This window comes from Rheinheimera mangrovi, from assembly GCF_003990335.1.
GTDB lineage: Bacteria > Pseudomonadota > Gammaproteobacteria > Enterobacterales > Alteromonadaceae > Pararheinheimera > Pararheinheimera mangrovi.
In genome coordinates this window covers 1,242,640-1,300,310 of sequence record NZ_CP034683.1, presented here as the reverse complement: position 1 = coordinate 1,300,310, position 57,671 = coordinate 1,242,640, and the positions used below count along the sequence as shown (strand labels likewise).

At 46.0% G+C, this 57,671-nt stretch carries 48 protein-coding genes (1 of these 48 running past the window's edge); 27 read left to right on the top strand and 21 right to left on the bottom strand.

What is annotated here, in order from left to right; genetic code table 11:
- From EK374_RS05875 to mutY, 3 genes are all read right to left on the bottom strand, one after another.
- Positions 1–42: the start of a transcriptional regulator GcvA gene (locus tag EK374_RS05875; RefSeq protein ID WP_127021026.1), read on the bottom strand. 891 nt of this gene lie to the left of the window's left edge; the window shows 42 of its 933 coding nt (coding positions 1–42); its start codon is at positions 40–42; its stop codon lies off the left edge, out of view.
- Positions 43–147: 105 nt separating this feature from the next.
- Entirely contained in the window at positions 148–420 is a 273-nt protein-coding gene (locus tag EK374_RS05870; RefSeq protein ID WP_127021024.1) for an oxidative damage protection protein, read from the bottom strand.
- A gap of 62 nt (positions 421–482) precedes the next feature.
- Positions 483–1,508 (bottom strand): A/G-specific adenine glycosylase, encoded by a 1,026-nt coding sequence (gene mutY, locus EK374_RS05865; protein ID WP_127021022.1) that lies wholly within the window; start codon positions 1,506–1,508, stop codon positions 483–485.
- A gap of 174 nt (positions 1,509–1,682) precedes the next feature.
- Here mutY and trmB point away from each other — a divergent pair, with 174 nt between their 5' ends.
- Genes trmB through EK374_RS05850 form a run of 3 tightly spaced genes read left to right on the top strand, consistent with a single transcriptional unit; the run spans position 1,683 to position 3,753 of the window.
- Entirely contained in the window at positions 1,683–2,417 is a 735-nt protein-coding gene (trmB, locus tag EK374_RS05860) for a tRNA (guanosine(46)-N7)-methyltransferase TrmB (protein ID WP_127021020.1), read from the top strand.
- Position 2,418: 1 nt separating this feature from the next.
- Positions 2,419–3,447, top strand: a complete 1,029-nt coding sequence (locus EK374_RS05855; RefSeq protein WP_127021018.1) for a class I SAM-dependent methyltransferase — start codon at positions 2,419–2,421, stop codon at positions 3,445–3,447.
- Positions 3,448–3,459: 12 nt separating this feature from the next.
- Positions 3,460–3,753 carry a hypothetical protein gene (locus tag EK374_RS05850; protein WP_127021016.1) on the top strand — a complete coding sequence of 98 codons (294 nt, stop codon included), beginning with the start codon at positions 3,460–3,462 and terminating at the stop codon, positions 3,751–3,753.
- A gap of 9 nt (positions 3,754–3,762) precedes the next feature.
- On the opposite strand, the gene EK374_RS05845 is transcribed toward EK374_RS05850, so the two are convergent.
- The gene (locus EK374_RS05845; RefSeq protein ID WP_127021014.1) at positions 3,763–4,158 is read right to left on the bottom strand and encodes a DUF3293 domain-containing protein; all 396 of its coding nucleotides are present in this window, start codon (positions 4,156–4,158) and stop codon (positions 3,763–3,765) included.
- 142 nt (positions 4,159–4,300) lie between these two features.
- Here EK374_RS05845 and EK374_RS05840 point away from each other — a divergent pair, with 142 nt between their 5' ends.
- Positions 4,301–5,914, top strand: coding sequence for a HAMP domain-containing sensor histidine kinase (locus tag EK374_RS05840; RefSeq protein ID WP_127021012.1), 1,614 nt, complete (start codon positions 4,301–4,303; stop codon positions 5,912–5,914).
- A gap of 186 nt (positions 5,915–6,100) precedes the next feature.
- Positions 6,101–6,808: a two-component system response regulator ArcA gene (arcA, locus tag EK374_RS05835; RefSeq protein WP_127021010.1), complete on the top strand. Its 708-nt coding sequence runs from the start codon at positions 6,101–6,103 to the stop codon at positions 6,806–6,808.
- 160 nt (positions 6,809–6,968) lie between these two features.
- Here the strand turns inward: arcA and EK374_RS05830 are convergent, their stop codons facing one another.
- A complete protein-coding gene (locus EK374_RS05830; protein ID WP_127021008.1) occupies positions 6,969–9,254 on the bottom strand; it encodes an ATP-binding protein in 2,286 nt (761 codons plus the stop codon).
- 469 nt (positions 9,255–9,723) lie between these two features.
- Here EK374_RS05830 and EK374_RS05825 point away from each other — a divergent pair, with 469 nt between their 5' ends.
- The 10 genes from EK374_RS05825 to EK374_RS05780 all read left to right on the top strand — a co-directional run bounded on the left by EK374_RS05825 (position 9,724) and on the right by EK374_RS05780 (position 27,176).
- Complete coding sequence (locus EK374_RS05825) at positions 9,724–12,633, top strand: TonB-dependent receptor plug domain-containing protein (RefSeq protein ID WP_127021006.1); 2,910 nt, start codon at positions 9,724–9,726, stop codon at positions 12,631–12,633.
- 64 nt (positions 12,634–12,697) lie between these two features.
- On the top strand, positions 12,698–14,179 hold the full coding sequence (yfcC, locus tag EK374_RS05820) for a putative basic amino acid antiporter YfcC (protein WP_127021004.1): 1,482 nt from the start codon (positions 12,698–12,700) through the stop codon (positions 14,177–14,179).
- Positions 14,180–14,188: 9 nt separating this feature from the next.
- Complete coding sequence (iadA, locus tag EK374_RS05815; RefSeq protein ID WP_127021002.1) at positions 14,189–15,370, top strand: beta-aspartyl-peptidase; 1,182 nt, start codon at positions 14,189–14,191, stop codon at positions 15,368–15,370.
- A 228-nt stretch (positions 15,371–15,598) separates the two neighbouring features.
- The gene (gene folE2 / locus EK374_RS05810; protein ID WP_127021000.1) at positions 15,599–16,525 is read left to right on the top strand and encodes a GTP cyclohydrolase FolE2; all 927 of its coding nucleotides are present in this window, start codon (positions 15,599–15,601) and stop codon (positions 16,523–16,525) included.
- A gap of 499 nt (positions 16,526–17,024) precedes the next feature.
- Positions 17,025–21,491: a glutamate synthase large subunit gene (gene gltB / locus EK374_RS05805; RefSeq protein ID WP_127020998.1), complete on the top strand. Its 4,467-nt coding sequence runs from the start codon at positions 17,025–17,027 to the stop codon at positions 21,489–21,491.
- A 10-nt stretch (positions 21,492–21,501) separates the two neighbouring features.
- On the top strand, positions 21,502–22,914 hold the full coding sequence (locus tag EK374_RS05800; protein ID WP_127020996.1) for an FAD-dependent oxidoreductase: 1,413 nt from the start codon (positions 21,502–21,504) through the stop codon (positions 22,912–22,914).
- Positions 22,915–23,131: 217 nt separating this feature from the next.
- Positions 23,132–25,039 (top strand): propionyl-CoA synthetase, encoded by a 1,908-nt coding sequence (locus EK374_RS05795; protein ID WP_127020994.1) that lies wholly within the window; start codon positions 23,132–23,134, stop codon positions 25,037–25,039.
- Between the two features lie 44 nt (positions 25,040–25,083).
- The gene (locus EK374_RS05790) at positions 25,084–26,112 is read left to right on the top strand and encodes a DUF2804 domain-containing protein (protein ID WP_127020992.1); all 1,029 of its coding nucleotides are present in this window, start codon (positions 25,084–25,086) and stop codon (positions 26,110–26,112) included.
- A gap of 68 nt (positions 26,113–26,180) precedes the next feature.
- The gene (locus EK374_RS05785) at positions 26,181–26,444 is read left to right on the top strand and encodes a TIGR03643 family protein (RefSeq protein WP_233280344.1); all 264 of its coding nucleotides are present in this window, start codon (positions 26,181–26,183) and stop codon (positions 26,442–26,444) included.
- A 9-nt stretch (positions 26,445–26,453) separates the two neighbouring features.
- Complete coding sequence (locus tag EK374_RS05780; RefSeq protein ID WP_233280343.1) at positions 26,454–27,176, top strand: cupin domain-containing protein; 723 nt, start codon at positions 26,454–26,456, stop codon at positions 27,174–27,176.
- 4 nt (positions 27,177–27,180) lie between these two features.
- Here the strand turns inward: EK374_RS05780 and EK374_RS05775 are convergent, their stop codons facing one another.
- Positions 27,181–28,242, bottom strand: a complete 1,062-nt coding sequence (locus EK374_RS05775; protein ID WP_127020990.1) for an alpha/beta hydrolase family protein — start codon at positions 28,240–28,242, stop codon at positions 27,181–27,183.
- A 280-nt stretch (positions 28,243–28,522) separates the two neighbouring features.
- Here EK374_RS05775 and EK374_RS05770 point away from each other — a divergent pair, with 280 nt between their 5' ends.
- Positions 28,523–31,060, top strand: coding sequence for an EAL domain-containing protein (locus EK374_RS05770; RefSeq protein WP_127020988.1), 2,538 nt, complete (start codon positions 28,523–28,525; stop codon positions 31,058–31,060).
- A gap of 58 nt (positions 31,061–31,118) precedes the next feature.
- Here EK374_RS05770 and EK374_RS05765 read toward each other — a convergent pair whose 3' ends face one another.
- The 4 genes from EK374_RS05765 to EK374_RS05750 form a co-directional block, all read right to left on the bottom strand.
- Positions 31,119–31,586 carry a hypothetical protein gene (locus EK374_RS05765; protein ID WP_127020987.1) on the bottom strand — a complete coding sequence of 156 codons (468 nt, stop codon included), beginning with the start codon at positions 31,584–31,586 and terminating at the stop codon, positions 31,119–31,121.
- 23 nt (positions 31,587–31,609) lie between these two features.
- Positions 31,610–32,548, bottom strand: a complete 939-nt coding sequence (locus tag EK374_RS05760; RefSeq protein ID WP_127020985.1) for an SPFH domain-containing protein — start codon at positions 32,546–32,548, stop codon at positions 31,610–31,612.
- Positions 32,549–32,854: 306 nt separating this feature from the next.
- Positions 32,855–34,066 carry an aspartyl protease family protein gene (locus tag EK374_RS05755; protein ID WP_127020983.1) on the bottom strand — a complete coding sequence of 404 codons (1,212 nt, stop codon included), beginning with the start codon at positions 34,064–34,066 and terminating at the stop codon, positions 32,855–32,857.
- Between the two features lie 50 nt (positions 34,067–34,116).
- Positions 34,117–35,238 carry a type 1 glutamine amidotransferase domain-containing protein gene (locus tag EK374_RS05750; RefSeq protein WP_127020981.1) on the bottom strand — a complete coding sequence of 374 codons (1,122 nt, stop codon included), beginning with the start codon at positions 35,236–35,238 and terminating at the stop codon, positions 34,117–34,119.
- A gap of 252 nt (positions 35,239–35,490) precedes the next feature.
- Here EK374_RS05750 and aceK point away from each other — a divergent pair, with 252 nt between their 5' ends.
- Positions 35,491–37,272 carry a bifunctional isocitrate dehydrogenase kinase/phosphatase gene (gene aceK, locus EK374_RS05745; protein WP_127020979.1) on the top strand — a complete coding sequence of 594 codons (1,782 nt, stop codon included), beginning with the start codon at positions 35,491–35,493 and terminating at the stop codon, positions 37,270–37,272.
- A 28-nt stretch (positions 37,273–37,300) separates the two neighbouring features.
- Positions 37,301–37,984, top strand: coding sequence for a tRNA-uridine aminocarboxypropyltransferase (locus tag EK374_RS05740; protein ID WP_233280342.1), 684 nt, complete (start codon positions 37,301–37,303; stop codon positions 37,982–37,984).
- Positions 37,985–38,007: 23 nt separating this feature from the next.
- Here the strand turns inward: EK374_RS05740 and EK374_RS05735 are convergent, their stop codons facing one another.
- The 3 genes from EK374_RS05735 to EK374_RS05725 form a co-directional block, all read right to left on the bottom strand.
- Positions 38,008–38,913, bottom strand: a complete 906-nt coding sequence (locus EK374_RS05735) for an aspartyl protease family protein (RefSeq protein WP_127020977.1) — start codon at positions 38,911–38,913, stop codon at positions 38,008–38,010.
- Between the two features lie 77 nt (positions 38,914–38,990).
- Positions 38,991–39,791 (bottom strand): alpha/beta fold hydrolase, encoded by an 801-nt coding sequence (locus EK374_RS05730; protein ID WP_127020975.1) that lies wholly within the window; start codon positions 39,789–39,791, stop codon positions 38,991–38,993.
- Positions 39,782–40,795, bottom strand: a complete 1,014-nt coding sequence (locus tag EK374_RS05725; protein ID WP_127020973.1) for a DUF2817 domain-containing protein — start codon at positions 40,793–40,795, stop codon at positions 39,782–39,784. The genes EK374_RS05730 and EK374_RS05725 overlap by 10 nt, the downstream gene beginning before the upstream one ends.
- A 174-nt stretch (positions 40,796–40,969) precedes the next feature.
- On the opposite strand from EK374_RS05725, the gene EK374_RS05720 reads away from it, so the two are divergent.
- A complete protein-coding gene (locus EK374_RS05720; RefSeq protein ID WP_127020971.1) occupies positions 40,970–41,218 on the top strand; it encodes a hypothetical protein in 249 nt (82 codons plus the stop codon).
- Here EK374_RS05720 and EK374_RS05715 read toward each other — a convergent pair.
- Positions 41,184–42,071 (bottom strand): LysR family transcriptional regulator, encoded by an 888-nt coding sequence (locus EK374_RS05715; RefSeq protein WP_127020969.1) that lies wholly within the window; start codon positions 42,069–42,071, stop codon positions 41,184–41,186. The genes EK374_RS05720 and EK374_RS05715 overlap by 35 nt on opposite strands.
- 109 nt (positions 42,072–42,180) lie before the next feature.
- Between EK374_RS05715 and EK374_RS05710 the strand changes: the two genes are divergently transcribed.
- Positions 42,181–43,356 carry an MFS transporter gene (locus tag EK374_RS05710; RefSeq protein ID WP_127020968.1) on the top strand — a complete coding sequence of 392 codons (1,176 nt, stop codon included), beginning with the start codon at positions 42,181–42,183 and terminating at the stop codon, positions 43,354–43,356.
- A gap of 25 nt (positions 43,357–43,381) precedes the next feature.
- On the opposite strand, the gene EK374_RS05705 is transcribed toward EK374_RS05710, so the two are convergent.
- Both EK374_RS05705 and EK374_RS05700 read right to left on the bottom strand, forming a co-directional pair.
- Positions 43,382–43,903: a GNAT family N-acetyltransferase gene (locus EK374_RS05705; RefSeq protein ID WP_127020966.1), complete on the bottom strand. Its 522-nt coding sequence runs from the start codon at positions 43,901–43,903 to the stop codon at positions 43,382–43,384.
- A gap of 78 nt (positions 43,904–43,981) precedes the next feature.
- On the bottom strand, positions 43,982–45,499 hold the full coding sequence (locus EK374_RS05700) for an alanine/glycine:cation symporter family protein (protein WP_127020964.1): 1,518 nt from the start codon (positions 45,497–45,499) through the stop codon (positions 43,982–43,984).
- Between the two features lie 115 nt (positions 45,500–45,614).
- On the opposite strand from EK374_RS05700, the gene EK374_RS05695 reads away from it, so the two are divergent.
- The 4 genes from EK374_RS05695 (at position 45,615) to EK374_RS05680 (ending at position 49,252) form a co-directional block, all read left to right on the top strand.
- Positions 45,615–46,910 carry a sensor histidine kinase gene (locus EK374_RS05695; RefSeq protein WP_233280341.1) on the top strand — a complete coding sequence of 432 codons (1,296 nt, stop codon included), beginning with the start codon at positions 45,615–45,617 and terminating at the stop codon, positions 46,908–46,910.
- The gene (locus EK374_RS05690; protein ID WP_127020962.1) at positions 46,907–47,992 is read left to right on the top strand and encodes a sensor histidine kinase; all 1,086 of its coding nucleotides are present in this window, start codon (positions 46,907–46,909) and stop codon (positions 47,990–47,992) included. Before EK374_RS05695 ends, EK374_RS05690 begins: the two co-directional genes overlap by 4 nt.
- On the top strand, positions 47,979–48,710 hold the full coding sequence (locus EK374_RS05685) for a LytR/AlgR family response regulator transcription factor (protein ID WP_127020960.1): 732 nt from the start codon (positions 47,979–47,981) through the stop codon (positions 48,708–48,710). The genes EK374_RS05690 and EK374_RS05685 overlap by 14 nt, the downstream gene beginning before the upstream one ends.
- Positions 48,711–48,928: 218 nt before the next feature.
- A complete protein-coding gene (locus tag EK374_RS05680; RefSeq protein ID WP_127020958.1) occupies positions 48,929–49,252 on the top strand; it encodes a DUF3718 domain-containing protein in 324 nt (107 codons plus the stop codon).
- A 17-nt stretch (positions 49,253–49,269) separates the two neighbouring features.
- Here EK374_RS05680 and EK374_RS05675 read toward each other — a convergent pair whose 3' ends face one another.
- From EK374_RS05675 to EK374_RS05660, 4 genes are all read right to left on the bottom strand, one after another.
- Positions 49,270–50,871: a methyl-accepting chemotaxis protein gene (locus tag EK374_RS05675; protein WP_127020956.1), complete on the bottom strand. Its 1,602-nt coding sequence runs from the start codon at positions 50,869–50,871 to the stop codon at positions 49,270–49,272.
- A 192-nt stretch (positions 50,872–51,063) separates the two neighbouring features.
- Positions 51,064–51,303, bottom strand: a complete 240-nt coding sequence (locus EK374_RS05670) for a hypothetical protein (protein WP_127020954.1) — start codon at positions 51,301–51,303, stop codon at positions 51,064–51,066.
- Positions 51,304–51,482: 179 nt separating this feature from the next.
- On the bottom strand, positions 51,483–51,605 hold the full coding sequence (locus tag EK374_RS21005) for a hypothetical protein (protein ID WP_267898326.1): 123 nt from the start codon (positions 51,603–51,605) through the stop codon (positions 51,483–51,485).
- Positions 51,606–51,938: 333 nt separating this feature from the next.
- Entirely contained in the window at positions 51,939–53,537 is a 1,599-nt protein-coding gene (locus EK374_RS05660) for an isocitrate lyase (RefSeq protein WP_127020952.1), read from the bottom strand.
- A 192-nt stretch (positions 53,538–53,729) separates the two neighbouring features.
- Here EK374_RS05660 and EK374_RS05655 point away from each other — a divergent pair, with 192 nt between their 5' ends.
- A complete protein-coding gene (locus EK374_RS05655; RefSeq protein WP_127020950.1) occupies positions 53,730–54,671 on the top strand; it encodes a LysR family transcriptional regulator in 942 nt (313 codons plus the stop codon).
- A 60-nt stretch (positions 54,672–54,731) separates the two neighbouring features.
- Here the strand turns inward: EK374_RS05655 and aceB are convergent, their stop codons facing one another.
- On the bottom strand, positions 54,732–56,336 hold the full coding sequence (gene aceB / locus EK374_RS05650) for a malate synthase A (RefSeq protein ID WP_127020948.1): 1,605 nt from the start codon (positions 56,334–56,336) through the stop codon (positions 54,732–54,734).
- Between the two features lie 221 nt (positions 56,337–56,557).
- Here aceB and EK374_RS05645 point away from each other — a divergent pair, with 221 nt between their 5' ends.
- Together EK374_RS05645 and EK374_RS05640 are read left to right on the top strand one after the other, a co-directional pair.
- Positions 56,558–57,199 (top strand): DUF2726 domain-containing protein, encoded by a 642-nt coding sequence (locus EK374_RS05645; RefSeq protein WP_127020946.1) that lies wholly within the window; start codon positions 56,558–56,560, stop codon positions 57,197–57,199.
- Between the two features lie 185 nt (positions 57,200–57,384).
- Positions 57,385–57,585, top strand: a complete 201-nt coding sequence (locus EK374_RS05640) for a hypothetical protein (protein WP_127020944.1) — start codon at positions 57,385–57,387, stop codon at positions 57,583–57,585.
- The last annotated feature ends 86 nt before the right edge of the window (positions 57,586–57,671 follow it).

Here is a 57,671-nt window from a genome sequence, read left to right as displayed (position 1 = left end):
AAAAGCCTTTAACGCATTTAATGGGGGTAAGCGCCGAGCCATAGTCCGCGACCTCAGAAATGACAGGTATTTAATTAATTTTTCTAATGCGAATTATAAAGAAAGGCAGTGAACTGCACCAGAAGCAGTTCACTCTATCCGAAAGATTTAATTGGCTTTAGGTACGTAACCTTCGATCTGTACTTCTTTGCCTTCAAATAAAAATTGCTGCATCTGCTCTTCCAGCAATTTACGATGTTCCAGATTCATCATATTCAGCTTTTTTTCGTTGATCAGCATAATTTGTTTCGACTGCCATAAAGCCCAGGCTTCTTTGCTGATACTGTCGAAGATTTTTTTGCCAAGCTCCCCCGGGTACAGCTGAAAATCTAAACCTGCTGCTTCTTTTTGCAAATAAACACAAAATACCTGACGGGACATTCTTCACCTCAATGCTTAGCTTTTAAAAAGGCCGATATTGTAAACGACTTCATCGCAAGCAGTTAGCTTTTATTCAGCCAGTTTTTTTCAATCCAGCTGCGGATAGGGGCTGGTAAGCCAATCTCCATCACCTGCTCTTTGTTATACCAACTGCTGCCTGCAGGCTCGGATACACCTGACACCGGATGCCAAACCGAAGCATCTAACTTGTAATGCGAAAACACATGTTGAAATTGGCCTTGCAGTTTGGCTTGCGACAAAGCTTCTGCCCTTTCATCTACCTGGGGTAAAGACCATAAATCCGCCCAAATTCCGGAATCCGGCCTTTTTTGCAGCAAGAGTTTATTGTCTTGTTCTATCCACAAAAAATGCCCTGCTTTGGTTGGAGTGGTCTTCTTAGGTTTAGCAGTTGGCAGCTCTGCTACCCTGCCTGTATTAAAAGCCACACACTGTGTTTGAAGCGGGCAACTTAAACAGTCAGCTTGCTTGGGTTTGCAAACCGTAGCGCCTAAGTCCAGCAGAGCCTGAGCAAAACGCCTGTTGTTTTGTTTTGGCGTTAATAAATCGGCCAAAGCCCACAACTTTTTATCCACTGCAGAAGTGGTTGGCACACCTTCTATACCAAATAAACGGCAGAATAAACGTCTTACATTGCCATCCACTATAGGGCCATAAGCATCGTAGGCAAAAGAGCGGATAGCCCCAGCTGTATAACGGCCTATACCAGGAATGGTTAATAAGTCTTTTAATTCAAAAGGAAACTCGCCTAAATCATGCACTATGTATTTAGCGGCTTTATGCAAATTACGGGCTCTGGCGTAATAACCTAAGCCCTGCCATAACGCCATGACAGTGTCGGTGTCCGCTGCAGCTAACGCATGAATATCAGGCAGTTTTTGCATCCAGCGCTGAAAATACGGGATCACTGTAGTGACCTGAGTTTGCTGCAACATCAGTTCGCTGACCATCACTCTGTAAGGGCTGGGGTCTTGTTGCCAGGGCAAGGCATTACGGCCATCGGTTTTTTGCCAGTCGACCACAGTATCAGCAAAAAGATCAGGGCAAGTTAAATACTCAGAAGTTAGCACTGCTATCACTACTCAGGTTCAATAATTCAAAACGATGTATAGCCTAGCATTTTTGCTGTTTTTGTTGAATCAAGATTAGCGGTTGAGCATTAGCGACAGAACAAGGATAATACGCTCCGCATTCGATAGCACTTAATGCAGCAGCAGGCTGCATCACATTTTTTGGAGACCAAGATGACCCACCCGGAACAACCAAACACAGAGCCACAGGACGATGAGCTTCAGGAAAACAAATACCTGCGCCGTATCCGTAGCTTTGTTTTAAGGGAAGGTCGTCTGACCAAAGGCCAGCAGCGCAGTTTAGATTTATTCTGGCCAACTATGGGTCTTGAACATCAGGCCACGCCTTACGATATGAATGCCGTGTTTGGCCGTGAAGCCGACTTAGTGCTGGAAATTGGTTTTGGTATGGGCAAATCTTTAGTGCAAATGGCTAAAGCCGCGCCGGATAAAGACTTTATTGGTATCGAAGTACATAAACCAGGTGTAGGCGCTTGTTTAGGTGAAGCCGAAACTGAAGGCGTTAAAAACCTGCGGGTGTTTGAACACGATGCCATCGAAATTTTAAATGACTCTATTGCCGACAACAGCTTAAGCACAGTACAGCTGTTTTTCCCTGATCCATGGCATAAAAAACGTCACCATAAAAGACGTATAGTGCAGGCTGAGTTTGCCCAGTTATTACGCCGTAAGTTAAAAATCGGTGGCGTATTTCATATGGCAACTGACTGGGAAAACTATGCTGAACATATGCTGGAAGTGATGAAAGTTGCCGAAGGTTACAGCAACCTGTCAGAAACCAATGACTATGTGCCACGCCCTGATCATAGACCTCTGACTAAATTCGAAAACCGTGGTGTCAATTTAGGCCATGGCGTTTGGGATTTAATGTTCAGGAAGGAAAGTTAATATGTTGGACAATACCAGTCAGCTGTTGCTGCGCAATATTGATTTTTTATCAGGCAAAGTGCTACTGGTAGAGCCTGTGGCCGACCGTCTGGCCGCTGAATTAAAACAAAAAGCACCAGAGCTGGAGCTGTTTTGTTTAACCTCAAACATAGCTGTTGCTAATAACTGGCAGCAGCAAAGCAAAAGCCCTTGTTATTTAGGCGATGCTTTGCCAGCAGATTTAACTGTCGACAAAGTGGTGCTGTTTTATCCGAAGAGCAAAGATCAGCTGCAAAGCTCTTTAGCCCAAATTAAAACAGTATTAAACGATAAAACCGAAGTCTATCTGGTTGGCGATAACAAAGGTGGAATTAAGAGCTTAGGGAATCAGGCTGAAAAGCTTGGGTTAAAAGCTTTTAAACATGACAATGCCAAACACTGCTTATGGTTTGAATTGGATGGTTTGTTACAAAGCGAGCTAAAAGCCACTGAGTTTCATCAGTTTAGTATCGAAAAAGCAGGGATTAGCTTAAAGCTGTGTTCACTGCCAGGCGTGTTTAACCATGGCAAACTGGATTTGGGCACTAATTTATTGTTGGAACATTTAGACCATATCCAACAAGGTAAAGTACTGGACTTTGCTTGTGGTGCTGGTTTTATTGGGGCCTTTTTAGTCAAAAAACACCCTGAAATTAAACTGACTGCATCGGACGTCAGCACTTTAGCGGTCAGTTCTACAGCGGCCACTTTAAAAGCCAACAAGCTGCCTGGCGAAACCATAGCTGCTGATGGTATTCCGTCGCGCAGCGCAGCTTATGACCATATTGTCAGCAATCCACCTTTCCATACAGGTTTAAAAACCGACTACCATATTAGTGAGCAGTTTTTCCGTGATGCTTTTAATGAGTTAAAACCAGGTGGTACTTTGACTTTAGTGGCTAACGTACATTTGCCTTATGTGGCTCTGTTAACTGAAATTTTTGGTCAGGTAAAAGAACTTGGTCGTCGTGACGGTTTTGTGGTTTATTATTGTAAAAAGAACCACAAATAAAAGGATGTACTGATGAGACAGTTATGGGTCGTGATAGCTACTTTAACTTTTAGCACCGCAACTCTGGCTGACTGTATTCAATCACCGGAACGTATTCTGGCCTGTCCTCATCAGATCTACCGTTTAGGCCAACTGGACAACATGGCAAAACCTGCCATGTTGTGTATCTGTGTAGCTGATTTTAAAGAGTTTCTGACAGTGCCTGCAGACGCAGATGAAGCGCATAAACAAAAGATAAAACGTCTGAAACTTGAATACGCTTTGGGCCAGAAAATAGAGCCAATACTACAGGTTCTGAAAGACTAGCTGTTGCTATCAGCTCAACACTATCTGGCGTGGATGAAACTCTCCCAAATATTCCTCATCCTGCTGCAATAAGGCCGGCACCAAAAATAACTTACCCTGTTCAACCCAATAAATAGCGTTTTGTTCAAACATAATAGCAAGCTTTACAGCTTTGCTTTTATCACAAAGCACGGCCCAGCTTTTTTCCTGGAACCGCAAATCTGGCGAACACCCCACTATTTCACGGTAAGGAACGTTCATGCTATCGAGGGTATTGGCGAAATGAGTGTCGAGTAATAAATTTCTGGAGGGGGTTTGCAGATGTCCGCAAGGATTTTGTGCACTGATGATAGCAAAGTTAATTTGGTCACCCAGAGGTTGATGGCACAAAAAAACACTCGTTTTGTAGTTATCCCATAAGTCCATGGTTTGTCCTCCGCATCACAAGTGCGACAACTATAAACCTGTTTTATTTTTTTGTCAGTGGCCTCACTGGTGAAAGTTTGCAAATGCGTGTAACTTCAATATTATAGCTTCAATAACAGATTGACGGATGGCGGAAGTATTGATGGGTCCAGCGTTAAAAGCGAGTTCAATCAAAGGTGCGTTGATATGGGTTGTAATGCTGATATGCAGCATCACACTTTGTATTTCATTAACCATAGCCACCTTGCAGGATATTAAAGCTGAGAAGAAAAATCTGTCTGAACAACTGCACTCTTATGCTGCCATTATTGCCTTTAACGCTGTAGGTTCCATCGAAATTGATGACTCAGAAGTAGAAGACAGACGTCTGGCGTCTTTTGCTGCTGAATCACGTCTGCATAACATTCACATTTATAAATTGCAGGAAAACGGCGAATTGAATTTTTTCGCCAGTTACAACAGAAGAGATGTTGGCCCCTATCCCACTCAGTTTAATAAAGTAGAGCAGTATCAAAACGCCACCATAGGAGATGGGGTGATGGAGCTGACTAAAAAAATAGAATCAGATGGTAAATTAATAGGTTATGTCTATATTCGAGCCAGCCTGGATGAACTAAGCCGTTATGTACAAAACCGGGTATTGTTCGATATTTTAATTGCACTCTGTTCTTTAATTGGTGCTTTTATTATCGCCAACAGACTACAACGGCGCTTTACTCAGCCACTGTATAGCTTATTAACACTGGTGCAAAAAGTATCCAAAGAAAAAGACTATCAAATTCGGGTGCCTCCCATGGAAATCACCGAGTTCCATAATCTTGGTCGCGCAGTAAATACCATGCTGGACAGAACTGAGCAGCAAATCACTAAACTACGTAGTGCCGAAAGTGAAATACGCCAGTTGAACCAGGATTTAGAACAAAAAATCAATGACAGGACACAGGCCCTGAAAACCTCAAATCAGGACTTACTCAATACCTTATCTACTTTGCACCAGTATCAGAATCAAATCGTTGAAACCGAAAAAATGGCCAGTTTAGGTCAGATGGTTGCTGGTGTAGCTCATGAAGTGAATACACCTATAGGCCTTGGTGTTACAGCTTCAACCTTAATGCAGGATAAGCTGGCTGAAATACAAAAAGCTTTTGACGACAAGAAGTTAACATCTAATCAGTTGGCAAAGTTTTTGAGTGACAGCGCCGAAAACCTGGGCATTATTTACCGTAATCTTGAGCGTGCCGCTAACCTTATCCGTAGCTTCAAACAAGTTGCAGTCGATCAATCCAACGACAACAGAAGATACTTCAATATGCACCAGTTGCTGAATGAAGTGCTGCTGTCACTGCGCCCGAACCTGAAAAAAACTCAACACCAGGTGGTGCTGCACTGCGATGAACACCTTGAACTGGAGAGTAAACCAGGACCAATCAGTCAGATTTTAATAAACCTTATTATGAACAGCCTTATTCATGCTTTTGAACATATAGAACAAGGCACCATGACTATCAGCGTCACCTTAGCTCATAGCCGCTGTTACCTGCACTATCAGGATAATGGCGCTGGTGTGCCTGAGAATATTAAAAAACGTATATTTGATCCCTTTGTTACTACGAAAAGAGGTGAAGGCGGCAGTGGCCTGGGTATGCATTTAGTCTATAACCTAGTAACTCAGGCTTTAAACGGGAAAATTCAGCTGGAGAGCTCTCTGGATCATGGTATTGATATCCAAATCGATTTTCCTGTGATCCCTAAATAGCATAATGTTTATAAACAACGAGATGTTTTTCAACGACTTACATTAGGCAACACTAATTGTTAACAAATACACTTGTTAACAAAATCTCTGGTCTATATAATTGTGCAGGCAATGACCAAAGGTCACACTCTTTCTAAAAATATACAAATCAAATACTTAACTACGTTCACATAAGGTTTAAGCATAATGCAGACCCCTGTTATTCTGATTGTTGAAGATGAAGAAGTAACACGACTGAATCTGGTCAGCCTGTTTGAAGGCGAAGGCTATGATGTGGTTGAAGCAGTGAATGGTGAAGAAATGAACCAAAAACTGGCTGAACACAAAGTCAATTTGATTGTTATGGATATCAATCTACCTGGTAAAAACGGCCTGATATTGGCACGTGAATTACGCCAGAAAGAAAACGTAGGTCTGATTTTTCTGACCGGACGAGACAGTGAAGTCGATCGCATTTTAGGTCTGGAAATTGGCGCTGACGATTACCTGACCAAACCTTTTAACCCGCGTGAACTGACTATTCGTGCCCGCAACCTGTTAAACCGCACCGTATCTCAACCTGTAGTGGAAGAGCATAAAAGTGTTGTGAAATTTAATGGTTGGGTGTTGGATGAAAACAGCCGCAATCTGACATCTCCTGAAGGAGAATCACGTCGTTTACCTAAAGGTGAATACCGTGCCTTACGTTTAATGCTGGACAGCCCGGGTAAAATCTTCACCCGTGAACAACTGATCCGTCATATGACAGGTCGCGAGCTCAGAGCAAACGACAGAACTGTTGATGTCACCATTCGCCGTATCCGTAAGCATTTTGAATCTGACGTAGAAAGCCCAGAGCTGATCAGCACCATTCACGGTGAAGGTTACCGCTTCGTTGGTAAATTAGAGAAATAATCCCGTAGGGGCGGGTCTTGTACCCGCCCGTCTCAAATTCCAATCCGATGCCGGATAGGGTTTATCGCCGCCCTTCTAATGATACCGCGCTACAGACGGACGGGCAGGGGCAAGCCCCTACAACCTGGCCTTCTATAATTCCAATAAGATGTTTGACGGGTCAAACCCAGGCTTCGATATATTCCTCAAGAGCGGCCAAATGCCGCTCTATTGTTATGTGGAAATTGATTAACTGTTTTTCCATGCCCTGCAGTTCAGTTGCTTGCTCCATTAATTTTGCCTGATGTTGCACCCACAATAATCCGACAGAAGCAGCTGCGCCCTTCAGCTTATGTGCCGCCTCCTGAAACTCATTGATGTCCTGCTGTACTGCCGTTTCCATCATCTTATTGATGTAACCCGGTAACAACTGCACAAACAACTGTACGCTGCGTAACATGGTCACTTTGCCTAGCGATTGCAGATAATCGTCTAGCGTTTGTTGGTCAAGAATTTGCTGATCATGAGCTTTTGCAGCTGAGACCTCTTTCGGCGCCGGAGCACCGAACAACTGGTGTAAAATCTGATCCAGCATGCTGGTATTAATAGGCTTAGCCAGAGCCCCATCCACCCGAACATCTCTTAACTGCTGCTCAGCCTTACGCACGTTTGCACTTAATACCACTATAGGTAGTTTGGCTAACGCAGATTCAGCACGAATAAATCGTGCGACCTGATCGCCAGACATATCCGGGAGCTGCATATCCAAAAGCACCAGATCTATATCGTCTTCAGTATCAAGCAGGGCCAACGCATCTTCGCCTGTTTCCGCCAGAATCACTTGATGCCCCCGTTGCTCAAGCAAATTAATAGCAATTTCAGCATTCAATGGCACATCTTCAACCAGCAAGACAGTTAAAGCTGGATACACAACCTGCGGCACTGCGACAGGAGCGGAGGTCAGTTGTGCAGGCAAAGACACAATAAAAATACTGCCCTTACCCACAGTGCTTTCAAGTTTGATATGACCGGACATCGCTTCAACTAAGGCCCGCGATACAGATAAACCTATGCCCGAGCCAACAATACTTAAACGCCTGCCGTCGCTGGATTTATAGTACATATCAAAAATGCGTTGCTGCTCAGCTTCGATAATACCTATCCCGGTATCAGTGACACTGAAACTAAGTTCTGGTGGATTATCAGTGCTTAAAGAAACCCCAAGCTGCACAGAACCACGGGCTGTGAATTTCACTGCGTTATTAATTAAGTTCCATAACACCTGCCGCACCCTGGTAGGGTCCAGACGAACATACAGCTGATCAGGTACTGCTTCAGGTTCAATAAAGGTTAAACCTTTTTGCTGACAGATTAAGTGGGCAAAATTACAGATATCATGCACAAAGTCGCAAAGCTGTACCGACTGATAAACAATGTCTAAATCTTGTCGGTCAATTTTATCTAAGTCGATAATATCATTAAAAATATTACCTAGCGTTTCAGCACTGCTAAAAATGGTGTTACTCCAGCTCCGCTGCTCTGTCGATAAAGGGCTTTCCAACAGACGCCGGGTTAACCCTACTATGCCGTTTAATGGCGTGCGCAGTTCATGGCTTAAGGTGGCGATAAACTTACCTTTATCCTGATAAGCTTTTTCCAATGCCTGTTCAGCGAGTTTACGGGAGGTGATATCCCGGCCAAACCCAAGCAAGCCAATATAGCGGCCTTGTTTATCAAAAAATGGTACTTTGCGCATTTCAAACCACAACGTGCGGCCATCAGGTGTCTGATAATCCACATCTAATGTCAGTTCTTCACGGCTGGCGGAGATTTCCTGATCGGTTAAAATAGCGATAGGAGTGGATTCAGCATCATAGAGTTCGGCCGGATAATGGCCTATCAACTCTTTCGCCGATTTCCCCATTATGACTTCAAACATCTTATTACAGCTGACAAAGCGACCAGTTTCATCGCGGTAGTAGAATAAATCAGGCGAGCTGTCGACTATAGAACGGATTAATAAACTTTGTTCTTCCAGCTCTTGCTGGGTTTTGCGGCGCTCAGTAATTTCACGCCTTAACTCATCTACAGCACGGCGTTTCGCCTGAAAGGCCTTTTTCCGTTCTTCAATTTCAAAGTTCAGTTGGCGAATGGTTTCCTGCATATTCTGATTCAGCAACTTTTCCTGCCGTATCGAATCCTGCAAATAAAATAGCGCTTCATCCAGATGACGGACTAAATAAAAACCGCTGAGTAAAAAGGCCGGAGTTATAGAGGCAGAAAACAGCAAAGCCCCCAACACCATAGGCCAAAGCACCATATCGTGTAACAACAGGCTATATAAACCGCTAATTACACCGGTGAAGGCCTGTAATAAAATAAAACAAAGGCAAAAACACTGTAACCAGCCCCATTGTTTTAAAAATCCAGCCAGACGCCTGACTAACGGGTGAACACTTCGTTGCATTATCTGCCTTTGGGGATCAATTTATTACAACATGGGCAAAAGCCCAGATTTCAGTGTTGATTACAGTGAAACAAGTCTGCCAGATCCAGACCTTGATTGTCCTGTTAAATTTTGCAGCCTTTAGCACCAAAATAGGTAAAAACAGCCATTCTGAGCACTTTTTAAACAACCATCAGTTTTACTCACGAAGATTGATTGACAGAAGATGGCTGAGCGGTTAAATCTTTAAACAGTCTGAAATTAATCATCAGTAAAGTAATATGCTAAAAAAAGCGGTTTGTCTCGCTACATATTACTACTCGTCCTACTACCTGTCGGAGTGGTTTAACGAGTAGCAAAACCACCAGCTAACTGCTGGGTGTTTTGCTATTTCAAACTAAATCACAATAACTAACAGCCTGCTGAAAATCACTCTGCAACACAGTTGCCGGAGCAGACAGTGCTGTACTGAAGCAACAGGTAATAAAAAATGTTGAAACCATCTATGCTTTCGCTGGCCGTTGCGGCTTGCTGCTTTTCCGTATCTGCTCAAACTGAAACTACAACTGAAAACGATTCAATAGAAAAAATTGAAGTCACAGGCTCCCGTCTCAAGGGCGTTGATTTAGAAGGTGCTCAGCCGCTGGTCGTGATCAGCAGCGAAGATATTAAAAAATCCGGCGCCAATACCATTTTTGATTTATTGAAAGGCATAGGCCAATTGAGAGGCGGTGACGGCACCTTTTCCACCAGTGAAAGTGGCGCAACCTCAACGTCAACTCCAGCAGGACAGGCAGCGGCATCATTGCGAGGTTTAGGCCCGGCTTCTACTTTGACGCTGATTAACGGCCGCCGTGTGGCAGCCAGCTCTTTTGCTGCAGGCACTCAGAACTTTGTTGATGTAAACAGTATTCCTTTAGCTGCTATTGAACGTATTGAAGTTTTAGCCACAGGCGCTTCGGCCATTTACGGTGCAGATGCTGTGGCTGGTGTTATTAACTACATACTGAAAAAAGATTATGAAGGCATTGAGCTTAATGCCTCTTATGGCGACAGTGCGGCGTCCAGTGATGAGAGCCGCCGTAACCTGAATCTGTTGTTTGGTCAGCAAGTCGCTGGAGGTCAACTGACTGTATTCGCTGATTATCTGGACCGTAACGCCTTTAGCGCTCAGGACAGAGAGTTTACCCGCACTCCCCTGCTACAAAGTTCGTATTCTTACCTGCCAAAAAACACACCCAATATTTATTACAACTCTGTCCGTTCAGGCAATGAACTGGCCACACCAGGCTGCGCTACCGAACTTGTCACCACTGAGTTTGGTGAGGAAATTTGTGCTTATTATCCGAATGAAGACGATCAGTTAAACTCAGATTTAACCAGTTATTCCACTGGTGCTGTTTTCCAGAAAGATTTTGGTGATATCAGCTGGTACACCGATGTATTTTTCAGCAACACCAAATCTGTCGCCCTCTCAAGCCCGGCTCCTATTAACCAACTGGATGACAGTGAAGGCCCGTATGTCGATGAAACAGCCTTAGATATTTTTGGCCCGGATATTCGTAACGAGCTGCTGGACCAACTCTATATAGACCCATTTGATACTGTTGCAGGCCGCGAGCTTTATGGTTTTGCTTTTGATGCCCGTTTTGGTACTCCACGCACTGTTGAAGTAGAAACAGACGCTTTGCGTTTAGTCAGTGCTCTGTCAGGTTCTGTTGGCGCCTGGGGCTGGGAATCTGCAGTGATGTACTCCGAATCAAAATCTGATCAACTTGCTACTCAAGGCGTTTACAACAGATATAAATACCACGCCGCTTTAGCAGGCGAGCTATGTTCAAACGGCACTATTGCCAGCTATAAGGCTGATAACGATAGTTTAAGTTGCAGCGGCTCTACAGGCGCTATGTACAACCCTTTCCTGCAAAACGATAGTAGCAACGAAGCTTTGCTGGCGCTTGCGCAGGAAATGCCAAGCCGTAAAGGTAAAAGCACTGTAGTCGGCTGGGATGCGCGTTTTAACGGTGATTTGATGGAATTTAACGATGGTGTCATTAGCTCTGCTTTTGGCCTGGAGATCCGTAAAGAAAAAATCACTGATACCCCCTCTGATAATGCGGTAGCCCGGGCTGAAAATGGTTATCTGGTTGATGTATTTGGTTTTGGTTCCAGTCTGTCAGCTGCAGAACGCACTCAATGGGCTGCATTTTCTGAATTCAACGTACCGCTGGCCAGTACTTTAGATATGCAATTAGCTGCACGTTATGATCACTTTAACGATTTTGGCAGCACATTTAACCCAAAAATTGGCTTTAGCTATCGCCCTGTAGAAGAACTGATTGTCAGAGCCTCCTATGCGACTTCATTCCGTGCGCCTTCCTTAACTCAGGCAGGTGTAAAACTCAGAACCACCACAGCAAACTTTGACTGTAGCGCCAACCAGGCTGTTGCTGATTTATTCTGTGAAGGTTTTGGTGATGAGCGCAGTAATAACGTGCTTGAGTTGGGTAACCCACAATTGCAGGCTGAAGAATCTGACTCCATCAGTTTAGGTTTCGCTTTAAGTATGTCGGAAGACAGTACTTTGACAGTCGATTACTGGCGCTTTGAGCATGAAAATCTGGTTAATACAAACATGACAGGTGTTCTGGCCCGCGCTATTGGAGATGCCTCATTCCGTCATTGTGGTTTAGTGCCTGAAGGCGCACAGGGTATTTCTTTTGATGAAGCCCTTTGTGATGTAACAGACAATGCAGGTCTGACTATTGAGCAAGATGGCGCCAATATGGCAGAAATACTGGATGCATGGGTCGATTACGACGATCCTCGCTTCGCAGAATTACCACTGTTCCGGGACCATATTTTGTTACTGGAAAATACCGGTGAGCAAACAGTCAGCGGTATCGATCTGGCATACGACCACAGCTTTAATACTGAAGTCGGAACTTTTGGCCTGAGTCTGGACGCTACTCATTATTTGTCTTTTGAACGCAACAAGGCAGGTTCAGATGAAATTGAAGAGCTGATTGGCACCTGGCGTTACCCTGAAACTCTGGCTGGTGTGCGCTTTAGCTGGTCTAAAGACAACTTTTTCAGCAGTGTAGCGGCCAATTACACCGACTCTTACGAAGATGATATAGAGGGTCTTCGTGGTCGCGAGCTGGATGAGTTAGATGATCTGGGCGTATTAAACGCAGAAGGTACACGTCAGGTCTCTTCCTGGACTACCTGGCGTCTTAATGTGGGATATGATTTTGCTAAAACAACAATCAGCTTTAATATCGACAACCTGTTTGATCGGGATCCACCAGTAGCTTATGGTTCAAGCCGCGGCTTTGACTCGATTAACCATGATGCTTTAGGCCGTAGCTTCCGTATTGCGCTTAGCCACAAGTTTTAACCGCACGCGAAGCTATTACAAATAAGCCGGGTCCAGGCCCGGCTGCATTTAACAGGTAAATCTCATGCAAGTTACAAGCAAAAAACCGGTCAGCATGCCGGACGCTTTTGTCATACTTTTTTTTGTGATGATAGCGGCAGCTATTGCGTCTCATCTAATCCCGGCTGGTTATTTTCAACTGTTACCGGAGAACGTAAATGCAGCAGGTGAAACGGTTAAAGCCCGTATTGACCCCAATAGTTTTCAGCTGGCAGTTGAACAAAATAAAGCAGTGCCCTTGTTTGGTGAAGGCGGTCAGGTTGGCTTTTTAAACTACGCCTTTGAAGGTCTGGTTTCAGGCGACAAAATGGGTGCAGCTATTGGTGTTATTGCCTTTATTCTGCTGACTGGTGGTGCCTTTGGCATCATTATGAAAACAGGTGCTGTTAATAACGGTATTCTGGCGTTAATAGCTAAAACTAAAGACATAGACTTTCTATTTATCCCTCTGATGTTTCTGCTGTTTTCTTTGGGCGGCGCGGTTTTTGGCATGGGTGAAGAGGCCATTGCCTTTTGTATAGTGCTGCTGCCTTTAATGCTTGCTTTGGGTTACGACGCTATCACCACTGTGCTGGTCACCTATATTGCCACTCAGATTGGTTTTGCCACCTCCTGGATGAACCCTTTTAGCGTGGCTATAGCTCAGGGAATTGCCGGTTTACCTTTAATGTCAGGTGCAGATTACCGTATTGTGCTTTGGCTGCTATTCACCTTATTTGGCATCATCTTTACCATGCGTTACGCTGCCAAAATTAAAAAGAAGCCACAGCTTTCCGTCAGTTTTGAGTCAGACCAAAAACTTCGTGCACAGCAACAAGAACAACAAAGCAGCCATTTTGGCAAATTAGACGCCGCCATCTTATTGCTGTTTGTCGCAGGTATTATTTGGGTGATTTGGGGTGTGGTAGCGCGAGGCTACTATATTCCGGAAATTGCCACGCAGTTTTTTGCTTTAGGTATAGCCACAGCGGTTTTGGCTATAGCCGGAAAACGTATCACGGTGAATGAATCGGCTGATGCCTTTAAACAAGGGGCAGCTGAGTTATTACCAGCCGCCATGATTGTAGGTATGGCCAAAGGCATAGTGTTGCTGTTAGGAGGAGACGACGCAACGGAACCGTCTATACTCAATACTTTATTGCATTACGCTGGCAGTAGCTTTGAAGGCGTATCCAGTTATGTTTCCGCCTGGTTTATGTTGATATTCCAGTCGGTGTTTAACTTCTTTGTCACTTCAGGTTCAGGTCAGGCTGCTTTAACTATGCCTCTGGTTGCGCCTTTGGCCGATATAGTTGGAGTATCCCGCCAAATTGCCGTTTTAGCCTTTCAATTGGGAGATGGTTTAACCAACTGCATAGTGCCTACCTCTGCGTCTTTAATTGGCTGTTTAGGTGTAGTGAGAGTTGACTGGATGTTATGGGCAAAGTTTGCCTGGCGTTTGCAGCTATGGCTTTTTGCCTTTGCAAGCACAGCTGTGCTGGTCGCAGTTGCCATTGGTTATAATTAAGGACAAAGAGTGAGTACAGTAAAACTATTTAAAAATGCCCATCTGATAAGTCCCAAGGATTTGGGCACCATGGATCTGTTAGTTGCAGGCCACCAGATTGCAGCCATACAACAAGGTTTAAACATAGGCAACAGCAATTTACCTGTCGAAATAATAGATGCCAGCCACTGTTATCTGGTACCAGGTTTTGTCGATTCTTTAGTGCATTTTATCGGCGGCGGCGGCGAAGGTGGTTTTGCCAGCCGTACTCCTGAAATGCAGTTAACAGACGCTACTTTAGGTGGAATAACCACAGCCATTGGTGTTTTGGGCACAGACGCGACCACCCGGACTTTAACTAATCTTTTAGCCAAAGCTCATGCGTTGGAAACTGAAGGTATCAGCACTTATTGCCATACTGGCTCTTATGAAATTCCGTGCCGTACTTTAATGGGCACTATCACGGATGACCTGATCCTAATCGACAAGTTTATAGGCGTTGGCGAGATTGCCATCAGTGATTTCCGTTCTTCCCAGCCGACCATTGAAGAACTACGTAAAGTGGCAGCTGCAGCTAAAGTAGGTGGCATTTTGTCCGGCAAAGCCGGTGTAGTCAGTGTACACGTAGGCAGCGGTGAGTCGTTATTACAGCCGCTGTGGCAAGCAGTAGCAGGCACAGAACTGAAATTATCGCAGTTCTACCCTACCCATATAAACCGCAATGAGGCACTGTTTCAGGCAGGTCTTGAGTTTGCTAAAGCCGGAGGCGTGATTGATTTTACCACCAGCACCACAGCTTATGATCTGCAGCATGGCGAAGTGGCAGCAGCAGAAGCTTTAGCCCGGGCTTTGCAAGCCGGAATACCAGCTATGAACCTAACTTTAAGCTCAGACGGTAATGCCAGTTTGCCTGTTTATAACAACGATGGAGTATTAGTTGGGCTTGAAGTTGGCAAAGTACAAACTTTATATCAGGTGGCCCGCCAGGCAGTGTGTGAATTAAAGGTGCCTTTATCAGATGCCATCACTGCTATTACAGCAGCACCAGCCGCAGTACTAGGACTAAAACACAAGGGACGTATTGCCGTAGCAATGGACGCAGACTTAGTACTATTGAATAAAAGTGATTTAACCATTCGTGATGTTTTTGCCAAAGGTCGCCAATTGGTAAAAGACGGCAAGGCAATAGTCAAAGGCACCTTTGAGCAATAACTTCAGTACCAAAGAGTTGAATTTCCGTTTCTGCATCCCAATTTAGCGAATATCCGACAGATTTAGTCGGGTATTCGCTTTTTTCGTTTAAGCTGTTCGAAAAAAATCAGCTTATATTGCACAGATTTTATACCGGCCGCCACGGCAAAATATGGTATAAAGTGCGCCAAATTTTCAGCGGGATCATGTTGCACATGATCTATGCATTTGATGGACATTGGAGTATTCATGCCGACCACTATGCCAGATATAGCTAACCATTCATCCGCCACCACTGAAGGTGTCCTGGAATGGGTTGGCATGAGCAATATTGAACTGCCACTGATGTTGAGTGTGGCGGGAGAAGCACCACGTCAGGTCAGCGCCAAAGTTGAAGCTTTTGTGAACTTAAAAGATCCAAAAGCCAAAGGCATTCATATGTCACGGCTTTATCTGTTGCTGGATCAACTGTCGATTGAATCCAGTTTAAGTTTTGCGACTTTAAGCGAACTGCTGCACGAATTTATCAGCAGCCATGAAGACTTAAGTACTCATGCTTTTGTGAAATTTGACTTTGAACTGCATTTACGCCGCAAAGCGCTGATCACTGAAAAACAAGGCTGGAAAGCTTACCCTGTGACTATCACTGGTCAGTTAAAAGATGGCAAGCTTGGAGTAGAGATGAAGGTCGATGTGCCTTATTCATCTACTTGTCCTTGTTCAGCAGCTTTAGCCCGCCAACTTATTCAGGAAGCTTTTGTGGCTAAGTTTGCCGGTCACGCTCAGGTCAATGCTGAACAAGTGAAAGACTGGTTAGGCACCACTCAGGGCATAGTGGCTACACCACACAGCCAACGTTCTGTGGCTGAAATAAAAGTACAGTTGAACTCAAAAGTCACGGACTTCCCAGTGATTGCATTAATTGATGCCATTGAAGATGCATTGCAGACTCCGGTGCAAGCTGCAGTTAAACGCGCAGACGAGCAGGAGTTTGCCCGCTTAAACGGTCAGAACCTGATGTTCTGTGAAGATGCAGCCCGTCGTTTAAAACACGCATTAAACCAACTGACTGAATTTGACGATTTCTGGCTACGAGTGAATCACTATGAGTCTTTGCATGCTCATGATGCTGTAGCAGTGACAGTCAAAGGTGTTTCAAACGGTTATCACGCATAAGTTTCGCATAAAAATATCTGTTAAATTACAGAAAAAGGCCGCATCCGCGGCCTTTTTTTTCGAGCAAAGCCAGAAAATCCAACAAAAACCTCTTGATTTTGTAATTTTATTACAATATTGCGTTATAACAATCTTCGGCAAAATAGTCAGTTAAATGCGCCAGACTGGTCTTGCAATTTCCGTCCAATCTGGGTATATCTAATTGTCTATTTATGGATAGACGTCTAAACGCCATAAAAACAACTATGCGGACCACCTAACTGACTGAAACAAGAGCTGTTGTTTTCTTTCAGGGATAAAAACGCCAAATAAAAGAATAATAATTCATAAATTTAACATTTTTACCCACGCACAGATGATATTGCAGCGCTGTAACAAGTGATGGAACTTCAGAAACATGGACTTACTGTGTGCTTGAAGTGACCCAGCTGGTTTACAAAGCAGCGGTTTCAAAGGCTCTGGGTATATTTATTTTACAGGACAGGTTGGAGGAAGAGTCATGGCGTTGTATCACCACAGTCAAGCAAGAGAGAACTGTGGCTTTGGTCTGATCGCTCATTTAGAAGGCGTCGCCAGCCACCGTATTGTGCGCACTGCAATTAGCGGTTTAGACCGTATGCAGCACAGAGGTGGAATTTCAGCGGATGGGAAAACAGGTGATGGTTGTGGCCTGTTAATGCAAAAACCCGACAGTTTTTTCCGTGCTATTGCAGAGGAAAAAGGCTGGGTTTTGGGCAAAAAGTATGGGGTGGGCATTTTTTTCTTAAGTCAGGATCCGGTCAAAGCCGAACTGGCTCGCGCTATTATTGAACAGGAAATTACCCGTGAGACACTGACCCTGGTCGGTTGGCGTGATATGCCAACGGACAGCTCTGTGCTGGGCGATTTAGCGTTAAGCTCTATGCCACAAATTCGCCAGGCATTTGTCAGTGCACAGCCGGGCTGGAGCGAACATGATTTAGAGCGTCGCCTTTATATGGTCAGACGCCGTATCGAAAAACAGCTGACAGACGATGCGGATTTTTATATCCCCAGCTTTTCTTGTCTGGTCACCGTATTTAAAGGCCTGATGATGCCGGCAGATTTGCCGCGTTTTTATCTGGACTTAGCAGACGTTCGGATGGAAACCGCTATTTGTGTATTCCACCAGCGCTTCTCTACTAACACTATGCCACGTTGGGCTTTGGCTCAGCCATTCCGCTTTTTAGCGCATAACGGCGAAATTAATACCATTACAGGCAACAGACAATGGGCCCGCGCCCGTCAGTACAAGTTTGCGTCGCCTTTATTACCTGACTTACCAACAGCTGCGCCTTTTGTCAGCCAGTCGGGTTCCGACTCCAGCTCTTTAGATAATATGCTGGAATTGCTGCTGGCCGGTGGTATGGATTTGTTCCGTGCTATGCGCTTGCTGGTGCCGCCAGCATGGCAAGGCAACAAAGTAATGGACGATAACTTAAAGGCCTTCTACGAGTTTAACTCCATGCATATGGAGCCTTGGGATGGTCCTGCCGGTATTGTTATGACCAATGGTCAACATGTGGCCTGTAACTTAGATCGCAACGGCTTGCGCCCTGCCCGCTTTGTTATTACCAAAGACAAATTAATCACGCTGGCTTCTGAAGTTGGCATCTGGGATTACACACCTGATGAAGTGCAGGAAAAAGGCCGCGTTGGCCCGGGCGAAATGCTGGCTGTGGATACGCAGACAGGAAAAATCTGGCGCTCAGAAGAAATTGACCAGGATTTAATGGTTCGCCACCCGTACCGCAAATGGTTGTCCACCAACGTGCAGCGTTTAGTACCTTACGAGCAGTTTGAAACTGACTTAATAGGAAAACGTGTCTTTACTGACGATCAGATGATGGTGTTCCATAAGCTGTTTAACTACAGCTATGAAGAAATTGAACAGGTTGTCACTGTACTGGCAAAAGACGGTCAGGAAGCTGTAGGTTCTATGGGTGACGACACGCCAATGGCTGTGTTGTCGCAAAAAACCCGCACTTTCTACGACTACTTCCGGCAGTTATTTGCGCAGGTGACCAACCCACCTATAGATCCATTACGTGAAGCTCATGTGATGTCGCTGGCGACCAGCATAGGCCGTGAACATAACGTATTCAGTGAAACTGCAGGTTATGCCCGCCGTATTCAGTTTGAATCGCCTGTGATGATGTACAGCGATTTAAAACAGTTAAAAGCAGCCGACGAGAAATACTACAAACACCATATTATTTCACTGAACTTCGATCCTAAAGAGGAAGATCTGGAAACAGCTGTGCGCCGTGTTTGTGCTGAAGCTGTGCGCGTGGTGCGCGAAGATAAAGTCGTGCTGGTGATCTTAACAGACCGCCGTATTGAACAAGGCCTGATCCCTATTCCGGCAGCTATGGCCGTGGGCGCTGTGCATCATGCTTTGGTCGACAACCAGCTGCGCTGCGACTCGAATATTATTATCGAAACCGCAACCACCCGTGACCCACATCACTTTGCTGTATTAGTCGGCTTAGGCGCTACAGGTATCTATCCATTCCTGGCCTATGAGACTATTGAGCAGCTGGTGGAAAAAGGCAGTATCAATTTAACAGCCCGTCAGGCTGTATTGAACTACCGTAAAGGCATTAATAAAGGCCTGTACAAAATCATGTCAAAAATGGGTATTTCGACTGTAGCGAGTTATCGCTGTTCGAACCTGTTTGAGGCTGTGGGTATTAACCAGAACGTGATGAAGCTGTGTTTCCCTGATTTACCTTCCCGTATTCAGGGCGCCGACTTTGCCGACTTCCAGCAAGACGTACAAATCCGCGCTAACAGTGCCTGGTTAAAACGTAAACCGCTGAACCACGGTGGCCAGCTGAAATATGTGCATGACGGCGAATACCATGCTTACAACCCTGATGTAGTGCAAAGCCTGCAAAAAGCTGTTCGCAGCGGCAAATATGCCGATTACAAAGTCTACTCAGACTTCGTTAATCAGCGCCCTGTCGCGCATTTACGCGACTTATTCAGCTTAAACAAAGCCAATGCTACTCCTGTCGATTTGGAGCAAGTGCAGCCTGTTGAGGCTCTGTATCCGCGTTTTGACAGCGCCGCTATGTCTATAGGTGCATTAAGCCCTGAAGCTCATGAAGCTTTGGCTATAGCGATGAACCGTTTAGGTGGCCGTTCTAACTCAGGTGAAGGTGGTGAAGATCCACGCCGTTTTGGTACTGAGAAAAACAGCAAAATTAAGCAGGTGGCCTCAGGTCGTTTTGGTGTGACACCACATTATCTGGTGAACGCTGAAGTGATTCAGATCAAAGTAGCTCAGGGCGCTAAGCCGGGCGAAGGTGGTCAGTTACCTGGCGAAAAAGTCACAGCTGAAATTGCGCGTCTGCGTTATTCAGTGCCAGGTGTGACGCTGATTTCACCACCGCCACATCACGATATTTATTCGATTGAAGATTTGGCTCAGCTGATTTTTGACTTAAAACAAGTCAACCCGGAAGCGCTGATTTCTGTGAAGTTAGTGTCTGAACCAGGTGTTGGTACTATTGCCACAGGTGTGGCTAAAGCCTATGCCGATTTAATTACCGTCTCAGGTTATGACGGTGGCACAGGCGCAAGCCCGCTGACCTCGGTTAAATACGCTGGTTCGCCATGGGAGCTGGGTTTAGCTGAAGTGCATCAGGCTCTGGTTGAAAACGGTTTACGTGACAGGGTTCGGCTGCAAGTGGACGGTGGCTTAAAAACTGGTTTAGACGTGGTCAAAGCCGCTATTTTAGGTGCTGAAAGCTTTGGTTTTGGTACTGGCCCTATGGTGGCTTTAGGCTGTAAATTCTTGCGGATTTGCCACCTGAATAACTGTGCGACAGGCGTAGCAACTCAGGATGCCACTTTACGCCGCGATCACTTCAATGGCTTACCAGAAATGGTAATGAACTACTTTAAGTTCTTATCGCATGAAGTGCGTGAACTGATGGCAGAACTGGGCGTAACCTCGTTAGAGCAACTGATTGGTCGTACCGACTTATTATCAGTTCGTGAGGCAGAAACTCAGAAACAACTGAAACTGGATTTAAGCCCAATCTTATTGGCCTCTGGCGTTAAATCAGATAAATCCTTGTTCTGCGTACAAAACAACGACCCATTTGACGATGGTGCTTTAAACCAGGAACTGGTGAAACGCTGCGCCGATATGGTGAAGTATAAAACAGGTGGTCGCTTAACAGTACCTATCCGCAATACCGACCGCTCAGTGGGCGCCGCTTTGTCTGGTTTTATTGCCCGTCATCATGGCAATCAGGGCATGGCGACCGACCCTATAGTAGTGAACTGTATTGGTACTGCAGGTCAGAGTTTTGGTGTCTGGAACGCTGGTGGTTTGCATTTATCCCTGCAAGGGGATGCCAACGACTATGTAGGTAAAGGCATGACAGGCGGCCAGATTGCGATATTCCCGCCTAAAGGTGTTAGCTACGCCAAAGACGACGCCACTATAGCAGGCAACACCTGTTTATATGGCGCTACTGGCGGGCGTTTCTACGCTGCAGGCCGCGCAGGTGAACGTTTTGCCGTACGTAACTCAGGCGCCATAGTAGTTGTAGAAGGCACAGGCGATAACTGCTGTGAATATATGACTGGTGGTGTGGTACTGGTATTAGGTCAGACAGGCGTCAACTTTGGCGCAGGTATGACAGGTGGTTTTGCTTATTTATTAGATGAACAGGATGACTTATGCCTGCGGGTGAACCCTGAACTGGTGGAAGCGCTGGAGGTCAGCACACCAATTCTGCAGGAACACTTACGTAGCTTGTTGCATCAACACGTTGAAGCGACCGGTAGTGAAAAAGCGCACCGGATCCTTACGGATTTCAACAACTACTTAAGCAAGTTCAAACTGGTAAAACCCAAAACAAGCGACGTCAATACCTTGCTTGGTCACCGCGCACGCTCTTCCGATGAGCTGCGGGTTCAGGCGATGTAAGGGGGCAATAATGGCACAGAATGTTTATCAATTTATCGATGTAAAGCGGGTTGACCCACCAAAGAAGTCACACCGCGAACGGACTATTGAGTTCGTAGAAATTTATCAGCCTATGACAGACACACAAGCCTCAGGTCAGGCTGACCGTTGCCTGGACTGCGGTAACCCTTACTGCGAGTGGAAATGCCCGGTGCATAACTATATTCCGCAGTGGTTAAAACTGGCGAACGAAGGCAAGATTATTGAAGCGGCTGAATTGTCACATAAAACCAATAGCTTACCTGAAGTTTGTGGCCGGGTTTGCCCGCAGGACAGGTTATGCGAAGGCGCCTGTACCCTGAACGAAGGTTTTGGCGCAGTTACCATAGGTTCTATTGAAAAGTACATTAACGACAAAGCCTTTGAAATGGGCTGGCGGCCGGATTTATCGGCCGTGGTCAAAACTGGCTTAAAGGTCGCAGTGATAGGTGCAGGCCCTGCTGGTTTAGCTTGTGCAGACGTGCTGATCCGTAATGGCGTTACCCCTGTGGTATTTGACCGTTATCCGGAAATTGGTGGCTTATTAACCTTTGGTATTCCACCTTTTAAACTGGAAAAAGACGTACTGAAATTACGCCGCGAAATCTTCACAGCTATGGGTATTGAGTTCCGCTTAAATACCACAGTGGGCGTGGATGTCAGCTTTGACAGCCTGCTTGAAGAATACGATTCAGTGTTCTTGGCTTTAGGCACTTACACCCCTATGCAAGGCGGCTTAGTCAACGAAAAAGCTCCAGGTGTGTACGAAGCTCTGCCTTATCTGATTGGTAATATCAACAATCTGATGGGCTGGCAAACCGAACACCAGTATGTGAATCTGGCGGGCAAAAAAGTGGTGGTCTTAGGCGGTGGTGACACCTCGATGGACTGTGTGCGCACTGCGATTCGTCAGGGTGCAAGTAAAGTCACATTAGCTTATCGCCGTGACGAAGCCAGCATGCCGGGCTCACGCAAAGAAGTACAGAACGCCCGTGAAGAAGGTGTGGAATTTATGTTTAACCTGCAGCCGCTCGGCATTAAGTTAAACAACGAAGGCCAGGCCTGCGGAGTTGAAGTAGTCACTACTGCTATGGGTGCTGCCGATGCCAAAGGCCGCCGTAACGCCGAAGTAGTACCTGGTTCAGAGCAGGTACTAGAAGCCGACGCCGTCATCATAGCTTTTGGTTTCCAGCCGAGCCCACCGCAGTGGTTAAAAGATATGGGTGTTGAGCTTGATGACAAAGGCCGCGTCGTGGCCAGCGAAAAAAGCACTTACCCACTTCAAACCAACCAGCAAAAAATCTTTGCTGGTGGCGATATGGTGTTAGGCTCAGATCTGGTCGTTACCGCCATAGCTCAGGGTCGTAAGGCGGCTGAGGGGATATTGGATTACCTTCAGGTCTGATTTTGTAGGGTGCGGGGCTTGTCCCCGCCCGTCCTAAATTCGAATCAATAAAGGGCATCAGCGAACAGTGATGCCCTTTTTGTTTTCTGTTTTGTTTCCTTTTTCACCTACACCTAAAGTCTATGCACCTTAAGTCTTAGTTCGCTTTACATCTTAATTCGCTAAAGTAAGGGGATAAGAAAAGCATAAATCTAACTAAAAACTGACAGGGTACCCTATGACTCCAAACTCATCGCTTTATCAGCTGCATAAGCAGCAGGCCAAAGATGCTCCAGAGCAGTTCTGGGAAGAGCAAGCCAACAAACTGGCCTGGTATCATAAGCCAAAGACCATCTTAAAAAAGCTCGATCAACATCATTATCAATGGTTTAGCGACGGCGTGATGAACACCTGCTATATGGCGCTGGATTATCAGATTGAACAAGGTCGTGGTAATCAAACAGCACTGATTTACGACTCACCAGTTACCGGTACCACAAAAAAATACAGTTACTTGCAGCTGTGGGATCAAGTGACGATGTTTGCGGGCGTACTCAAAGCCAATGGGCTGGAAAAGGGGGATCGGGTAGTAATTTATATGCCGATGATCCCACAAGCTGCCATAGCTATGTTGGCTGTCGCCCGTTTAGGTGCAGTGCACTCTGTTGTTTTTGGTGGTTTTTCGTCGCATGAACTGGCGATGCGTATAGATGATGCAGAGCCCAAACTTATTATCAGCGCTTCCTGTGGCATCGAAATTAACCGCATTATTGCCTACAAACCGATGCTGGATGAAGCTTTGCAAAAAGCCAGTCACAAGGTGCAGTGCAGCATTGTGTACCAGCGTCAGCAGCAGCCTTGTGATTTAGTTGCTGGGCGGGATTTGGATTGGCAACAGCAAATGCAACTGGCAGAACCTGCTGCCTGCGTACCAGTGCTTGGCACAGATCCGCTGTATATTTTGTATACCTCAGGCACTACCGGCAAACCCAAAGGCGTTGTGCGGGACAATGGCGGCCATGCTGTGGCTTTAAGTTACAGCATGCAGGCCGTGTATGATACTAAGCCTGGCGATGTATTCTGGGCGGCCTCAGACGTCGGCTGGGTGGTGGGCCACTCCTATATTGTTTACGCGCCCCTGCTCGCAGGTTGCACTACTGTATTGTACGAAGGCAAACCTGTATTTACACCGGACGCCAGCGCTTTCTGGCGAGTCTGCGCCGAACATCAAGTGAATGTGCTCTTTGCTGCCCCCACCGCATTTCGGGCTATTCGCAAAGAAGATCCGGAAGCTACGCTTCAAACTTATGATTTATCCGCACTAAAGTATATTTTTATGGCGGGAGAGCGGCTTGATCCTGCCACTTACCATTGGGTAGTCGATAAAACAGGCAAACCAGTGATCGACCACTGGTGGCAAACCGAAACCGGTTGGCCTATCAGTGCGAATCCGGCTGGGCTTGAATTAATGAATGCCAAAGCAGGTTCGTCCACAGTGCCTGTACCAGGTTTTAATGTGGAAATTCTGGATGAAAGCGGCTTAACTGTGCCAGCCAATCAGCAAGGCTTTATAGCGCTAAAACTGCCTTTACCCCCTGGCTGCTTAAGCAGTATCTGGGGTAATGACGAACGTTTTGTTGAAGGTTATTTATCGACTTTCCCTGACTATTACGCCAGTGGCGACGGTGGTTACATAGATGACGAGGGGTATTTGTTTGTGATGGGCCGCACTGACGATGTAATAAACGTCGCTGGGCATCGCTTATCCACAGGCGAAATGGAGCAGATAGTCGCCAGCCACCCTGCAGTCGCCGAATGTTGTGTTGTAGGTATTTATGAAGCTATTAAAGGCCAGCAACCTTTGGCTATGGTGTTAGTGAAAAATGGTGTGGATATCAGTGAAAGCCAGCTTGAGGCTGAACTTATTGCTATGGTGCGACAGGAAATAGGTGCTGTAGCCTGTTTTAAAAAAGCTATTATCGTTCAACGTTTACCTAAAACCCGCTCCGGCAAAATATTGCGTAAATTGCTGCGACAAATAGCCACTGGCAGCGACTATACAGTGCCATCCACTATAGACGACCCAGCCTGTTTACCTGAGCTTGCAGAGCTGATGTTGCAAAAGGATTTAATTGGCAGTCAGTGATAGCTTTGCAGTAAAGTAAAACAAAATCTTTATTGCAAAACTTTATGACCACTTATCAGCCACTAGTTACAGCAGCACCATTACAACTTATTCAAACCAATGGCCAACCGGCCCTTGGTTTGTTTGATGCATCCGTCGCTGACTTTAATCTGCAGGATTTTGTTTACCTAAACCTTATGGATAACAAAGCCAGCACACTAGCCCGTTATTTTCACTACAAACAGTTTCAGTTTATTTGTGTCACTGGTTCTGATTGGTTGCTGGCAGTGGCTATTGCTGATATTCGGTATGCCAACTCAGGTTTTGCGTATTTGTATCGCTTTGACACAAAGCAGGCTGTCAGCAAAGGCCTGTTATTACCCGGTGCTTTGGGCTGCCGGATGAGTGACTCCCCTTCAGCAGGCGACGCCAAACAACACTTTGCGGCTTACAAAGTGGTAATAAAAAACAGCCCAACTGACTGGCAATTAACTATTGATACCAAAGAGTTAAAAGCCTGTTTAACCATAGAAAAAGCCAGCCAAATGCCTTTGGCTTTATGTGCAGCTACGGGCTACAACGGCTTTACTTACACCGAAAAATCCAATGCCTTAAAGGTGACTGGCTCACTCGAACTTCAGGGCAAAACGTTGGATTTAACTCAGGCTTTAGCGGGTTATGATTTTTCAGCAGGTTTTATGCGCCGCCAAACCTGTTGGCGCTGGGCCAGTATCAACGCCATGGTCGAAGGTACAGCTTTTGGTTTGAATATGGCAGCTGGTGTCAACGAAACCGGGCTTTGTGAAAATGCGCTCTGGTTTAATGGCCACATTCAGCATTTAAGCCCAGCCACTTTTGTCTTTGATCGCAAAGACGATACCAAAGCATGGCAAGTCAGTAGTCTTTGCGGTGAAGTTCAGCTTGAATTTCAACCTTTGTATTGCCGTCAGGAGAAGGTCAATATTGGCTTACTGGCTAGTAACTTTCGTCAGTATGTTGGGCTTTATACGGGCTTTGTGAAGCTGCAAAATGGCACAAAATTACAACTCAATGCGGTCAAAGGCCTGGCAGAAGATCATTATGCCAAGTGGTGATTTTTCTGGTCCAGTTCGCTATAAGTAACGTAAAAACGGCACTTACCTTTAGTAGAAGTAACAACAGCTTGAGTACTTTTAATACTGAATACAGCCCGGAAGACTTGTCCCATATTATTGAAATGGCGTGGGAAGACAGAACTCCTTTTGAAGCTATTGAAAATTTATATGGTTTAAACCAGCACCAGTTAATTGAGCTAATGCGTAAAGAACTAAAACGCAGCAGCTTTCAGTTATGGCGTAAACGCACCACAGGCCGCACCACCAAACATGTAAAGCTACGATCGCCTGAAATTAACCGAGCTTATTGCCCCAGCCAATACAAGAGATAAATCAACCCCATGGCTTTATTACCCTGGACTCAAATGAGCGCCGAAATCAATACAGATTTAAGTCTGCGCGTAGTGCAACCCCCAGAGCAAGCGCTCTGGTATGAATCTCCTGCCAAAGATATTCACAGAAGACCTTTGGACAGAATAGGCGTAGAAGTCGCCAAAGCCAGCAGCATAGTGCGTTATTTACCTGGCAGTCAGTTTGCTTTACACCAGCATGGTGGCGGTGAAGAAATTCTGGTACTTGAAGGTACTTTTTCTGATGAATATGGCGATTACCCAGTTGGTACTTACTTACGTAACCCACCTGGCACTTCACACGCACCTTTTTCCAAAGAGGGGTGTTTACTACTGGTGAAACTTTGGCAATTCAACCAAGGCGACACAGAGCAGCTTTGTATCAGACCAGAACAACAGCAATGGCTGCCAGGTTTGGTACCGGGCCTACAAGTTTTGCCTTTGCATCAGTTTGATGGCATCAACACTGCCTTAGTGCGCTGGGCACCTAACACCAGATTCCAGTCTCATATTCATGCTGGTGGTGAAGAAATTTATGTACTAGAAGGCGTGTTTCAGGACGAGTTTGGCATTTACCCAAAAGGCAGTTGGTTACGCAGCCCACGCTGGAGTAAACACCAGCCTTTTACCGGCGTTGAGGGTGCGCTGATTTATGTCAAAGTCGGGCATTTGGGCGCAGAGTTGTTGGGAGATCAACTCAGTGCCCAAAGCTAACAACTTAATTCAACACCGCCACTAAATCTGAGCGGATAAAGTCGGACAACACAGGTTGATGCTCACGGGCCCAAATGCTCATAGCACGGCCATCGCCAGTGGTGACTTGTTCGATAAAAGCGCTGGATAAGGCCTGAGTAGCAGCTTTGATCACCTGCTGCTGAGGCGCTGTATCGGAGTCGCGACGCCAGCCTGAAAAAATGTTATGGCTGCCTGAGCTGAATACGGCCAATACTTTGTAGCTGCTTGCCATAGCGTAATACAGCTCGAACCTGTCCGCCGGTGCAGAGTAATACCCTGGCACCTTAATTTCGTCTTCAGTGGTGGTGATATGCAAAGTTGGAATAGTGACTTGTGCCAGCACCTGTTCTAAAGGCTGGTCGTTATAAAAAGGTGGGGCTGAAATTAAAATAGCAGCCTTAATACGGTCATCTTTCAGGCTGATTAAGTTGCCGTTTTGCTCCACTTGTGCGCCACTTAACAGCATGGAGGTATTGGCACCATAAGAATGCCCCGCCATCATAATATTCTGGCTGTCAAAATCTGCTGCGTATTCTGAAGCTAAGATCTGATCCAATGCAAACTTCACATCCTGCACTCTGGCTAAAGCTTCAGTTTCATCTGCTGCGTCCATCAAACGAAATGGCAGTAGCAGTCTGTTGCCACGCCACACTTTGCGGTCGCTGCCATCGTGCTGCACATGCAAACTGGCGTAGCCCTGACTGGCCCAGTATTGCCCCAAATAAGCGTAGCGCTCTTTCGAACCGCCTAAACCATGAGAAAACACTATTAAAGCTTTGGCTTTTTGCTGATGAGCAGGTTTAAACAATAAAGCTGGCACTACGCGGGATCTGCTTTCGTCTAACCAGTCAAAGCTGACTTCATCAATAGTTGCGGCTAAGCTTTGTGCCACTTCCGTTGAATGCTGCACAGAAGGTAAGTTTAATTGCTGCTGCCAAACGACTGAACTTACATTCTGTTTGTGCGAACAACCACTTAAAGACAGCACCAAAGCACCTATCAGTGTGGCAACGCCTAATGCTTTAATCCTAGTGTGAGTTCGCATAAAAAGTCCTCTTCGATGAAACTTACCTTATTAACCCCACTGACTATGACAAAAGTGGCTCAGGGTCTGGTTGCGCTTTTAAATCGGTGTACAGCTCAATTCAGGCTGCAAGTATCAACCTCTGTTGCGCAAATAAAAAGCAATAAAAATTGATGATGCTATTCAATAAATTCGAACAAAGTTTTTGGCTATGGAAATTCTGTTAAATTAATCAATTTGTGCGTTGCATCTGTGATGCAGCCAGCTAAGGTTAAATCAGGTGCCTTCTGTTTGAGTTGTTATGACTGTCCGCCAAAACTCTTTGTTCAAAACTTTATTTTTCCTGATCTTATGCGCCCTGCTGCTGACGATGTTGCTGCTGTTTCATCTGCTGCCGCAGCAAATGTTAAAGCCCCTGAACGATCTACATTATTTTCCCGTTACAGAACAAACCTCAGAGTTGCAACAGCTGCTGTTCCAGCCCGCAGATCAATGGCAACTGTTACCCAGCAATACAGCCAGTCTGGGTTATCAACAGGGAGCGTATTGGTACAAAACACGCCTGACGGCCAGCAGCTCAGAAACAGCCTTGTCAGTGCAGGCGCCTTTTTTGGACAAGCTGGAGCTTTATGTGCTGGATCAGCAATTAAACGTGCTGCAAAGCTATCGATTGGGCGATCAGCAACTTTACAAGCTACGGCCTTTGCCTACGTTGAACTTTGTTATTCCACTTCCGGCCAGCAACGACGATTTATGGCTTTTTGCCAAAGTGAGTAATCAGGGAGCCAATATGTTGCCGCTTGAGCGAAGCAGCATTCAGCAAATGGAACAGCAAGAACATCTGGCCGTGTTTATCCATAGTTTGTTCAGCGGTATTTTTTTGTGCCTGATTGCGCTTTCAGCTGGCCTTTATCTGATTTACCGCCATAGCTATTTTTTAGCCTTCTCCGGTATGTTTTTAACTGTCGTATTAATCCAGCTGGAAATTAACGGTTTATTGTTTGCTTATGTCTGGCCAGATTCGCCTGAGTATAATCTGGTGATTGAATACGGCGCAGTATTTGGGTCCTTGTTTGCGTCAGGTTTTATGTTGTCTTTTTTTCGCAATACCACAAACTGGCTGATCTGGCCTTTTCAGTTGACCCGGCTTTTTGCTGTTTTATTGCTTCTCGCCAGCCCATGGCTTGGGGCCTATTGGCTGAAAAAAACCGGCATTGAGCTGACAGCACTGACAGGCAGTCTAATGTTAGTTGCCAGTTTCTGGCTGCTACATAAACGTCATGCGAATGCATTGTTTTTTTCTATGGCGTTGCTCACCATGCTGACTGGCGTGGCGGTAATTATTCTGCGTAGTAAAGGCTATTTACCTGCAGTGATGCTGACCAATTCAGCGATGGAAATAGGTAACGCTTTATCCGCCTTGTTTTTTGTCTTTGCCATGCTGCAAAACCTGCATTTAGAAAAAAACAAAAAAATTGCCTTTCAGCAGCAAATTCTTGATCAGCAACAACATATTCAAAACATGCAACAAAAAGCACTGCAGCAAGCTTTAACAGAACATATCTCTGATTTACCCAATAAAAGAGCTCTGCTTAACAGGCTTGAACAGCTGAACGAACAACGAGACAGCAATTTTTATCTGGTGATGATTGTACATCAGCGCTTTCGCCAGATAGAGCGGGCTTTAGGGGTGGAAGAAGCCAATCATACCATCACAGGCTTTAGCAAATTGCTGAAACGTTGGAGTGAACAACAACGTCAGACAGAAACGCACTACCCCAGCATATTTGCGCTGGAGCGGGACAGTTATGCCGTGTTAATAGCACCAACAGATTTTCGCTCGCAGTTTGAGCAATTACGCCAACAACTCGATGCTTTACTGAAAGTCGATAATCTGCAACTGGATTTAGGTTCAGTATATAGCTCAGTGCATTACCCAGCAGATTGCGCCAAAGCTTCAGATACACTGGATTTAGCGCTCGCGGCCATAGAACATGCCGATAGAGCTGGTGATTATTTACCTTATGAACCTTTGTATCTGGAGCAAAATCTGGAGCATATCCACTTACTGTCGGAACTGAATATTGCGCTGCAAGACGATTTATTGGAATTGTATGTGCAACCAATACTGGATATGAAGCAGCAAAAAATTCATGCCGCTGAACTATTGATCCGCTGGTATCACCCCAAAATGGGCCAGATCTCACCTTCAGATTTTATTCCTCTGGCTGAACAAACCGGCATGATTAGTCAGGTGACTGAATGGGTATTGGATAAGAGCATAATACTGCAAAAACAACTGACTGATGCTGGAGCTAATCTGCGGCTGTCGATGAACATATCGCCGCTGGATTTAAGAAATGCAGCCTTGATCTCACGAGTGATAGAGGCGGTAAAAAGCACCAGCTATTCTAGTGTGCCACTGCAACTGGAGCTGACTGAAACAGCCTTTGTTGATCTGGTCAATGACTCAGAACAAGCACTTAAACTGCTGGAGCGCTCCAATATTCGTATTTCTCTGGATGATTTTGGTGTGGGGCAATCCTCTTTAGCCCGATTGCAAGGCTTACCTTTGGGTGAACTTAAGATAGACAGGGATTTGCTTTGCCAGGCAGTCAGGCTCAATGACGATACCGTACTAAGATATGCAGTAATGCTGGGTAAATCTCTGCAGCTGTATACTGTGGTAGAAGGCGTGGAGACTTTAAAAGAACTGGAGTTTGTCAGACGCTTGGGGGCAGATGCGGTGCAAGGCTATTTATTGGCTAAACCTATGCCTTTTGCAACCTTTAGCAAGTGGCTGCTTGATTTTGATCAACAAGGTTTTAGATTGAGTTAAAAGCCCGACTGGGCTTCTAACTCAGAATAATGCTGGTTTTACAGCATATTTTTAAGCGTTATTTCGTTTTAACCAGCAGAACGCCAACAGCAGCTGAGCTAATCAGTACAGCCTGACCGGCATCTACTGCAGTTGCTGGGTCATCCGGGTCAAGCCGTACCCGCCATTCCAGACCACAAAACTGAATATGACTGTCGCTGTCTTTATGCGCCTGCTCTGTCAGGATCAGTTCGGTGCCAACGAAGTCCGAGATAGTGCTGTCTTCCTGCAAGCGAATACCGGTTTTTTGCAGTTTACGCAGAGGCTTCCACAGCAGCACTGCTGACAAAGCCGTCAGCATCGCTAAACTTAATAGCACCAGACTGGTGTCTTGCGGTAGCACGCCGCTCCAGATCAACGCTGCACTGACAAAAGCGCCAATAGCTAAAGCCAGTAACACCTCCAGTACGCCCGGTATTGCAAATGGCAATAACGCCAGACATAACAAAGCCAATAACAATAAGCCTGATAGCAGATTCAGTTCCATAGATTCAGTTCCTTAGATAATCCTTAGGATAAAACCCCGGATTTTTGAATAGCAGCCACTACACCCAAAGCTTCGGCTACTGTGTTGCCGGCTGAAGATTTATCGTTATCCATCAACACTACAGTGGACTCACGGGCTATAGCTTTTTTCGCTGCAATAGCTTCAGTGGCTAAATCCAGTAATACGGCAGCCTGACCTTCTGTGGTTGCTGCGGCCTCACCTATCATGGTTAAAGCTCTGGCTTTGGCTTCTGCCACTAAAGTAATAGAACGGGCTTCCCCTTCAGCTTTCAGTACCTGCTGCTCCCGCTCCGCTTCAGCAGCTAATACAGTAGCTTGCTTATCACCTTCAGCTATATTGATGGCAGCCTGACGTTTCCCTTCAGAATCCAGAATAGAAGCGCGTTTTTCCCGCTCAGCCCTCATCTGTTTTTCCATTGCATCTAAGACTGAAGCTGGCGGGTTAATATCTTTAATTTCATAACGCATCACCTGCACACCCCAGGCCGCAGACGCCTGATTAATAGCATGGATAATTTTTACGTTCAGGCTGTCACGTTCTTCAAAAGTTTTATCTAAATCCAGCTTACCAATTTCAGAACGCATCGAAGTTTGTGCCAGTTGGATCACTGCATACACATAGTTATCAATACCGTAAGATGCTTTGTAAGGCTCCATTACTTTGATATACAACACACCGTCTATCGTCAGGCTGATATTGTCTTTGGTAATAGCCGACTGGCTTGGGATATCTATGGCACTTTCTTTTAGCGACACCTTGTAAGCAATACGATCGATAAAAGGAATAACAAACTGCAGACCAGCTGTTTGAGTCTCGTAGTATTTACCAAGACGTTCAATGATATAAGCCATATTTTGCGGCAGTATGATCACTGTTTTGCCAATCAGGATCAACACAGCCAACACCAAAGCACCTGTGACTATTAAATTGGTTTCGAGCATAACTCTTCCTTAAAAATAAACTACGAAATCTAAGTTATAGCTTAACGGATTTCCGCAACCTTTAAAGAATAATATTCAAGTTATTAACAATTATTCTCTGACTGTGCCCAGGCCCAGTGTTAGAACACCAGGTTTTAAGCTACTGGCCCTAAAGCGCCACAACTGCAAACAACTTTTGTCATGGAACAAGGACGCAGTCCGCGCGCGTTGGAAAAAGGCTAATTTTAAGGTTTTGGGGAAGTGAAAATTGGATTGTGAGTTGTCACTTTAGGCCTGTGCCTCAAGTAATGGCCCCCTAACCAGCCATCAATCAGCAGTGAGTCCGATGCTCCGGCAATCCGCAGTTGCACGGCACAAAGTCAAAGACCCGGCTTTGCTACTCAAGTCCAGCCAAGCCAGTTTGCTGATATCTGCCGAGGCGATTCCATTGATTTGCAGTACTTGGTCCCCTACTTTCAGCCCCCCTTGTAACGCCGTATTGAGGTTGTCGCGCACGATAAACCGCCCGTTCTGCAGCTTGCGAAGCTCAAGGCCTGTCAGATGAAACCTCGCCTGAAACGGCTGTTGTGGCAGTGGTTGCAGTAACCAACGCTGTGAAAGATAGTCGAGCACCAACCTGCGCTGCATCAGCACACCGCTACCGACCAGCCACCAGTCATCTTCATCATCGGCCGGCAGAATATTAACTGGTACCTGCGCCATGGTTTGATCGCCGAGCTGCAACGCAGTGATTTTTCCGCGCTGATTAGGATGGCGGCCGCTCATGCCAAAATCAGCACCTTCCCGCAGTTTGCCATCCAGTTGGATGTGTTGATTGTCGAGATAGGCCTGATTGATTTTCAGATAATGCCGGCTACCGGTATCGAGCAGCAGTTCTTTGTCGATGCGGGTTTGACTGTTGAACTGCAACGAACTTTGCACCACCACTTTACGCCAGGAGATGGTAAAAGGTTGCATTTGTTCGTTTTTGGCCGCCTGATCAGGCTGCGGCGACAGGCTAATTTGCCCGGCGTTACGATTAAACACCCAGCTAAAATGCCGCAGCAGATCATGACCAATCACGCCATCATAAGTGGCTTCCTCTGGCGTTAAAAAGTATCCGGTGCTGGCCATTTGGATCATCGCCACCTGTACTTTTTCAAACAAGGCCGGTCCCACTGCAACCGATGCAAGTTCGGTCTGAAAGGCTGCAGAGTCTTGTTGCTGACCAAAACCACCGACTTCAAGCGGATAGCCTTGCTGCAGCTGCAATTGCCGCACTGGCGCAGTGTCCCACAACAATGAGAAACTGGCTCCGGTATCGAGCAAAAGTTTCAGTTCAATTGTGCCATTGACCAAGACCTGGATATAAGGTTTGTAGCCGTTAAATTCAGCTGTGAGTTGTGCTGTGGCCTCGCTGCTGTTCCACTGGGGTTGCAGATCACCATTGGCTTGTCGCAAGCGTAAATTATTGGCAATGCCGCAGCCGGTCACACACAACAGCAACAGCAATAACATCAGTGTCTGCCGGATAAACATCAGAGTCTTTGCCGGAAAAGGCTACAGAAAAAAATCCATCTATTTGCTCCTTATTGCTGTGCCTGTTGCATCTGTTGCTGATTTTTGATCTGTTGGGTTAAGCGCAACAACGAGACACTTTGTGTCCACTCGCCAGCCATGGCGCCAACCAGCGCCATCGTCACGACCAAATTACGTTGTAATGGACCATCTGCCAGCTGTAGTTCGATTTGGCTCTGCGCTGCAGCAAGTCCCTGGCTCTGATGTGTTTGCAGCAATTGCATGGTGCGCTCCTCCGCACTGGCGAGTCGTGGCAATAGTTCTACCCCCAAAGCCCGCACTGTCGCTTCAGCCAGCTGCCACACCGACCAGGGGTTTTGACCTGTGATGAGTTGCCCATCAATGACCAGATTAGGTAAATAACGTGGGCCTTCAGCAAACAACGCGCCTTGTTGTTCAAGTTTGCTTTGTAGTAAAAATGAAAAGCGGTTTTCTGCGTCGCTCATCAGCAGTAATTCTTCAGCATTAGTAAAGCCGGTGACTTTTTTTCCGGTCAGCCAGGGCGTACCGTCGCTATTGGTCAGCAAAGCCAAAGCGGCCGGGCCATGACAGACGGCCACTACCAGTTTTTGCTGCGCCACCATCGCCTGCGCCAACCGGGCAATCTGCGGTTCTTGCGGTAAGTCATACATGGCGCCTTTGCCACCAACAAAATAAATCGCTTGATAATCTTCCGGGTTCACATCCGCCAGTTTGATGGTATTGCGGGCTTTTTGCATCGCTGTGGCATCGTTTAAAAAAGCGTAATCAAACTCCGCCATATCGTCGTCATCCAGTACCCTTGGCGCGTCGCCGCCTTGCGGGCTGGCAATATCTACGGCAAAACCATTGGCCAGTAACACCCAATAAAACCGCGATAGTTCTGTCAGCTCATAGCCGGTTTTTTTAATTTTTCCGTCCACCACTGCAGGTGGATAAAACGCGGTACTGGTGACCACGGCTAATACTCTGCCGCGGGGGTTCGTGCCGGCTTGCGCTGCCAGAGACTGCTGTAAATACGCAATCTGCCCGGCTTGACTGGTACGAACATCGGTTGCCGCCTGACTGGTGTCGATTAAACTCCAGAGCCAGGCTGCTGCGGCAGCAATCAACAGCACCACCACTCCCAATCCGGCTAAAATTTTCTTCCACATGATTGACTTCCATTTTTGCTGAGCGCAGTTATTGAGTTCCGGCACGGTAACCTAGCCGGTGACTGCTGCAATTGAAGGTCAAGTCTGCCAGTTCAAATGTGAAAGCTATGTCAAATTTTGTTGAGCACTGTGATTAAGCAGCGTTGCTGAGAAAAAATAAAAATGGCTTCTCCACCATCCACCTCAACCAACAATTGATATCTGGTCGGATTTCAGTTATTTCTAAACTAAGGTACTTCAGGATCTATGGTTATGCTGCAAGCTACAGAAATAGCTGATCTTATTTTAAAAGGCTTCCGCCGCCATTTTGGCTTGTTTCAAAAAATAACGGCATTTGCACAACAAGGTTATGCTCAGAAAAACTGGCTGGAGTTGCAACACATCAGCTCGGAACGTATTTCTTATTACGATTTAAGGGTAACGGAAACGCTGACCTTACTGCAGCAAAAGCTGACGGGGACAGAGCTAAATGAATGCCTGTGGCAACAGGTGAAGCAGCAATACCAACAGTACTTGTTGTTTCATCCTCAGGCTGAGCTGGCAGAAACCTTTTATAACTCGGTATTTTGTCGTTTGTACGAACGTAAGTATTTTCATAATCAGAATATTTTTGTCGAATCCACCTTAAACAAACAACGTTTACCAGCTCCTATCGCTTCGGTGTATGAAAGTTATTTCCCGGCCCAATATGGCTTGAAGCAAAGCATCAGAGCTATTGTCGCCAGCTTTCATTTGCAAGCACCCTTTGTCGATTTAGAGCGGGATATCCGCTTGTTGGTGCGCACTTTTATCAGCCAGTCCAGTCATGGTCATTTTCCGGTGCACCTGGTGAGGTTTGATATTTTAAAATCGCTGTTTTTCCGTAACAAAGCGGCTTACATAGTTGGACGGGTAGTGACACCTGACGGCCAGCAGCCTTTTATTATTCCGCTGTTGCATCAGGACGATCGGGGTATTTGTATGGATACGCTGATCACCGACCCACAACAAATGACCATCATTTTTGGTTTCTCCCGCGCCTATTTTATGGTGGAAATGACAGTTCCTTCGGCCTTAGTACACTTTCTAAAAGAGCTGCTGCCGCATAAAACTCTGGCCGAACTCTATTCGTCTGTGGGCCTGCATAAACAAGGAAAAACAGAGTTTTACCGCGAGCTGCTCACCCACCTGGATAAATCCAGCGATCAGTTTGTAGCAGCGCCGGGTATACGTGGCATGGTGATGATGGTGTTTACCCTGCCCTCTTTTCCTTATGTGTTTAAAGTCATTCGCGACAAGTTTGCACCGACCAAAGAATTTGGCCGCGACACGGTAAAAGCCCGCTATTTTCTGGTGAAAAAACACGACAGGGTCGGTCGTATGGCAGACACCATGGAGTACTCAGATGTAGCCTTACCACGCAATAGATTCAGCCCGGAATTACTGCAAGAATTGCAGCAAAGCATAGCGGGTTCTATGCAGATTGAAGATGATCTGGTCATTATCAAACATTTGTATATCGAACGACGCATGCTGCCACTGAATTTGTATTTAGAGCAGGCAAGCTATGAGCAAAAAGTGAAGATGATGGCCGATTATGGTCAGGCGCTGAAAGATATGATTGCCGCCAATATTTTTCCTGGTGATATGCTGCTGAAAAACTTTGGTGTGACCCGCCACGGCCGGGTAATTTTTTATGATTACGACGAGGTGCAGTACCTGCTGGATGTCAATTTCCGTTTTATTCCAAAAACGGACAACTATGACGATATGTTAAGTAACGAGCCCTGGTATTCAGTTGGCCCCGGTGATGTATTCCCGGAGCAAATTACCACTTATGTCACGGCGCAAAATGATATCCGCCAAATGCTTATTCAAAGCCACCCAGAACTGATGGATGCAGGCTACTGGCAACAAAAACAACAGCGCATTCGCGATGGCATAGTGGAAGATGTGTTTCCGTATCCACAACACCAGCGTTTTCAGTTTCTGTATCCGGCGGAGTATGCAAAAGAGCAAGGCTTAAGTACAATGCCGCCGCCTGAGCAGACATAGTGTCTGGTGGCAATCAAGGATAAGCTTTGTGTCTCATATCAATTCAGTGATGGCGCTGCGTGAGCGCGAACTGCAAAAAACAGTCAGGGTGTTTAATGCCCGCGGTAGCCGGGTTATTCGCTGTCCTTTGTGTTTATTGCCTGTGCCTGACTGTATTTGCGCCGCCAAACCACAAGCCTCCAGCCGCAGTGCCTTTTGTTTTGTCATGTACAAAGGCGAAGCTTATAAACCCACCAATACAGGGCGATTAATTGCCGATGTAGCACCGGAAAATTTTGCTTTTGTCTGGGACAGAACCCAACCCGACCCGGAGCTTTTAGCATTACTGCAAAACCCCAAATACGCCCCTATAGTGGTATTTCCACAGCAATATGCATCACCGGCGCGTTGTATTGATCAGGTAAACACAGGCGATAAGATCCCACTTTTTGTCATGCTGGATGGTACCTGGCGCGAAGCGAAAAAGATGTTCAGCAAAAGCCCCTATTTGGATGCTTTTCCTGTGCTGGGTATTCAGCCAAAACAAAGCTCTTTGTATCAACTGCGTGAAGCGGCGCATGATCATCAGCTTTGCACTGCAGAAGTAGGTATTGCAGTGCTTGAACTGGCTGGCGATATGCAGGCTAGTCAAGATTTGGCCGATTATTTTGCGGTTTTTCGTAAAAACTATATAGCTGGCAAACCGCATATTACCTTATTGCAAATGGACTGAGGGTTGCCTTTATCCTTATCTGGTCAAGGCACTGCGATATGGGCACGCCAGTTTTTGCAGTCAAGTGTCACGACAAAATGTTTAAGAACATCGTAACCCAGCAACCCTTTAGTGGCGGCACCACTGACAGCACTACGTGAGGATGTACGATAAGAGTCTTTCACATTCATCACAACGCCTTCATCAGGTACTGTCACTAATACGTTCTCCATTTCAAAAGGCCCTACTTTCAGATAAGAAATGTTAAAACTTTCTACATTTCCCGAGTGAACAGCGCCTAAGGCAGAATGTTTTAACAACCCCCTATTGTCCAACCAACCCCGATCTTTTGCGAATTGCCGGCTGACCACTAAGCCTCCCGAATTTCCGGTATCCAGAGTCAACCAGAAACTTTTGCCATCTATCGTTTCAACTTTGATAGCCGGTAAATTTCGATTGCGATTTTTCTTCAGCTCTACATTGGCCAATTTTTTCATATCAAGCAAGGAATGCGGTAAAAACCGCATTTTCTGATGAGGATAATCAAACTGCACAATAAAATTTTGCAGAAAGGGCAAACCGAATAACAAAATGGCATCACCTAATTGCGCAGGAGCCAGAGCGTCCAGTTCAAACCTTTGCCCGAACATCTGCACTGGCACTGCATTAACTAAGGCTTTTGTTTCTTCACCAAACACGCCCTGAAGCCTGATCTTGTCTCCAAAGCTTAGTTTGTCTTTATTTAGATCGACATAAACGGCATTTATCGCATTAATTTCAGAACCGGAATCGATAATAGCTTTACGGGTTTGTCCTTCGAACTCAACATCAATAGTCACTACTCCCGAACGGGATGTAAAAGGCAGCCAACCGTCCTTGTCCACAGGTGAAGCTAAAACTGTGTCTGTTGTTATCAATACAGCAAAAAAAATAAACAACCTGTACAACATCAAATCTATCCTTGAATTTATCGCGGCTTGAAACACGATACCAGTCCAAGCCCTTTGTTCCAAATCGTAAAACTAACTTATCCCGGTGAGCCCGGCAAGTGTGAATAAACAGATTCAAGGGACAAAAACCATGTGAAAAGATGTTGTATCAACCAGTCGGCCTCGTCTATCGCTAAATCATGGCCTGCAGAGGGATGAATATTTAAAGGTGCCTGTAATCTTTGTGCGAGCGCTTTACTGCACATAGATGACACTAGCCTGTCATTCTGACTACTTAACACATTCACAGGGCACAATGGACTTTGCGTTAACCTAAATCTGCTGGCAGCCCACAGTTGGCGTAGCGCATTAACCCGGCTGACTGGTTGCTCGATAGCCCATTGCTGCCATTGCTTTAAAATGTCCGGCTGTAGTGACGAGTTAACTGTCATTTGCCATATCAGCTCTTCGCGCTTTAATGGGCCTGCCAGCAAACACAGCAATACTTTCAGATAGTTACGGGGCTGTAGTCGCTGCCAGAACGGGTTTAACCCTGCACTACTGCTGTTCATCAATACCAGAGATTTCACTTGTTCTGGCGCTGCAAGAGCCCAATCCAGCGCCAACATGCCTCCCATAGAAATAGCGACTAAGTGCACGGCTTGCCCCTGATATTGCGGATAACGTTCAGCCCATTGTTGTTGTAGCTGAGCTCGCATGGCTGGTACTGAAGTGGCCGATCGTTGCAGGTTTAACAGTCCACAACCCGGCAAATCCAACGTAAATACAGGGCGTTTTAATTGTTCACTCAGCAAGAGAGGAAAATTCAGCCAATGCCTGCTTTCCCGCAATAAGCCGCGGATCAGCAGTACAGGTGTATGTGTCGAACTCAGTACCATAGTTCCATCGCCTCCTGCCTGAGCATGCGAGGGAACATAGCTCTGCGCCATTGCTGGTGTGAAGCCGTAGCGGCAATCAGGAAATGAAATAAAGTTAAATGAGTACGCAGCACCCGCTTTACCCTGTGGGGTTTCACCGGATGAAATAAACCTAAACTGGACAATAACTGAAACGGGTTTTTGCGCACCCAGTTCCATGACCCCATTTCCAGAGTTAAAGGTAAAAACAGAGTATTCTGCTGCAACGACTCGTCATACAGATAATCCCATAAATCGCCATGACATAAATAATGCAACGATTGAGGTTCAAACTGATAAGCCTGATGAGGATAGCAGTCAAACAACAGCTGCCGCAGCCGGTATAGTTCAGCCAAATGCGGCAAAGGTTTGCGGCTTTTGGCATAAGGAAACCAGATCCGATCGACCTGACCAAAACCTGAGTGGCAATCCAAAACTAAGCTAAAAGGACTTTGAAATAGCTTTTGCCGCACCAGCTCAAATAAAACCTGACTTTCGGCTTCGGGTTGCTCCGGGTTGCCTCTGTACCAGGGCAAACGGGCGGAATACTGATGCCCACCGACCAAAAATGCAGCTGTGGTTTCACAATTCACTGGGGCGTTACGCATTAAATCCACCCCATTGCCATTGCTTCGCCTGTGATTCGCCATACCGACAGGATTGACCATAGGCAGCACTAAAACATTCAACTGACTTAGCTGATGCTGTAAACCATGATCCCACTCCAGACGCTGCAACAGACTTTCCAGAAAAGCAATCAGCACCGCCGAGCCTATACGCTCCAGCCCATGCACTCCACCTGTCAGCAACAGTGTAGGTTTGGTGGCGTCAAAAGCGGCCAACTCAATTAAGTAACTTGGGTAGGAATGCAGATCGGAGTGAAAACGCGCCAGCTCCGTCGCTTTGACAGTGGCAGGTAAACGCTCAATTAAAGCCTCCAGCCGGATCAGTTCGGGTAACAGAGAGCGGTGTCTTTTGCTTTGCACAGTCAGAGCCAATGAATTGAATTATCAACAGAATAAAAGCTTATACTGAGATTGTTTGGCTTTTTTTGATGAACTTTTAGTGACAAACACTGCCCAAAATCGCCGGGACAAAGCGCTGGTAATCAGGCGTCGCTCCATGCATACTTTTAACAACAACCTAAACAGGAGACTATGATGCGTTTTACCCTTGTACTGCTGCTGGTCTTACTGCAAAGTGCCTGTGCTTACAGTCAAAGAGGTTCAGACGAATGGTGGTACGACAAAATGCAGCGGGATCATCGCTCTCAATGCAATCAGTTACCTGCTCAGGTCAAAGCCCAATGTCTGGAACGTCAGGGTGGAAGTTATGAAGACTTTTTAAAACAACAAAAGAACCAACAACATCAGCCTACAGCACCAACTTCTGAGTCAGAAAGTCGATAAAACAACGCACTCTGGGATTGGCCTCTCCTTCGCTGTAATACACTGCATACACAGGCATCAACACTTGCTCCCTTAAATGTTCAAGCACAGGGACTAAGCGGCCGGCTCTGATGTCTTCCTGCGTCATAAAACCAGATAAGCAGGCGATACCATTGCCATGCAATACTAGCTGACGGACAGTTTCGCCGCTATCTGCTGTCAGATAAGGCGTAATTTTATACAGCTCTCCGTCATGATCCCGCAAAGGCCAGCGATTTAAATGTTCAATAGAACTAAAGCCAATACAGCGATGTTTGACTAAGTCAGCCAGGCTTTCAGGGGTGCCAAAACTGGCCAGATAGTTAGGGCTTGCTAATAAACGCCGGAACCCTGCACCTAGTTTTCTGGCCTTTAAACTCGAATCCGTCAGCTCACCAAAACGTATGGCAACATCGACCCGCTTTTCAATCAGATTGATAAAAGATTCAGACGAATCCAGCGTCAGTTCGATTTCCGGATAAAGTGCCAGAAACTCCGCAACCAGTGGCACCAGCTGATGCAAAATAAAGGGTGTGGCTGAATCAACACGCAACTTCCCAGCGGGTTTATGGCTTCTGTCCATTAAAAAATGATCGGCCTGATTCAGCTGACGCAAAATACTGCAGGCTTGCTGATAATACCATTCGCCCTCAGAGGTAAGCCTTAAACTACGGGTCGTGCGCACCAGCAACGCCACGCCAAGGCGCTGCTCCAGCTGCTTTACTCTGCGGCTAACAACTGAAGTGGCCTGACCCAATTGTTCGGCTGCAGCCGTAAAACTGCCGGTTTTCACTACAGTGACAAAAGTGTCCAACTGTTCTGTATGCCCTGCCATTATTGCCCCCATAGCAACAGATATTTGCCATTACATCTATTTTTCACAATAACAAATTCCAGCACACTGACGCCACTTTAATTCACCTGATCATAAACGGAGAACTGTTATGCCACTCGCTTTATGGGCCTTAACCTTAAGCGCCTTTGCCATAGGCACCACTGAATTTGTTATTGTGGGCTTATTACCTGTCATAGCTGCCGATCTGGCAGTGTCTTTACCTTCTGCTGGCCTATTGGTCAGTTTATATGCCTTAGGTGTTGCTGTGGGTGCGCCAGTCTTAACGGCACTGAGTAGCAAATTGCCGCGCAAAACTTTGCTGATAGGCTTGATGGCACTCTTCACACTCGGCAATTTACTGGGAGCTATGGCACCGGATTATTATTCGCTGATGCTGGCCAGGGTGCTAACCGGGATGGCGCACGGGGTATTTTTCTCAATAGGTTCCACTATTGCCACCAGTCTGGTGCCAAAAGAAAAAGCCGCCAGTGCAATAGCCTTAATGTTTACCGGCTTAACTGTGGCGTTAGTAACTGGTGTGCCTTTGGGTACTTTTGTTGGCCAATATCTGGGCTGGCAGGCTGTGTTTTACGCAGTTGCGGCTTTAGGTTTTATTGCCATGATAGGTTCGGCCATTCTGGTGCCAAACCACTTAACACAGCAAAAATCAGCGACTTTTGCTGAGCAACTGCAGGTGCTGACTGAACCCCGTTTACTGATGGTCTATGCCAAAACTGCCTTAGGTTATGGCGGCAGCTTTATCGCCTTTACTTATCTTGCGGCTATCTTGCAGGACGTATCAGGTTTCGACACAGACCATATAGCCCTGCTGATGCTGCTTTATGGCGTATCAGTAGCTGTGGGCAATATCTGGGGCGGGACGCTCGCCGATAAAAAAGGCCCGATAGCCGCGTTGAAACTGATCTTTTTAGGTCTGGCTGCTGTGTTGTTACTGCTAAGCTTTACCGCACCACATCCTGTGTTGGCAGCTTTGACAGTATTGTTATGGGGAGCAGTAGCTTTTGGTAATGTGCCGGGATTACAGCTTTATGTAGTGCGCCAGGCCGAGATTTACACCCCAAAAGCTGTGGATGTGGCCAGTGGCCTGAATATAGCCGCCTTTAACTTAGGCATCGCCTTCGGCGCCTGGGCCGGTGGTGTAGTGGTCAGTCAGTTTGGTCTGATGTATACCCCCTGGATAGGAGCTTTAATTGTATTGCTGGCTTTTGGCCTGACTCATATCAGCGGTAAGCTGGATCAGAAGCAGGTTGCTCAGCCTGTCTGAGCTAACAAGCGAAAAAGCCTGACTTTTAAATAGCAGGCTTTTTCGTTAAATACATACGGTAAAAGTCGACCATTTCATTTTTATCCGGTACCAGCACCTGACCATCCTGTTCAAAACCCAGTTTCTGCAGTAAAGATTTAGAAGGCAGATTAGCAGGAGATACAATGGCTACCACTGTTTTTAAAGCAGTGTGGTCCGCGGCATAAGCTAATACAGCCTGTGCTGCTTCATAGGCGTAACCCATACCAAAAAACTCAGGCAGATAGGCGTAACCTAAATCAGTTTCTGTAAGAAAGTCGCGTTTAATTAAACCACACATTCCAATACTCTGGCCTTGTTGGTTTTCCACCAGCCACATGCCATAACCATGCTGGGCATAACTGGCAATAGCGCCCTGTTGCAGATTGTTTTCGGCATCCTCAACAGTGCGTACGCCTTTGTCACCTATATGGCGCAAGAAGGCCGGATCGCTATATAAACGCAGTGCAAAAGCCGCATCCCTCAGCTGAAGTTCACGTAAGGTTAAACGTAGAGTTTTACAAATCAACTCAGCCTCCTATTCCATCTCTTTAGTTAAAAAAATAAGGAGCCATTTTCAGGCTCCTTATTGATCAGACATCTTTATTTACTTATTTTCTTGTTGCTGTTTTTCCAGCCGTTTTTCCCAGAAAGTTGCATTTTTAATGCCTAATTTCACTGGGTCGAAGTTAATAGGTCCACCACTCTTTTTCTGCTCTTCATAGTCACGTAAGCAGCGCATAGTCGGCTTGTACATAAAGAAGATAACCAATATGCCTATGACGTTGACCCACGCCATAATACCAACACCCAAATCACCAATATTCCAGATATAACCAGCACTGTTCACTGTGCCGTAGGCCACCATAAACATTAACAACAGTTTGAACACCAGTGTTGGTAACTTATTGTTAAATATGCGATTTAAGTAAGCCACATTAGTTTCTGTAATGTAGTAGTAGGCTAAAATGGTGGTAAAAGCGAAGAAGAAAATAGCAAGGCCCGCAAATACCTGACCAAATTGCCCAAACACACTATGCAGGGCCATTTGGGTAAAGGCAGGTGAAGCAACGACTGTGGCGGCGTCAATATTCTGCAGTATCATGGTACCAGTGCCGGCAGCAGCATTAAAATCTTCGGTCTGGATGTTGTATTGCTGAGTGATCAGGATCATTAATGCCGTTGCAGTGCACACAAACAAGGTATCTACATAAACAGAAAATGCCTGCACTAACCCCTGCTGAGCAGGGTGTTCAACCTCTGCAGCTGCGGCTGCATGCGGGCCAGTGCCCTGACCTGCTTCGTTAGAATAAATACCACGTTTCACGCCCCAACCTATTGCTGCGCCAAAACCTGCCTGAGCGGTAAAAGCATCACTGAAAATCAAACTGAATATGGCAGGAACTCTGTCCAGATTCAGAAACACAACAATCAATGCCAGCACTATGTAACCCAAGGCCATAAAAGGCACCACAATTTGGGTAAAGTTAGCGATGCGTTTGATACCACCAAAGATGATAAAAGCTAAAATAATCAGAATAAAAGCCAGCCCAATCAACTTGTTACTACCTACTTCACCAAAACTGGTCACCACTGCAGAGCCCTCACCAAAAACCTGAGTGATAGCATTTCCAACTGCATTGGCTTGTACGCCAGGCAAAAAGATACCGCAGCCAATGATGGCAGAAATAGCAAACAAAATACCCAACCAGCGCCAGCCCAGACAACGTTCGAAATAATAAGCAGGACCACCACGGTACTGACCGTTTTCTTCCACTTTATAAATTTGGCCTAAGGTCGATTCCACATAAGCAGTACTTGCGCCTAAAAAGGCCACTATCCACATCCAGAACACAGCACCAGGTCCACCAAAACCAATGGCGGCAGCGACACCGGCAATATTACCTACACCAACCCGGCCGGATAAAGACACAGCCAAAGCCTGAAATGACGAAATACCTTTCTCGGATTCACTGTTATTAAGCATCAGTTTGCACATTTCTTTGAAATGACGCACCTGAGCAAAGCGGGTTAATATTGAGTAAAACAACCCTGCACCAAGGCAGAGGTAAATCAGCGCCGGGCTCCAGACTATGCTGTTTAGCGTACTAATAAAGCCTTCCATTTCCCTTCCTTATAATTATTCTGAGTTTAACTTTTCAAACGCCGCTTAATTTGCCATATCAAAAGCAGAATAGCTACGCAGCCAGCTGATTTGCCTGAGTTCTGCGTCCATTTGCATGATGCCAGCTCATTTTTATCTGGTGTTTGTTGCACCTTATTACCATAACGCAGGCAAAAGCGTGCGCCTATCGTTATTTTTTCATCTGTCACTGCAAATCCCAACACAATCTAACCAAAGCACTGCAGCTGATAGCCGCTTGTCACAGCTTAGCTTCCTGTGGGCCATTGTTATGGTCGATTTAACTAAGTCTTTGGTTATACTGGCTACATCAACAGCTGCGGGAGCTCTCCTGGTGTTTAATGCGGATATAAAGCCTTTGTTGCGTCACCACAGCCTGTTTTGGCTGATTATCTTTGCACTCAGTGCATTTAGCTGGTGTCTGGATTTTTTTATCTGGCAAAAAGCAGAGGCTCTATATTATTTAGGGATGAATTTTGCCAGTGATGCTGCAGCGTGGATGATCACCGGAGCTTTAGTTGTCTGGTCTCAATATAAAATTAGGCAGCATAGTTTTTCTATTTGGCAATTGACGCTGGCGGCACTGTTGTTGACCTGTATCTATGTGCCATTGGAAAACGCCTTCTGGCTGCTGCCAATGAAAAATGAGCAATTTGATCCTCGCTTCCTGCTAAGCAATCTCGACAGCAATACCCTGGCTTTTTTTGTCTGGACCACTCTTTATCTGGCCTATATTCTGAACCAGCAACGCTTGTTTCGTCTGGCAGAATCAGCTCGTTTAAGTCAGAAAATACAGCAACTTGAATTGCAGGCTTTGCGGCATCAGTTGAATCCGCATTTTACCTTTAATGCACTGAACTCCGTATGCGCTCTTATTGAAGCTGAACGTTTTGACGACGCCGAATTAATGTCTGAGCAACTGGCGTCTTTTTTACGCTACTCCTTGAGCAGCTCTCCGGATAGCCTGGTAAAACTGGCAGATGAACTGGCTGCTATCGAAGCTTATCTGGCCTTACAAAAAACCCGCTTTGGCAACAAACTCAAAGTGGACTGGAAAATTGATCAGGACATAGGTCAGCACCTTATTCCACCTTTGTTGCTGCAACCTTTGGTTGAGAATGCCATTAAATATGCTGTTGCCACTCAACAACAAGGTGCCACTATTACCATTGCCGGACAACAACACAAGGGGAAGCTTTGCTTACAGGTTGAAGACGACGGCCCAGGCAAACACGCAGCGAAACAGTTAACACAAAGCTCAGGCGTTGGTTTAACTAATATTCAAAACCGCTTAAGCCAGCACTTTGGCAGTGCAGCCAGTTTAGTAGTGCAAGCCAGGCAACAAGGCTTTCTGGTTTGTATTCAACTCCCGCTGCAAGGGGTTTCCGGATGAATTCAACTGTGACATGGAGTGTGGACAAAGGCAGATTTTGGTACTGGCATTTAGTCTTTTGGCTGACTTATTTACTGATTAAGTTTATCCATCTGGCCGTGTTAGTCCCGCTGGAGAACAGGACAGTATTTCCTTATCTGGTCATTTACACCCTGATTAGTCTGGTGAACTTTGTGGTGACAGGTTATCTGGGTCAGAAGGAGCTGACACAAAACATCAGCATTAAACAACAGGCGATGCGGCTAGCCTGGTGGCTGATCCCATTGTGGCTGATATTAACTCCTGTACGTCAATATCTGATGATGAATTATGCTTTGCTGCCCTCAGAAACCGATTCCCTACTGCGGTATGCGTTGGCTTTTAATTTGGTGCTGCTGCCCATAGCTGGCTGGTTTGCGTTGTTTTTAGTGTATAAAGCCAACCTGTTAAACAGAGCAGAGTTCAGGCAACAACAGGAATTGGCCCGCCAGGCCCGTATTGCCCGCTTAAAAGTGTTACGTTATCAGCTTAATCCTCATTTTATGTTTAACACCTTAAATGCCCTGAATTCTTTAATAGTGCAACACAAAGGCATGGATGCTGAAAATCTGATCCTGCAGCTATCTACTTTCTTACGGCACTCGCTGAAAAACCATACTGAACATTTAATTCCACTGAAAGAGGAACTGGACGCCTTAGCGTCTTATCTGGCGATTCAACAGGTTCGTTTTGGTGATCGGCTGGACATAAACTGGCAGTTAGACGAGCAGGCCATGTTGCAAAAAGTACCGCCGCTTTTGCTGCAGCCTTTAGCAGAAAATGCCATAAAGTATGCAGTATCTGAAATTAAAGGCCATGCCTGTATTAATGTAGAAGTGACTCAACAGTCTGCAGTTTTAGTGCTAAAGCTTTCAGATAATGGCCCTGGCACTGAATTGGCTGCAGGTTGGCCAAAACAAGCCAGTTTTGGCAGTCTGCACAATCTGGCGGAACGCCTGAGCTTGCTGTTTGACGGTAAAGCCAGCTTAAGTTTCAGTCAGGAACCTAATAAATTCACCGGGCAAATATCTTTACCTCTGGAGTTACTGCATGCAGCAGATTAAAACTGTGATAGCTGACGATGAGCCGCTGGCCATCAGTAATTTAAAAGCTAAGCTGGCTACATATCCCAATATTCAAATTGATGCCTGTTTTGATAACGGTGACGAAACACTGGCCTATTTACAGACCACTGCTGTGGATCTGGTATTTTTAGATATTCAAATGCCAGGGCTTAAAGGCATTGAAGTACTAAAGCAGCTGAATAAATCCTCAGCTATGGCAGCACCACTCATTATTCTGGTCACGGCTTATGACAACTATGCCTTTTCAGCCTATGAGCATTTTGCTTTTGACTACCTGCTTAAACCAGTATCACGCCAAAGATTGGCGCAAACACTGCTGGATGCCAAAACGGCCTTGGATAAACAACAGGATATGCCAGTCCCGGCACCACAAAGTAAGCTGACATTTAAAACCGGGACTTCAACCTTGTTGCTGGATGATATTGATGTACTGATGATTGAGGCCGCAGGCAACTACATGTGTGTCTATACCTTAAGTGAAAACCTGATCATCCGAGAAACCATAAAAGAGCTAATGCACCGTTTACCTGTGCAGTTTGCGCAGGTACACCGCTCAACTATTGTAAACTTGCATCACGTACATAAGGTTCAGCCTCACAACAACGATTACCAGTTGTTGCTGTCAAATGGCCAGACAGTAGCTGCATCCAGACGCTTTAAAGCGGATTGGTCGTCGCAATTACTTCCGGGAAAATAGCCAGTCCTCTTTAGTATCGCGAAGCAATTAGCCCGCCAAAGTTCAAAATCTGGCGGGCTTTTTTGTGTCTTTTTTACGCTAAAAGTAACCAAAAGCAAGGCCTGTCCTCTGGTCACTTTTGCCGTTCCTCTGGTCACAGAAGGTAGGAAAATCAAGGCTTTCAGCGCCAAAATACAGTCATGGCAAAAGCCATACATCAAAATACAGAGGGCTATCAAATGAACACAAAACTAATTTTTGCCGCAGTTGTATTTACTTTATCCGCCACCGCCAGTGCTCAAAACGCTATGGATCCGATGATCGAAAATGTAGTAGTTGAGACCTGCACCCATGCGCAGGATGATGATCGAATCAGTCTGAACAAAACACTCAAAGCCAACCGCTTATCCAAACAAAGGGCGGTAGATAAAGTAGTCTGTAACGGCAAAACCTTAGTGAACTTTGCTCGCAGTGCAAAGGCTGACAAAGTTGTTGCTATGCTTGAACCTTACGAACAACGTTCAAAAGGTAAAGTCTCCATTTCTGATATCGTTGCACCTTAATAAACGCAATCTGGAGCCTATAGCTTGAATTGTGACACCCTAGCGCTTAATTGGTCAGCCAGTTCAGTCATAGACTGCGCGGCCTGACCAATTTGCCTGTTGCCGGTTAACACCTGATCCCCCAACAGCCTGAACTGCTGCACTTGTCCTCTGATATGAGCCACATCTTGCTGAGCGTCACTGGCAATAGTAGCTGACTGCTGGCTGACATCGGCAAGTTGCAAAATGACAGTGCGGCTTTGCTGTAAAGTGTCTACCAAGGCCAAAGACAACTCAACAGACTGGGCAGCTTGTTGTTGATTCGAGTCCATAGTGCAGACGGCCGACTGAATTGCCCCTACTATCCTTTCCAGCATGCTGTTAATTTCGACTGTTGATTGATGAGTACGGGTGGCCAACGTTCTGACTTCATCTGCAACCACAGCAAAACCCCGGCCTGATTCACCGGCCCGCGCCGCTTCAATGGCTGCATTTAACGCCAATAAGTTTGTTTGCGCTGCGATATCCGCAATAGTTTTAACCACAGTAGAAACCTGATCCCCGGCTACTTTCAGGGTTAACAGCATTGAAGCCGTTGTTTCTATATCCTGAGCTAAGGTATGAATACTGTCAGAACTTTGTTTCACCTCAAGCTGAGCCTGTGCCAATTGTTTAGCGCCTTGCTGGGCCTGGGTTGCAGCGGAGGCCGAACATTCGACACTTTGCAGCATGTGCTGCTCTAAATGCTGCATCAGAGTCACTAAACGCACTATATCCTGCTGCAAAAGTTGCACTGAATGGGCTGATCCGTCTGTGCTGCTGCGTAGCTCAGCCACCGCAGAGCCAATGCGGCTTATCGCAGTTCGGACATCATGCATACCGGCGCTGAACATCTGCAATAATGTGGTCAGACTGCCGGACATTTGCCCTATTTCGCCTTGTTGCTCTGAGTTAAACTGCACTGTTAAATCACGTTGTTGTGCCAGTTGATTAATTTGTCCGGACAATTGCTGTATCGGAACGGCGATTTGGCGCTGAGCCATGATAAAAGCACCCAGCGCGACCAAAACCAACAGAGAGATTAAACTTAAGATCACCACCAGACTTAAAGACAATTGTTGCGCTATTGCCATGGAACCAGCATTAGCTTCCGCTGCGACTTCGCTGCGCAACTCATCCAAACGTTTTGCCAAAACTGCAGCGTGCCGCGTTAAATCAGTCAAACGTTCACGGGCTAAATCCCAGTTAACATCAGATTGTGCCATTACTGCACTCAGGTCATTGACGGCCTGTTGGAAAGCGGACAACTCCGGGTCCAGAGAAAGCTGTAATTGCTGACTTAACTGCTGGTTAGCCTGCTGTAAATTCTGTTCGAGTTGCTGTTGCCTGTCAGCAAAACCAGCGCTGTCCAAAGTCGTGCCATACAGAGAATAACTTGCCAACACCAGCTCCTTGCTATTGGACAGCAACATATCCAACTGAGCTAAAACAGGTAAAGTCGTTCCGGTAAAATTATCGACCCGCTGCCGGATTTGCTGATTATTGCTCAGCAGCACTGCAGCTGACACCAGAGCAACGATCAATACAGCCGCATAGCCTGCAATAATTTTATGACGTATAGAGTGAAGCATCAGGGCCATAGGCTCCTCCGGTAGATAAAATAAATCGATGCAAACTCATCCGATCGAATGAGCATTTTTCTAAAGACCGACCTTACCGGTTTAAACTTTCTTAAACTCCTCGTCAAAGCTTGAAATTAATGCAAAAAGCCGCTGATCTTCATGAAGATCAAGCGGCTTTTTTATTCGCGGGAAAAACTTTAAAAACGTGGTTCAGAGCTGGTCGATTTTTTTAGTGTAATGCCAGGCTATTGCGATCAGAAAAAGTCCGCCAAACAGTAGCGGAAAAAACGCAGGAGACTGCAACAGGCCGGCCTCTGTGCTAAAACTGGCAGCTAAAGCTACACCTAAAGCTGTACCAAACAAAACCCCTACTAATGTCAAAGCAATAACAACAAACTTTAAAGTGTTTTTTAAGTCTTTACGTTTTGCGTTTTGTACTGCGCTTGTCACTTATTCAAACTCCCTTTTTATCAATCAAACCCCATTTAGCCACAAACTATTTTTTCTTCTCCCATATGGTAGACATTGTTAATGGCGACACAAGTTCCTGAAACTATGCCGGAAACAGGTAGGAGGATCAAGCCGCTGATCGAGTAGTAACTGTTGGTACCTTTGCTTGCGTCTATCACTTATAAGGTTTTACGGTCACTGAACATTTCACACTTATTGGTATAAGTCTGATCTTTTTCCGGCATCACCATACAACCGCCAATAAGGGTGATACAACTGATCACGAGTAAAAAGTATTTCAAACAAACCTCCCGTACCAAAGCTTTTACCTGCAGCCTTCAACTCAAGGCGTTTTATGAAACATTATTGTTAAAGCAACGTAATTACAATATAAAAGTGGAATAAAAAAGGCAGCCTCACGGCTGCCAATGTCAGTGTAACCCGACCACGTAAATCAACAATTTCGAAGGGAATATACGTCTAAGCCTTTCAGTTCTTTGATATACCCAAAGTAATTGGAGTTGCAGCGAGGCGACAAGGGCGTGAGACCCCAGGAGCATAGTTCACCTATGTGACTGGGGCGAGAGCACGAAGTCAACAAAGCTGCAGCTTCAAGTACGAAGGGGATCAGTTGGTTAGGAGAACTGATTCATAGTGTTGTCTTTCCCTGAAGCCTTCAGCGCAGCTTCTCCAGAGAAGTACTCTTTATGATCATCGCCAATGTCAGAGCCAGACATATTCTGGTGTTTAACACAGGCAATGCCCTGACGAATTTCTTTGCGTTGTACACCAGCCACATAACCCAACATACCTGCAGCACCAAAGTACTCTTTCGCCAGATTGTCGGTCGACAATGCAGCAGTATGGTAAGTAGGCAAAGTGATCAGGTGGTGGAAAATGCCAGCTTCACGGGCAGCATCAGCCTGGAAGGTCTGGATACGGTTGTCTGCTTCCAGCGCTAATTCTGTGGTGTCGTAATCTGCACTCATCAGTTTGGCTCTGTCGTAAGCAGATACATCTTTACCCGCTGTGTTCCAGGCATCAAATACCTGCTGGCGGAAGTTCAGCGTCCAGTTAAAAGACGGACTGTTGTTGTAGACCAGCTTGGCATTAGGTACTACTTCGCGAATACGGTTGACCATCTCTGCGATTTGGCCGACATGAGGTTTTTCCGTTTCAATCCACAGTAAATCGGCACCGTGCTGAAGCGATGTAATACAGTCCAACACCACACGATCGACACCACTGCCCTGCTTAAACTGGAATAAACCACTGGCTAAACGTTTTGGTTTTAACAACTTGCCGTTGGCTTTTACTACCACATCGCCGTTTTGAATATCAGAGGCGCTTTGAATGTAATCACCATCTAAAAAGCTGTTGTATAAATCGCCTAAATCACCAGCTTCGTTGGTAACAGCAATTTGTTTAGTTAAACCTGCACCTAAGGAGTCAGTACGGGCCACAATAATGCCGTTTTCAATGCCTAATTCTAAAAAGGCGTAACGCACTGCATTAATTTTTGCTAAAAAATCCGCGTGTGGCACTGTGACTTTACCGTCCTGGTGACCACATTGTTTTTCATCCGACACCTGATTTTCAATCTGAATGGCACAGGCACCAGCTTCAATCATCTTTTTCGCCAGCAAATACGTGGCTTCGGCATTACCAAAACCTGCATCAATGTCGGCGATAATTGGCACTACATGAGTTTCAAAATTGTCGATTTTATTCAGCACTTCGGCCGCTTTGGCTTGATCATCTTTGGCACGGGCGTCGTCCAGCTCACGGAATAAACCACCTAACTCACGAGCATCGGCTTGTTTTAAGAAGGTATATAACTCTTCGATTAAAGCTGGCACTGCAGTTTTTTCGTGCATCGACTGATCAGGCTGAGGACCAAATTCAGAACGCAGCGCTGCAATCATCCAACCGGACAAATACAGGTATTTTCGTTTAGTGCTGCCAAAATGTTTCTTAATGGCGATCAGTTTTTGTTGGCCGATAAAGCCATGCCAGCAGCCTAACGACTGAGTGTACTGACTGCTGTCGGCATCATAGGCCGCCATATCTGCACGCATAATGTCGGCTGTGTATTGTGCTATATCCAAACCTGTTTTAAAGCGGTTTTGTAGCTGCATACGGGCAGCCGACTCAGCATTTATAGCGGCCCAGCCTGTTCCTTGTGCTTTGCAGCTCTGTTCCAGTTGTTTAATCGTCTGTTGATAAGCTGACATAATGCATCCTCTATGGTGTTGTCTTTTGTTTGTCAGGCATTTGGTAACTGCCCCTGTTGACATCCACTATAGGTTTCAAAACAAGAATTCATGTAGCTGATTTTTTTGATTCTCGTCATTCATTGTGTGAATATAGAAAGCCTTAAATCAGCGCTTAATCGGCACCTCAGTAGCCATAAGAAGTGAAAGCAGATGAATATCAGTAAAATCGACCTGAATTTGTTGGTGTACCTGGATGTGTTGTTACGGGAAAAAAATGTCACCCGTGCTGCTAATCAGCTCAATATCACTCAGCCAGCTATGAGTAATGGCTTAAAACGGCTGCGGGATTTGCTAAACGACCCTATTCTGGTGCGCACTTCTGACGGTATGGTGCCGACAGAACGAGCCAAAGAATTAGCACCTGTAGTACGGGGTATTTTGCTGACGTTGGAAGAAACCCTACAGCCAAATAAAGATTTTGAGCCAGAACACAGTCATCGCGTATTTCGTATTATGGCCAGCGATTATGCGGCTTCTACTCTTATTCCTGCTTTGCTGAAAAAGCTGCGGGCTCAGGCGCCAGGCACTTCGCTGGATATTATGACGCCGTCTGACGTGACATTTCATGATGTAGAAAACGGCAAAGTGGATATGGCGATTAACCGTTTTGATCAGCTACCACAATCTTTTCACCAGAAGACTATTTGGCGTGATAGTTTCGCCTGTCTGGTCAACAGCTTAAATCCAATTCTTGGCAACTTTAATTTAGACACTTACTTAAAAGCCCAGCATATCTGGGTCAGTAAAACTGGTTTTGGTGTAGGTGTGGGTATGGATCCGGCCGATGTACAAAAACTCGGTTGGGTGGATGAAGCCTTAGCTAAGTTCGGCAAACAGCGCAGCATCAGCGTATTTACCCGTAACTATCATGTGGCTATGCATTTAGCAGTGGAAACAGATTTGATTGCGACTTTGCCTTTACGGGCCGCGCTTTTGTATCAGAATGACGCGACGATGAAAGTACTGGATCCGCCTTTTCCAATTCCGTCTATCGAGCTGAAAATGATCTGGAGTCCGTTATTGCATCAGGATGCCAGTCATATCTGGCTGCGGCGCTTAATTACCGAAGTGGCAGACGAGCTGCATCTTTAACAGAACACACGAAGTAAAAAGGCCACAACTGTGGCCTTTATTATCCGGTTTGCCTGACGATCAGGCGGTTAATAACTCATAAGCTGGCAGGGTCAGGAAATCAACCAGTTGATCCGCTGTGGTAATTTGCAAAAGTAGTGCCTGAGCCCGCTCAAACTGCTGCTGTTGCCACAACGCCTCTCCTACTTCTTCTCGCACCACAGCGGCTTCTTGCTGCAGCATTTGAGCAAACAAGTCTTTGGTGACCAACTGGCCATTGTTTAAGCTTTTACCGTGTTTAATCCACTGCCAAATAGAAGTACGGCAAATTTCCGCCGTCGCCGCATCTTCCATCAGGCCATAAATAGGCACACAACCTTTGCCGCTGATCCAAGCTGCTATGTACTGTAAAGCTACGCGGATATTGATGCGCATACCGGCTTCAGTGCGCTCACCAGCGCTTGGCGCCAATAAATCGGCGGCAGTCACAGGTGCATCGTCAGAGCGGCTGATATGCAGTTGATTGGTTTTACCACCCGTCAGGTATTTATTAAACACTTCATTAGCTGTCGCAGCTAAACCCGGATGCGCCACCCAGGTGCCGTCATGACCATTGCTGGCTTCGCGCTCTTTATCGGCCGTTACTTTGGTTAAAATCGCCTGGTTCGCAACAGGGTCTTTTGCCGGAATAAAAGCCGCCATACCGCCCATAGCCAAAGCCCCGCGCTTGTGGCAGGTTTTAATCAGCAGTTTGGAATAGGCCGATAAAAACGGCTGGTCCATAGTAACCACCTGACGATCCGGCAGTACACGGTCAGCATGATTCTTTAAGGTTTTGATATAACTAAAAATATAGTCCCAACGGCCACAGTTCAACGCCACAATATGCTCACGCAGCGCATACAGAATTTCGTCCATTTCAAACACAGCTGGCAAGGTTTCAATCAGTACAGTAGCGCGGATAGTACCAACAGGCTGGTTGAATTTGGCCTGAGTAAATCTAAATACTGCATCCCACCAGGCGGCTTCTTTGTAACTTTGCAGCTTCGGCAGGTAATAATAAACACCAGAACCTTTGGCTAAACGGGTTTGGTAGTTATGGAAAAAATACAAGGCAAAATCAACCAAAGAGCCAGGTACAGCCTCGCCATCTACTTCTAAATGTTTTTCCCACAAGTGCAAACCACGAACCCGTGCTATCAATAACGCCTGCTTATCCCGCAGCGCATATTGTTTGCCTGATTGTGGGTCGCTGTAGCTGATAGTGCCTAAATTAGCATCACGTAAGTTGATCTGACCTTCGATCACACCATCCCAGCTGGGTGCCTGCGAGTCCTCAAAGTCGGCCATAAAGACTTTTACGTCAGCATTTAAGGCGTTAATGATCATTTTGCGATCCACTGGACCGGTAATTTCTACCCTTCTGTCCTGCAGGTCAGCCGGAATTGCCGCCACTTTCCAGTCACCGCTACGAATATCAGTTGTGTCAGCACGGAAATCCGGCAAAGCGCCTGCATCATAATGCGCTTGTTCGACGCTACGCTGTTGCAACAATTGCTTTAAAGGGGCACGAAACTCGCGGGTCAGCTCTACAATTAGACGGCACGCTTCTGGCGTTAATATGTGTTGAAATTCTGCCGGCAGGCGGCCTTTGATCTCTAATCCTGCAGTGTTGCTGCTTGTCATTCTGGTGATCCTTGTCTGTAGCAATAAGAGTTCTTTTCACTATAAGCCGAACCCAGCCCAATCCCCACCATTTCAGCCATCAATAGTCTATATGGCAAACATTCAGCAAATTTATACCAATTAGAGCATTTAATCTAACTTATTGGCACAGCTTATGCTTTAACCCCTATGCAGCCACCTCACCTGAGCTGCAAGAGTCAAAAGTTTGTCGGAGGTCATTAATGGAAGTTTTAATTTTAGTATTAGCCGTGTTGGTTGTGGTTGCAGCTTTTTTAGCCAGCCGCTTTATGAGCCATGGCAATCCTTTTCCATTTAGTAAGAAAAGCAGCCTTTTTACTCAGGTCGAACGTTCTTACCTGAACATGCTGGAACAAGCGGTGAAAGGAAAGTACAAAGTAATGAACAGAGTGAAAATGGCCGACATTCTGGAACTAAAAAACAATGTAGACGCCAAGTCCCGTATCGCTGCTTCAGTCAAACTGAATGCCAAGTATCTGGATTTTGTCCTTTGCGATCCAGCCGATATGAGCATTGTTGCTGTGGTTGATCTGGTGAATAACAACAGTAAAGACGGTCATAAAGCAGTACCTGACTGGTTTGTCAGCGGTGCTTTTGAAGCAGCAGGCATTCCTTACGTTCGGATGAAAATTAAAACTGGCTATACCATAGCGGATATTCAACAAGGTTTAGCAGCTAAAATTGGTCAAAGTGGTTTAAAACCAGAACCTTTATTAAAAGGCACTGTGAAGAAAAGCCCAACCCGGCCGATACGCCCTTTAGAACCAGTGGTGCAGGCCAATACTTTACCTTCGATTATTCCGGAGCGTAGCATTCGTTCTCAATCAACGGCCATTATCCACTAGCAGAAACACTGCTGCAAAGAGTTCAACAACTTCAGGCATTTGGAACATAAGTCACTCCGCTCGCCTAAAGACCGAAGCCGCTCGCTGCAACGAGCGGCTTCATTTTTTTCCGATCCTGAAAATAATTCTAAAGTCCGCGATCCTTTTGCCGATATGTTGTATGGAAACATGGCATGGGAGTGACTATGACACAATCCGTAGGCTCAGCTGCAGTCAGCCAGAGCTATGAACTACTGGGTGCCAGTCTGGCAAAATCCCAGCAAAAACAGGAAGGGAGACAAACTATGCAGTTGCTGGAAAGCGCTGTAACTTCGTCTCCGGCATTGCAGTCGCCAAGTCCGGGTCCTGTCGGCAACCTGGGTCAGAATATTGACATCTCAGTATAAAAAATCGTCAGGAACGATTTTTAACACTGCGAAGCAGTGGCCCAAAGGGTGAGCGCCATGGATGGCTGCAAATAAAAAAGGGCTAA

Bases quoted from the DNA above. Each gene is read 5' to 3' on its own strand.
- aceK (WP_127020979.1), top strand. From the start codon at position 35,491: ATGCTGCAAGCTACAGAAATAGCTGATCTTATTTTAAAAGGCTTCCGC.
- yfcC (WP_127021004.1), top strand. From the start codon at position 12,698: ATGCAAGTTACAAGCAAAAAACCGGTCAGCATGCCGGACGCTTTTGTC.
- EK374_RS05780 (WP_233280343.1), top strand. From the start codon at position 26,454: ATGGCTTTATTACCCTGGACTCAAATGAGCGCCGAAATCAATACAGAT.
- EK374_RS05675 (WP_127020956.1), bottom strand. From the start codon at position 50,871: ATGGCCCTGATGCTTCACTCTATACGTCATAAAATTATTGCAGGCTAT.
- EK374_RS05655 (WP_127020950.1), top strand. From the start codon at position 53,730: ATGAATATCAGTAAAATCGACCTGAATTTGTTGGTGTACCTGGATGTG.
- EK374_RS05710 (WP_127020968.1), top strand. From the start codon at position 42,181: ATGCCACTCGCTTTATGGGCCTTAACCTTAAGCGCCTTTGCCATAGGC.
- EK374_RS05685 (WP_127020960.1), top strand. From the start codon at position 47,979: ATGCAGCAGATTAAAACTGTGATAGCTGACGATGAGCCGCTGGCCATC.
- EK374_RS05850 (WP_127021016.1), top strand. From the start codon at position 3,460: ATGAGACAGTTATGGGTCGTGATAGCTACTTTAACTTTTAGCACCGCA.
- EK374_RS05720 (WP_127020971.1), top strand. From the start codon at position 40,970: ATGCGTTTTACCCTTGTACTGCTGCTGGTCTTACTGCAAAGTGCCTGT.
- EK374_RS05845 (WP_127021014.1), bottom strand. From the start codon at position 4,158: ATGGACTTATGGGATAACTACAAAACGAGTGTTTTTTTGTGCCATCAA.
- folE2 (WP_127021000.1), top strand. From the start codon at position 15,599: ATGCCGACCACTATGCCAGATATAGCTAACCATTCATCCGCCACCACT.
- EK374_RS05680 (WP_127020958.1), top strand. From the start codon at position 48,929: ATGAACACAAAACTAATTTTTGCCGCAGTTGTATTTACTTTATCCGCC.
- EK374_RS05770 (WP_127020988.1), top strand. From the start codon at position 28,523: ATGACTGTCCGCCAAAACTCTTTGTTCAAAACTTTATTTTTCCTGATC.
- EK374_RS05755 (WP_127020983.1), bottom strand. From the start codon at position 34,066: ATGTTTATCCGGCAGACACTGATGTTATTGCTGTTGCTGTTGTGTGTG.
- EK374_RS05790 (WP_127020992.1), top strand. From the start codon at position 25,084: ATGACCACTTATCAGCCACTAGTTACAGCAGCACCATTACAACTTATT.
- EK374_RS05855 (WP_127021018.1), top strand. From the start codon at position 2,419: ATGTTGGACAATACCAGTCAGCTGTTGCTGCGCAATATTGATTTTTTA.
- EK374_RS05690 (WP_127020962.1), top strand. From the start codon at position 46,907: ATGAATTCAACTGTGACATGGAGTGTGGACAAAGGCAGATTTTGGTAC.
- EK374_RS05730 (WP_127020975.1), bottom strand. From the start codon at position 39,791: ATGGTACTGAGTTCGACACATACACCTGTACTGCTGATCCGCGGCTTA.
- EK374_RS05645 (WP_127020946.1), top strand. From the start codon at position 56,558: ATGGAAGTTTTAATTTTAGTATTAGCCGTGTTGGTTGTGGTTGCAGCT.
- aceB (WP_127020948.1), bottom strand. From the start codon at position 56,336: ATGACAAGCAGCAACACTGCAGGATTAGAGATCAAAGGCCGCCTGCCG.
- EK374_RS05830 (WP_127021008.1), bottom strand. From the start codon at position 9,254: ATGCAACGAAGTGTTCACCCGTTAGTCAGGCGTCTGGCTGGATTTTTA.
- EK374_RS05765 (WP_127020987.1), bottom strand. From the start codon at position 31,586: ATGGAACTGAATCTGCTATCAGGCTTATTGTTATTGGCTTTGTTATGT.
- EK374_RS05795 (WP_127020994.1), top strand. From the start codon at position 23,132: ATGACTCCAAACTCATCGCTTTATCAGCTGCATAAGCAGCAGGCCAAA.
- trmB (WP_127021020.1), top strand. From the start codon at position 1,683: ATGACCCACCCGGAACAACCAAACACAGAGCCACAGGACGATGAGCTT.
- EK374_RS05640 (WP_127020944.1), top strand. From the start codon at position 57,385: ATGACACAATCCGTAGGCTCAGCTGCAGTCAGCCAGAGCTATGAACTA.
- EK374_RS05700 (WP_127020964.1), bottom strand. From the start codon at position 45,499: ATGGAAGGCTTTATTAGTACGCTAAACAGCATAGTCTGGAGCCCGGCG.
- EK374_RS05825 (WP_127021006.1), top strand. From the start codon at position 9,724: ATGTTGAAACCATCTATGCTTTCGCTGGCCGTTGCGGCTTGCTGCTTT.
- EK374_RS05800 (WP_127020996.1), top strand. From the start codon at position 21,502: ATGGCACAGAATGTTTATCAATTTATCGATGTAAAGCGGGTTGACCCA.
- EK374_RS05870 (WP_127021024.1), bottom strand. From the start codon at position 420: ATGTCCCGTCAGGTATTTTGTGTTTATTTGCAAAAAGAAGCAGCAGGT.
- EK374_RS05735 (WP_127020977.1), bottom strand. From the start codon at position 38,913: ATGTTGTACAGGTTGTTTATTTTTTTTGCTGTATTGATAACAACAGAC.
- EK374_RS05840 (WP_127021012.1), top strand. From the start codon at position 4,301: ATGGGTCCAGCGTTAAAAGCGAGTTCAATCAAAGGTGCGTTGATATGG.
- EK374_RS05660 (WP_127020952.1), bottom strand. From the start codon at position 53,537: ATGTCAGCTTATCAACAGACGATTAAACAACTGGAACAGAGCTGCAAA.
- EK374_RS05760 (WP_127020985.1), bottom strand. From the start codon at position 32,548: ATGCTCGAAACCAATTTAATAGTCACAGGTGCTTTGGTGTTGGCTGTG.
- gltB (WP_127020998.1), top strand. From the start codon at position 17,025: ATGGCGTTGTATCACCACAGTCAAGCAAGAGAGAACTGTGGCTTTGGT.
- EK374_RS05715 (WP_127020969.1), bottom strand. From the start codon at position 42,071: ATGGCAGGGCATACAGAACAGTTGGACACTTTTGTCACTGTAGTGAAA.
- EK374_RS05750 (WP_127020981.1), bottom strand. From the start codon at position 35,238: ATGTGGAAGAAAATTTTAGCCGGATTGGGAGTGGTGGTGCTGTTGATT.
- arcA (WP_127021010.1), top strand. From the start codon at position 6,101: ATGCAGACCCCTGTTATTCTGATTGTTGAAGATGAAGAAGTAACACGA.
- EK374_RS05695 (WP_233280341.1), top strand. From the start codon at position 45,615: ATGATGCCAGCTCATTTTTATCTGGTGTTTGTTGCACCTTATTACCAT.
- EK374_RS05775 (WP_127020990.1), bottom strand. From the start codon at position 28,242: ATGCGAACTCACACTAGGATTAAAGCATTAGGCGTTGCCACACTGATA.